A 57,671-nucleotide genomic window follows, 5' to 3' on the forward strand; every position below is an offset into this window, starting at 1 on the left:
TCGGTATCGCGACGCTGACGGTGCTGGTGATTGCCCTGCTGACCTCGCTGCTCGATGCGCGCATGCAGGCGCAAGTCGCCAGGCTGAGCGAGTCCTTGGCCCTGGCCAACCGCGAACTGACCCAGTTGGCGCTGCATGACCCGCTGACCAAGCTGCCCAACCGTCTGCTGCTGGAAGACCGAATCGGCCAGAGTATCCACAAGATGGAACGCAGAGGTGGCCATTTTGCGCTGATGTTCATGGACCTGGATGGCTTCAAGCCGGTCAACGACGCCTTTGGCCATCACCTCGGCGACATGCTGCTGTGCGCGGTGGGCGAGCGCCTGCGCCAGCGCCTGCGGGCGCAGGACACCCTGGCGCGGGTCGGCGGCGATGAGTTCGTGCTGCTGGCGGAGCTGCGCGAGGCAGACGATGCGGTGAGCCTCGCCGAGCAGATCGTCCAGCTGATCAGCCAGCCCTTCACCATTGGCGAACACGAGCTGCGCGTCTCCACCAGCGTCGGCATTGCCCTCTATCCCGGCGATGGCGAGGATCAGCAAGCCCTGCTGCGCAATGCCGATGCGGCCATGTACCACGCCAAGGGAGCGGGGAAGAACGGCTACAGCTTCTTCGAGGCGTCGATGAACGCCAATGCGCGCAAGCAATTGCAGCTGCTGCATGACCTGCGCATGGCCCTGGAGCGCGATGAGTTCCGCCTCTACTACCAGCCCAAGTTCGATGCCCGAAACGGCCGACCGACCGGTGCCGAAGCCCTGTTGCGCTGGCAGCACCCCGAGCGCGGCATCGTCTCGCCGGCCGAGTTCATCGAACTGGCGGAGAAGACCGGGATGATCATCCCCATCGGCGAGTGGGTGCTCGACCAAGCCTGCCGGCAGATGCGCCAATGGTACGAACAGGGTCACCGCGACTGGCGCGTGGCGGTGAACCTGTCGGCGCTGCAGTTCTGCCATGCCGGCCTGATCGACAGTGTCGCCAAGGCGCTGCGGCAGCATGCGCTGCCGGCCAACTGCCTGACCCTGGAGATTACCGAGACCACCGCGATGAGCGATGCCGACGCGACCCTGCAGGTGCTCAATCGCCTGGCCGAGATGGGTGTCGACCTGTCCATCGACGACTTCGGCACCGGCTACTCCAGCCTGCTCTACCTCAAGCGCCTGCCCGCCAACGAGCTGAAGATCGACCGCGGCTTCGTCAGCGATCTGGTGCATGACAGCGACGATGCGGCGATCATCTCCGCCATTGTCGCCCTGGGCCAGGCGCTGAACCTGCGCATCGTCGCGGAGGGCGTGGAAACCCAGCAGCAGAAAAGCTTTCTCACCGAGCTGGGCTGCAACTCGCTGCAGGGCTTTCTGCTCGGCCATCCGCTGCCGGCTGACCAGTTCATCCAGGCCCTGGCCGGCGGCGCGACGGTCACCGCCTAGCCCGCCCGCCCCCTGGCAAAGGCGGAGATTCCACTAGGCGCCGGGCCCGCCGAGGGATGACTGGTCGGACACGATCGGCCAAAGGCGGCTATACCACTGCTAAAGACGTGCACGGCGTTCGCCGGATCCGCGGTGGATGCTTGAGCCGCACGCTCGGGAGTGCCCATGCCGAAAGTAGCCATAGTCACAGGCGCCTCGCGGGGAATAGGGGCAGCCATTGCCAAACGCCTGGCCGCCGACGGCATCCGCGTGGTGGTGAACTACACCTCGCGGCCGGCCGACGCCGAGCAGGTGGTCCGCGACATCGCCCGCGCCGGCGGCCAGGCCTATGCGGTGCTGGCCGACGTCAGCGACCCGGTCGCGGTCGAAGCATTGTTCGACCAGGCTGAGGTGGAGTTCGGCGCCGTCGACATCCTGATCAACAACGCCGGGATCATCCAGCCCGGCATGGTCAATCTCGCCGACAGCGACGATGGGCTGTACCAGCGGCTGTTCGCGATCAACACCAAAGGCACCTTCAACACCCTGCGCCTGGCGGCGACGCGTCTGCGCGAAGGCGGGCGGATCGTCAACTTCTCCTCCAGCGCGGTGGCCCTGGCGCTGCCGGGCTATTCGCTGTTCGCCGCCTCCAAGGCCGCGGTGGAATGCCTGACCCGGGTATTCGCCAAGGAGCTGCGCGGGCGCAGCATCTGCGTCAACGCCATCGCCCCGGGGCCGACTGCAACCGACCTGTTCCTCAGTGGCAAACGGGTGGAACTGGTCGAGCGGCTGGCCAAGCAGGCGCCCCTGGAGCGCCTCGGCAGCCCCGCGGATATCGCCAATGTCGTGGCCTTTCTGGTCAGCGAGGAGGGCGACTGGGTCAACGGCCAGGTGATAGGGGTCAACGGCGGCCTGATCTAGCCGTGCACGGTCGGCGCGCACCTTGGCGCGAGCAAAAAAATGCCCCAGGGTCAGGAGCGACAACCTGGGGCGAAGAGGGTTGGCGAGCAACACCAACCTGGGAGTGAGCAAGGATCAGGCCTGGGGTTGCCAGCCGCCGCCGAGGGCCTTGTAGATGGCCACGATGCCGCGGTACAGCTCGACCTCCGCCTGGGCCTGGGCATCTTCGGCGGCCAGGCGCTCACGCTCGGCATCCAGCAGCACGAGGAAGTCCACCGTGCCTTCGCGGTAGCGGATGGCCGCCTGTTCGGCGGCGGCGCGACTGGCCTCGGACTGGCGCAGCAGGGCGATTAGCTGCTGCTGGGTCTTGGCGTAGTCGCTGAAGGCGTTCTCGGTTTCCTCCAGGGCCAGCAGCACCTGCTGTTCATAGCTCGCCAGCGCGCCCTCGGCGTCAGCCTCGGCGCCGCGCAGGCGGGCGCGCACGCTGCCCAGGTCGAAGGCCGCCCAGCTGATGCTCGGCGCCAGGCCCCAGGCCCGGGCCGCCGAGGCGCCCAGCTGCGAACCCCGACCGGCGGTGAAGCCGAGGAAACCGCTCAGACTGACCCGCGGGAACAACTCGGCGGTGGTCACGCCAATGGTCGCGCTGGCGGCCGCCACGCGGCGCTCCGCCGCACGTACGTCGGGCCGCCTGCGCAGCAACTCGGCTGGGTCGCCGACCGGCAGGGCCTTGGCGATGGCCGGCAGCGGCCGCGCAGACAGATCCACGCGCAGTTGCTCCGGGCGCTGGCCGAGCAGGGTGGCGATACGGTTGCGCGCGCGCAGCTGTTTGCCCTGCAATTGCGGCAGGCTGGCCTCGACGGCGGCCAGACGGGCTTCACTGCGCAACACATCCAGCTCGCTGCCGACGCCGGCATCGCGCAGTTGCTCGACGATGCCCCGCGACTCCCGCTGATTGTCCAGGTTTTCCCGGGCGATGGCTTCACGCAGCTGGGCGCCGCGCAGCCTGCCGTAGGCCTCCACCAGCTCGGCGATCAGGCTGACCTGCAGCTGGAAATAGTCCGCCTCGACGACCTCGATCTGCGCCTCGCTGGCCTCCAGCTGACGCTGAATGCGGCCAAACAGGTCCAGCTCCCAGGCCATGTCCAGGCCCAGGTCGTAGCGTTCGCTGCTCAGCCGCCGCTCACTCACCCCGGGTTGTTGCGCCTTGCCCAGTGCGCTGCTGGCACGCCCGGTGACGGTCGGCAGGCGGTCGTTGGCGACATCGTCGCGAATGGCCCGGGCCGCGCGCAGGCGGGCGAAGGCGACGCGCAACTCGCGGTTCTCCCGCAGCGATTGCCGGACCAGCTGATTCAGGGTCGGATCGTCGAACTGCTGCCACCAGAGCGCCTCGAAACGCGAGCGATCGTAGTCCTGGTGCTCGGCGCCGAGCACGCGCGCCGCCGGCGTGTCCGGCGCCCGATAGTCCGGGCCGACGGCGCAGGCGCTCAATGCCAGGGCGAGCAGGGCAGGGGTCAGGGCCTTCATGCCTGCACCTCCTGCAAACGCTTGGCCTGCCTGGCCTCGCGGCCCTCGACGAAGGCGCGAATCAGCACATAGAACACCGGCGTCAGCAGCAGGCCGAAGAAGGTCACCCCGAGCATCCCACTGAACACCGCCACCCCCATGGCGTGGCGCATCTCGGCGCCGGCGCCGGAGGACAGCACCAGGGGCACCACGCCCATGATGAAGGCGAAGCTGGTCATCAGGATCGGCCGCAGGCGCAGACGGCAGGCCTCCAGCACCGCCGCGACGCGGTCCAGGCCTTCTTCCTGTTTCTCCTTGGCAAACTCGACGATCAGGATGGCGTTCTTGCAGGCCAGGCCCACCAGCACGATCAGGCCGATCTGGGTGAAGATGTTGTTGTCACCGCCGCTGAGAATCACCCCGGTGATGGCCGACAGCAGGGTCATCGGCACGATCAGTATCACCGCCAGCGGCAGGCTCCAGCTCTCGTACTGGGCGGCCAGCACCAGGAAGGCCAGCAGTACGCAGAGCGGGAAGACGAACAGCGCGGTGTAACCGGCGAGGATCTGCTGATAGGTCAGCTCGGTCCACTCGAAGTTCATGCCGTTGGGCAGCTCCTCCTTGAGCAGTTTGGCCATGGCCGCTTCGGCCTGTCCGGAGCTGTAGCCGGGCGCCGCGCCACCGTTGATCTCGGCGGTGAGGAAGCCGTTGTAGTGCATCACCCGGTCAGGACCGGCGCTGCCCGAGACCTTGACGAAGGTCGACAGCGGCACCATCTCGCCGCGCTTATTGCGCACCTTGAGCTGGCCGATCTGCTCCGGCTCAAGACGAAATTTCTGCTCGGCCTGGACGTTGACCTGGTAGGTGCGGCCGAAGCGGTTGAAATCGTTGGCATACAACGAACCGAGATAGACCTGCATGGTGTCGAAGATGTCCTCCACGGCCACCCCGTGGCTCATGGCCTTTTCCCGGTCGATGTCGGCATCTACCTGGGGCACGTTGACCGTGTAGCTGGTGAACAGTCCGGCCAGTTCCGGCACCTCGCGGCTCTTGGCGATGACGTTCTGCACCTGCTTGTACAGCTCCTCGTAGCCGAGGTTGCCGCGGTCCTGCACCTGCACGCGGAAACCGCCGATGGTGCCCAGGCCCTGCACGGGCGGCGGCGGGAAGATGGCGATGAAGGCGTCCTGGATCTCGGCGAACTGACCGTTGAGCTGGCCGGCGATGGCGCCGGCGCTCATGGACGGGTCCGTGCGCTGATCGAACGGCTTGAGCGGGGTGAAGACGATGCCGCTGTTGGGGCTGTTGGTGAAGCCGTTGATCGACAGTCCCGGAAAGGCCACGGTGTTCTCCACCCCGGGGTGCTCGCCGGCGATCTCCGACATGCGCTTGATCACGGCCTCGGTGCGGTCCAGCGTCGCGGCGTCCGGCAGCTGGGCGAAGGCCACCAGGTACTGTTTGTCCTGGGGCGGCACGAAGCCGCTCGGGGTGTTGGCAAAGCCCAGGTAGGTCAGGCCCATGAGCCCGCCATACACCAGCAGGGCGATCGAACTGCCGCGCAGCACGCGCTGCACGGTGCGGCCATAGCCGCGACTGGCGCGCTCGAACAGGCGATTGAAGGGCGCGAACAGCCAGCCGCCGAACAGCTTGTCGAGTAGGCGGGAGAAGGCGTCCTTGGGCGCGTCGTGGCGGCGCAGCAGGGCGGCGGCCAGGGCCGGCGACAGGGTCAGGGAGTTGAACGCGCTGATCACCGTGGAGATCGCGATAGTCAGGGCGAACTGCTGGTAGAACTGGCCGGTGAGACCTGAGATGAAGGCGGTCGGCACGAACACCGCGCAGAGCACCAGGGCGGTGGCGACGATCGGCCCGGTGACTTCCTTCATCGCCTGGCGGGTGGCCTCGACCGGGGACTTGCCCAGGCCGATATTGCGCTCGACGTTCTCCACCACCACGATGGCGTCGTCCACCACGATGCCGATGGCCAGCACCAGGCCGAACAGCGACAGGGCGTTGAGCGAGAAGCCCAGCAGGTGCATCACCGCGAAGGTGCCGATCAGCGACACCGGTACCGCGACCAGGGGAATGATCGAGGCGCGCCAGGTCTGCAGGAACAGGATCACCACCAGCACCACCAGGACGATAGCCTCGAGCAGGGTGTGCACCACAGCCTCGATCGAGCCACGGACGAAGATGGTCGGGTCGTAGACGATCTCGTAGTCCACGCCCTGGGGAAAGCTCTGCTTCAGTTCGGCCATGCGCGCGCGCACGGCGTCGGAAATCGCGATGGCATTGGAGCCGGGGCGCTGGAACACCGGGATGGCCACCGCCGGCTTGTTGTTGAGCAGTGAACGCAGGGCGTACTGGCTGGAACCCAGCTCGATGCGGGCGATGTCCTTCAGGCGGGTGATCTCGCCGTTGTCGCCGGCACGCACGATGATGTTCTCGAACTCCTCCTCGCTGACCAGGCGGCCCTGGGTGTTGATCGACAGCTGGAAGCTGTTGTCGCCGGCAGACGGCGGCGCACCCAGGGCGCCTGCGGCCACCTGGCGGTTCTGCTGGCGAATCGCGGTGACCACGTCGCTGGCCGTGAGATTGCGCGATGCCACCTTGTTCGGGTCGAGCCAGACCCGCAGCGAATAGTTGCCCAGGCCGAACAGCTGCACGTCGCCGATGCCGTCCAGGCGCGCCAGTTCATCCTTGACGTTGAGCGCGGCGTAGTTGGACAGATAGAGCATGTCGTAGCGGTCGTCCGGCGAGGTCAGGTGGACCACCATGGTCAGGTCTGGGGAGGCCTTGTCGACCGTCACGCCGAGGCGCTGCACCTCGCTGGGCAGGGTCGGCATGGTGCGGGTGACGCGGTTCTGCACCTGCACCTGGGCGCTGTCGAGCTCGGTACCCAGGGCGAAGGTGATGGTCAGGGTCAGCTTGCCGTCGGCGGTCGCCTGGGACGACATGTAGAGCATGTCCTCGACGCCGGTGATTGCCTGCTCCAGGGGCGAGGCGACGGTTTCGCCGATCACCTTGGGGTTGGCACCGGGGAAGTTGGCACGCACCACCACGGTCGGCGGCACCACTTCCGGGTACTCGCTGATCGGCAGCTGGAACAGCGAGATGGCGCCGCCGATCAGGATCAGCAGCGACAGCACGGCGGCGAAGATCGGTCGCTGAATGAAGAATTGCGAGAAGTTCATCGGTAGTCCTTGGGCACCGCTGCACGCGGCCTAGAAGGCCCCGCACACGCTACGGTCTGGGGTGGGGTGCGCCGGGCGCACCCATGCGTGGTCAGCCGCGGGGTATGCCGGGCTTGCTGTGCTGTTCGGCAACGCGGGGTGAGTTGTGGCTTTCAACCGCCTGGCGCAGACGGGCGAGGTTGGCCAGGGTCTGCTCATCGGCCATGGGCACCGCCTGCGGCTCGACCGGCGAGCCGGGCAGGACCCGCTGCAGGCCGTTGACCACGATCCGTTCGCCCTTGACCAGGCCGCTGCGCACGATGCGCAGGCCGGCGACCTTGGGCCCCAGTTCGACGGCGCGGTAGCTCACCCGGTTGTCCTCGCCGAGCACCAGGACAAACTTGTTGCCCAGGTCGGTGCCCACCGCCACGTCCTGGATCAGGGCGGCGGCGTAGGTGCTGCTGCCAACCAGCTTGAGGCGGGCGTAAAGGCCGGGGGTGAAACGACCCTCGCTGTTGTCGAACACCGCGCGGCCGCGGATGGTGCCGGTCTGCGGGTTGACCTGGTTGTCGAGGAAGTCCAGCCGGCCCAGGTGCGGGTGGCCTTCTTCGTCGCTCAGGCCTAGATAGACCGGGCTGGCCGCGCGGACATCGGTCCGCCCCTGGCGCGCCAGTTCGAGGTATTTGAGAAACACCCGCTCATCGGCATCGAAATAGGCGTAGACCCGGTCGGTGCTGACCACCGAGGTCAGCAGCGTCTGCCCGGCGCCGACCAGGTTGCCGGCCGTGACCCGGGCGCGGCTGACACGGCCATCGATCGGCGCGGTGACGCGGGTGAAGCTGAGGTTGAGGCGGGCGTTGTCCAGTTCGGCCTGGATGCCGGCCACAGCGGCCAGTGCCTCTTGGGCTGCACTGGCGCGGGCATCGGCCAGCTCGGCGGAAATCGCATTACTCTTGCGCAGGCGCTCGCCGCGGCGCGCCTCACTGGCGGCCCGGGCCTGGGCGGCGCGGGCCTGCTGGAGCTGGGCCTCGAGACGCTTGACCTCGGCCTGAAAGGGGCGTGGATCGATCTGGAACAGCAGGTCGCCGCGCTTGACCAGGCCACCCTCGTCGAAGGCCACCCGATCGATAAAGCCGGACACCCGCGGTCGGATTTCCACCGACTCTGGGGCCTCGAGACGCCCGGTGAATTCATCCCACTCGTTGAGCGGTTGCTCGATGACCGTCGCCACGCTGACGTTTGGGGCCGGCATCTGCTGCTGGCTCTGCGGGGCCTCGCCGCAGGCGCCGAGGGCCACCAGCGCAGCGAGTGCCAGGGGCAGGCGCCAGAGGGTGTTGGGCTGTTCCATGTGATTGTCCGCCACTTACTTTTATGGATGGGCGGAGTCTGCATCGCAAGCGGGTGGCGCACGAATCGAACGGCGCGAAGGTGGGTATCACTGGCAGTGATGAGTGCGCTGCTGGTATCGATTGCGCCGATAGTGCCCGAGACAGGGCGGCCCGGACGGGTCAGTCCAGGCTGTCCGGGTCGCCGACGAACATCTGGATGCGCGAGCGCAGCCAGCGCTCGGCCGGATCATTGTCCTGCGCCCCGCGCCAGGCCATATGCAGTTCGAAGGTCTGGGCGTCCACGGGCAGGTCCTCGGTGCGCAGGCCGCCGGCGGCGGTCAGGGCGGCGGCCGTGTAATCCGGCACCGTGGCGACAATGTCGGTGCCGCTAAGCAGGGGACCCAGGCCATTGAATTGCGGCACGGCCAGGACCACACGGCGCTGGCGGCCGATCTTTTCCAGTTCCCGGTCGATAAAACCGCCGAGGTCGCCGGCAAAGGACACCAGAGCGTGGGGCCGCGCGCAAAAGTCGTCCAGGCTCAGGGGCCCGGGCACGCTGTCGGCACGCAACAGTTTGGGTTTGCTACGCCGCATCACCTTGCGTTTGGCGTTGGCCGGCAGTTCCTCGGTGTAGCTGACACCCACCGAAATTTCTCCGGAGGCCAGCAGCGCGGGCATCAGCAGGTAGTTGGTACGGCGAATCACCAGCACCACCCCCGGCGCCTCGGCGCGAAGGCGCTTGATCAGCGGGGGCAGGAGACCGAATTCGACGTCATCGGAAAGGCCGATGCGAAACACAGCCTTGCTGGTCGCCGGGTCGAACTCGGCGGCGCGGCTGACCGCGGTGGAGATCGAGTCCAGCGCCGGAACCAGCAGGGCGAAGATTTCCTCGGCCCGTGCAGTGGGCTCCATGCTGCGCCCGGTACGCACGAACAGCGGATCGTCGAACAGGCCGCGCAGCCGGGAGAGGGCGGCGCTGATCGCCGGCTGGCCGAGAAACAGCTTCTCGGCCGCACGGGTCACGCTGCGCTCATGCATCAGCGTTTCAAAGACGATCAACAAGTTGAGATCGACTCGGCGCAAATCGTTGCGGTTCATCCGGTGTCCATTCTGGAGTGAGGGGCTCGAAGGCGGCCTGGTTCAGGCTAATGCGAACGGGCGCCACGAGGCAACAGACATGTTCCCGACAATGATAGTTGTCGGCCTTTCCATCATCGACAGACATGGTCAATATCACTCCCAGCCGCTGGCTTTGCGCACAAAGCCCGGATAAAGTCCATGGCCATAAGGGGTCAACCGGCGAGGTTTGCGATGTCCCGCATCATCCGTTTCCATCAGTTCGGCGAGGCCGACGTCCTCAAGATCGAAGAGCGCCCGCGCCCAATGCCGGCTGCCGGCGAGGTGCTGCTGCGTGTCGAGGCACTTGGGGTCAGCTGGTACGACGTGCTCTGGCGGCAGAACCTCGGCGACACACCGGCCCAGCTTCCCGCCGGGCTCGGCCACGAATTGGCCGGTGAGGTCATAGCCGTAGGCGAGGGCGTCGAGGACCTGGCGGTGGGTGACAAGGTCGCCAGCTTCCCGGGGCACAGCGCCAATCGCTATCCCTGTTGTGCCGAGGAAGTGGTGCTGCCGCGTCGCTCGCTGACCCGCTATCCCGAGCAACTGACCGCGCAACAGGCCAGCGTGCACTACCTACCCTCGATGGTCGGCTGGTTCGGCCTGGTCGAACTGGCCCGCCTCAAACCCGGTGAAACCGTACTGGTCACCGCCGCCAGTCGCTGCTGGGGGCCCTATATCGTGCAGCTGAGCAAGGCGCTGGGGGCCAAGGTGATCGCCGCGACGGCAGACAGCGAGGACCGCGAGCTGCTGCGCGAACTGGGCGCAGACCAGGTGATCCTCACCGAGGAACAGGATCTGGTCAGCCGGGTCAACAAACTGACCAACGAGCGCGGCGTCGATATCGTCATGGATTGCCTCGGTGGGCCACAGATGTGCCTGCTCGGCGATGCCCTGGCGCCCCGCGGGCGCCTGGTGCTCTATGGCCTGCAGGGCGGTAACGAAACCCCATTCCCGGCTTGCGCGGCATTCCAGAAGAACATCCAGTTCTTCGTCCACTGCATCGGTAACTTCACCGGCAAGGAAGAGCTGGGCATTCCCCAGGACGAGGAAGCGGTGGCCAAGGCGCTGCAAGGCATCAACCAGCTCACGTGCGACGGGCTGCTGCACCCGCTGATCAAGCAGGTATTCGCCTTCGACAAGGTGGTCGAAGCCCATCGGCTGATGGAAACCTGCCCGACTCGTGGACGCGTGGTGCTGCAGGTTTAGCCCGGCGCGCGAGGGCACAGGACCAGCTGTTTCCCCCCTCAGAGACATCCAGCAATCCGGCCCGCCAGCGTCCGCTGGTCACGGCCCTGAATCGGCCCTGAGCAGCGGGTGCATAGTGGGAGATGCACTGTTGCGAAGGGCAGACAGATGACACCGGCAGCCTCCATTGCGATACCCATTCCCGACCGAGTCGCCGCAGGCCAAGCCCTGGCGCAGCGGCTATCGGCCTATCGGCGGCGCTCCGATGTCATAGTCCTGGCCTTGCCCCGAGGCGGCGTACCGGTGGCCTACCAGATCGCCGACGCCCTGGAAGTGCGCCTGGACCTGATGCTGGTCCGCAAACTGGGCGTGCCGGGCCATGCCGAACTGGCCATGGGCGCCATCGCCAGTGGCGGGGTGCGGGTGATGAACCCCGACGTGCTGGCGTATGCCCGTGTCGACCAGGCCAGCATCGACGCCGTCGCCGCAGCGGAAACCACGGAGCTGCAGCGCCGCACCCGTGTCTATCGCGGCGAACGCCAGCCGCCATTGCTGCGCGAGCAACAGGTGATACTGGTCGACGATGGCGTGGCCACAGGCGCGACCATGCAGGCCGCGGTGCGCGCGGTGCGTCAGCAGGCCCCCGCGCGCATCATAGTCGCCGTCCCGGTTGCCGCCCCGGAAAGTGCAGAGCTACTGCGCACCCAGGTCGATGAACTGGTTTGCCCCTTCATGCCGGCTATGCTGATGGCCATCGGCCAGTGGTATGTGGACTTTGGCCAAACGCCAGATCAGGAAGTGATCGACCTGCTGTCGCGGGCCTGGCAGCGCGAAGATGTGCGGCCGTGCTGATTCTTTTTTATCTGTGTTTGTGCAGATCTAACTGATCTCGACACCGACAGTAGCCGTGAGCCTCGCACTCTTCTTTAGTTCTGACCCTTCGCATAATGTATATTATGTTAAATACTATATATATCTGCCGACATTACGATCCTTAGTCAGCGTGTCGCGGATAGCCCCCGATCTCGATCAGGTTGCCGTCAGGGTCGCGAAAGTACACCGATTCGATAGGCCCAAGCGCACCGGTGCGCATGACCGGCCCTTCTTCCACTGGCACGCCCTGCTCGGCCAGATGCGCCAGGATCCGCTCGGTCGTCCAGTTGCTGACCAGGCACAGATCGATCGCGCCAGGCTGCGGTCGCAGGGCCTTGGGTTCGAACTCCTGGCCGGCCTGGTGCAGGTTGAACTTCTGTTGACCGAATACCAAGGCGCTGCGCCCGCCGGCGAAGCGCTCGTGGCGCATGCCTAATACCCGCTGGTAGAAGGCAACGGTTGCGTCGATGTTGGCAACTGTCAGTACCAGATGATCCAGTCGCTCGATCATGCTCAATCTCGATCCAGCAGATGAAAACGCGGCAGCGAGAAACGCCAGCGGATCGCCGCCATGCGAATGCCCAGGACGGTGAGCATGGCGATTCCGGTGTCCAACCAGTGCGGGGTATTGAGCAGGCGCAAGGCAATGAACATCAGCGCCCCGGCGATGCAGGCGGTGGCGTAGATTTCCTTCTTGAAGATCAGCGGTATCTCGTTGCAGATGACATCGCGCATCACACCGCCTGCCACCCCTGTCATCACCCCCATGATCACCGCGGTGCTTAAAGGCACCTGATGCTGCATGGCCACCTCGGTGCCGATCACGGTGAATACCGCCAGGCCGAAGGCGTCGGCGATCAGCAAGCCGGTTTCATGGATCGGCCGGGTCAGGCGCACCCAGAGCACGGTGCCGACTGCCGCCAGGGTGGCCACGGCGATGTAGGTGTCGTCGCGAATCCAGCTGACCGGATGATTGTCCAGGATCAGGTCGCGCAGCGTGCCTCCGCCCAGGGCGGTAATCACGGCAATGACCAGTACGCCAAACAGGTCCATGGACTTGCGCCCGGCCATCAATGCCCCGGTGATGGCGAACACCGCCACGCCGAACAGGTCGGCCAGATAGAATAATTGCGCCATGCTGGCCTCAGGATGCGACTGGGGTGCGCATGGTAACAAACTCCTCGGCGGCAGTCGGATGGATGCCTATGGTGTCGTCGAACACCTGCTTGGTTGCTCCGGCCTTCAGGGCAACGGCCAATCCCTGAACGATCTCCCCCGCCTCCGGCCCCACCATGTGGCAGCCCAGCACCCTGTCGGTGTCGGCGTCCACCACCAGTTTCATCAACGTGCGCTCCTGGTTTTCGGTAAGCGTCAGCTTCATGGGGCGGAACCTGCTCTCGTAGATCTTCAGCCGGTGTCCTGCCGCCCTCGCCTGCTCTTCGCTCAGGCCAACGGTGCCGATATTCGGCAGGCTGAACACCGCTGTCGGTATCGTCTGATAGTCGACGCCGCGGTATTCCTCCGGCTTGAACAACCGCCGGGCCACGGCCATTCCTTCGGCCAGGGCGACTGGGGTCAGCTGTACGCGGCCGATCACATCGCCGATTGCCAGAATCGACGGTGCGCGGGTCTGGAAGTGCTCATCGACCTGGATGAAGCCCTTCTCGTCCAGCATCACGCCGGTGTTCTCCAGGCCAAGATCGTCCAGCATCGGCCGCCGGCCGGTGGCATAGAACACGCAGTCGGTTTCCAGCACGCGGCCATCCTGCAGGGTTGCGAGCAAGCTGCCGTCCGCCTGCCTGTCGATCCGGCTGATATCGCTGTTGAACTGCAGGTCCAGGCCGCGCTTGCTCAGCTCTTCGCGCAGATGTCGGCGAACGGCGCCGTCGAAGCCCCGGAGAAACAACTCGCCGCGATACAGCAGCGAGGTGTCGGCACCCAGGCCATGGAAGATCGAAGCGAACTCCACGGCGATATAGCCGCCGCCGACCACCAGCACGCGCTTGGGCAGTTGCTCGAGAAAGAACGCTTGGTTGGAGTTGATCGCATGCTCACAGCCGGGAAACTCGGGGATATAAGGCCAGCCGCCGGTAGCGATGAGAATGTGTTTGGCGCTGTAGCGTTGGCCGTTCAGTTCCAGGCTGTGGTCGTCGAGCAGGCGCGCATGGCCTTCGAGCAGGGTCACGCCACTGTTGACCAGCAGATTGCGATAGATGCCGTTGAGACGCTCGATCTCCCGGTTCTTGTTGGCTATCAACGTCGGCCAATCGAACCGAGTACCGTCGTGGGACCAGCCAAAGCCGCTGGCCTGCTCGAAGTCCTCGGCGAAATGGGCGCCATACACCAGCAGCTTCTTCGGTACGCAGCCGACGTTGACGCAGGTTCCACCCAGATAGCGACTTTCCGCTACCGCCACGCGAGCGCCGTAGCCGGCGGCAAAACGGGCAGCGCGCACGCCGCCGGATCCGGCACCGATCACAAACAGGTCGAAGTCGTAGGTCATGCTCAGCCTCCTTAGCAATTCGCCAGCATACCCCAAGCGCCGCATAATCCTCAGCCTGAGGCCTATCCTTTAACAGTGCTCGACGGGAGAACAGCCATGCGCCCCACCCTCACCCACCTGGCCTTGCACGTTCCGGACCTGGATGCCTGCGTAACCTTCTACGCCGAGTTCTGTGGCATGCGCGTCATCCATGAGCGCGCAGGCAAGGGCTCGCGGATCGTGTGGATGGCCGAGCCGGGCAAGGAACACAGCTTTATCTTCGTGATCATGCCGGGCGGCGTGGACCGTCAGCTGGCTGCCGACGATTACAGTCACTTCGGTTTCGCCCTGGATAGCCGCGAACAGGTCGACGCCGTCGCCGCGAAGGCCCAGGCTGCCGGCTGCCTGATCTGGGCGCCACGTGACGAGCCCTACCCGGTCGGCTACTACTGCGGCCTGCGCGATCCCGCCGGGAACTACGTGGAGTTCAGCTACGGCCAGCCTTTGGGGCCTGGCTCGGAAGCAATGCCGATCCCCTGAATGCAAGAGAGCCACCCTGAGGTGGCTCTCTTAACGTTGCGGCCGACTCAGTAGGCCCTGCCGGTCTTGTAGAGGTGCTCGAAACAGAAGTTGGTAGCGTCGATATAGCCTTCCGCACCGCCACAGTCGAAGCGCTGCCCCTTGAATTTATAGGCCAGCACGCAGCCGTCCTGGGCCTGCTTCATCAGTGCGTCGGTAATCTGGATCTCACCGCCCTTGCCCGGCGGGGTACTTTCGATGATGTCGAAGATATCCGGGGTGAGGATGTAGCGGCCGATGATCGCAAAGTTCGAAGGTGCATCTTCCGGCTTGGGCTTTTCGACCATGTTGTTCACCCGGTAGATGTCATCGCGGATCATTTCACCGGCGATGACCCCATATTTATGGGTCTCTTCCGGCGGTACTTCCTGAATCGCGACGATGGAACAGCGGAACTGGTTGTACAGCTTGACCATCTGGGTCAGGACCCCGTCGCCGTCCAGGTTCAGGCACAGGTCATCGGCCAGCACCACGGCAAAGGGTTCATCGCCGATCAGCGGCCGGCCGCTGAGAATGGCGTGGCCCAGGCCCTTCATTTCCACTTGGCGGGTATAGGAGAAGGTGCACTCATCAATCAGGCGCCGAATGCCGACCAGGTACTTTTCCTTGTCGGTATCGCGTATCTGGTGCTCCAGCTCGTAACTGATATCGAAGTGATCCTCCAGCGAGCGCTTGCCTCGGCCGGTGACCATGGCAATTTCGGTCAGCCCAGCACCGAGGGCCTCCTCGACGCCATACTGGATCAGCGGCTTGTTCACCACCGGCAGCATTTCCTTGGGCATTGCCTTGGTTGCAGGCAGAAAGCGCGTGCCGTAACCGGCGGCTGGGAACAAGCATTTCTTAATCATGGGACTCCTTAGCGAGCAATAGAATGCCGGGGCAGTCTATCAGGCTGCGCTGACCATACAACGCCCCAGGGCCGGCCTGCCGATGCCGCGGTAGAGGAACCCCAGCTCGGCAAGCTGCTTGCCGTCGTAGATATTGCGGCCATCGAACAGCACCGGCATACGCATCAGGCTGCGGATCTGCGCGAAGTCCGGCTGGCGGAACTGCTTCCACTCCGTCACCAGCACCAGGGCGTCCGCGCCCTCGACGACGCTGTATGGCGACTCGCTCAGGCGCAGCTGTCCGCTCTGAAGAGCTTGTTCGTAGCGCGCGGCGACCCCAGCGGTAGCAACCGGGTCGCATGCCTGCACGGTGGCGCCGGCGGCGAGCAGCGCTTCGAGCAGCACCAGACTCGGCGCCTCACGCAGGTCGTCGGTGCCCGGCTTGAACGCAAGCCCCCAGAGCGCCACCACGCGCCCCTGCAGGTGACCGCTGAAATGCTCGCGCAATACCTGAAACAGCCAGGTTTTCTGCAACGCATTGCGCGCCTCGACCGCCCGCAGGATGCCGGGTTCGATACCCTCCTGTTCAGCCGTGCGGATCAGCGCGCGGACATCCTTGGGAAAGCAGGAGCCACCATAGCCGCAGCCAGCGTAGATGAAGTGAGTGCCGATACGCTTGTCGCTGCCAATGCCCCGGCGAACCTGTTCGATATCCACACCCAGGCGCGCGCAGAGCCCGGCCATTTCGTTGATAAAGGAAATCTTGGTGGCAAGAAAGGCGTTCGCCGCATACTTGCTGAACTCTGCCTCGCGCGCACTCATACACAGCAGGCGCTCATGATTGCGCAAGAACGGCACGTAGAGGCGGCGCAGCAGTTCGGCGCTCGCGACGTCATCGCAGCCGATGATCACCCGGTCCGGACGCATGAAATCGTCGACCGCCGAACCTTCCTTGAGAAACTCCGGGTTGCTTGCCACTGGAACCTGAAAGCACTTGTTGCGCTTGCCTAGACGAACGTTGATCCGCTGCGCCACCCGCTCGGCCGTGCCGACTGGCACCGTCGATTTATCGACTACCAGGCAAGGTCTCGCCAAAGTGTCGCCGAGCTCGTCGGCCACCGCCAATACTTGGGACAGGTCGACCGAGCCATCCTCCGCGCTCGGTGTTCCCACCGCGATGAAGACCACCTCGGCATGCGCCGTGCCCTCCGCCAGGTCCTGGCTGAAACTCAACTGCCCACTGGCCAGGTGGGCCAGCAGCAGGGGCTGCAGCCCTGGCTCGTAGATCGTCGCCTCACCGCGCCTAAGACGCGCGATACGAAATGGGTCGCGCTCGACACAGATCACCCGACAGCCCATTTCCGCGAAACATGCCGCCGTAACCAGACCGACATAGCCAGCCCCGATAACGCAGATCTTCATCGCCGCCCCCCCCGAAGTGCACTGCAGCGATTGCAACCGACGGTCGTGGCAAACATATGTCCTCTTGATGACGGGGCGGTGAAGGGCAAGCTGCCGGGAGCCCCGGACAACGAAAGCCGAACAGCAGGTCGGGCGTGGCAGCCACACAGCCTGGCAAACGCACACTTTCACCAGTATTCGACGAATGCCGGGGGTAGCAACTGGCCAACAACGGCTATAGTCATAGGCCAATGGCCCTGGCCTATAATGCACATTGGCCAATAGCCAGTATCGCAGTCTGTCTTCTGGAGAGGTGTCATGGATACACGTTCGCTGCCACATACGATCGAGGTAGCGGTTGATGATCTGAGTATCGGCATGTATGTCGCCAAACTGGATCGCCCCTGGACAGAAACCCCCTTCCTTTTCCAAGGTTTTCTTATTCGCGAACAGCAGGAGTTACACCTGCTTCGAGAGCATTGCCAGTCTGTCTGGGTCGACGCCAAACAGTCGACCGGCGTAAGCGCGCAACAACTGGGCCAAGCCCCTGACCGCGCAACTCGCGAGGCGGCAATCGCCAAGGTCAAGTTCGACAATCGCATGCAGCAGGCGCTTCCCATCTGGCAGGCTGCGCGCGAATCCTCCCTGCGCATCCTCAATGCAGTCAAGTTCGGTCAGAGCCTGGATGTCGCGACCGTCAAGGAAGTGGTGAAGGAATGTGTCGACCATATCCTCGAGAGCCCCTCCGCGATGCTTTGGCTCGCGCGCATCAAGGACAGCGATGAATACACCGCCGAACACTGCCTGCGTGTCGGCATCCTCTCCATTGCCCTGGGCCGCGAGCTGGGCCTCATGCCACTGGAACTCGAACAAGTTGGTATCTGCGGCATGCTCCACGACGTAGGCAAGCTCAAGGTACCGGATGAAATCCTGAACAAGCCTGGCCGGCTGACCGAGGACGAGTTCAACGTCATGAAGTTGCACTCGATCGAGGGGCGCAAACTATTGCTTGCCAACGGTCAGGTTCCTGCGGCGGCAGTAGATGTTGCCTACGCCCACCATGAACGCATGGACGGTGGCGGCTATCCTCGAGGCTTGAAGGCTAACCAGATTCCCTACTTCGCCAAGATCATTGCCGTGGTCGACGCTTACGACGCCATCAACAGCGACCGGGTCTACAGCAAGGGCCGATCGACAATGGAGGCACTGCGCATCCTCTTCGACGAGGTAAATACGCAGTTCGACGAAGAAGTTGTACTCGCCTTTATCCGCATGATCGGGATATTCCCGCCAGGCGAGATTGTGGAGTTGACCAATGGCGAAGTCGCGATCATCACCGCTTGCTCGCCGGACCATAAGCTAAAGCCGCGCCTGCTGCTGGTACTCGACAGTGACAAGCAACCCTGCAAGCCCAAGATCATTGACCTGATCAGGAACCCTACCGACCAGAACGGTCTGCCTTACCGTGTGGGCGAAGTTCACCCGACCGGAGCCTTTGGCATCGATATCGAAGCCTATCGCCGCGAAGGTCTCATCATTCCAGGGCACCTTTGAGGTAGCGCCTATGGCGACCTTTCTCAAAGACGGGGAAGTGAGGGCACAAAAAAACCGGCTATTAATGCCGGTTTTTTGTGAGCTGCAGCCAGACGAAAATCGTCTGAAACCGCATCAATGGTGCCCCGAGCCGGAATCGAACCGGCAAGACCTTGCGGTCGGCAGATTTTAAGTCTGCTGTGTTTACCAATTTCACCATCGGGGCGCTTTAGCGTGCGTGAGGCCGGACTATATACAGCAGTCACCGACCTCGCAAGTTTTCAGAGTCCATTAAAAAAGCCCCGTAAATCTCTGATCTACGGGGCTTTTTAATTGGAGGCTGAGGTCGGAATCGAACCGGCGTTCACGGATTTGCAATCCGGTGCATAACCACTCTGCTACTCAGCCTTGAAACCAAACGGGCCGTCGTAAACGGCCCGTTGAAACTGGAGCGGGAAACGAGACTCGAACTCGCGACCCCGACCTTGGCAAGGTCGTGCTCTACCAACTGAGCTATTCCCGCTTGTCTTGGTGACGGGCGCCATTCTATAGGTTCATGACGCCCCGTCAACCCCTTGATTCAAAAAAGTTTATTTCTTTTCAGCGGTGGTGCTGAGGTGCGGCCAGGCAGCCAGCAGATACTGCAGCATCGACCACAGCGTCAGCACCGCCGCGATGACCAGCAGCACATAACCGAGCACGACCCAGAGGGTAAACGACGGCGGATTGGCCAAGAGGATAATCAACGCCACCATCTGTGCCGCGGTCTTCCACTTGGCCAGGCTCGACACCGCTACATGTGCGCGGGCCCCCAGTTCGGCCATCCACTCACGCAGGGCCGACACGACGATTTCCCGTCCGATGATGATGGCGGCCGGCAGAGTCAGCCACAGGTTGGCGTGCTCGGCCACCAGCAGGACCAGAGCAACAGCCACCATCAGCTTATCGGCGACCGGATCGAGGAAGGCGCCAAAGGGGGTACTCTGCTCCCAGCGACGCGCGAGGTAGCCATCGAGCCAATCGGTAACCGCGGCGCAGGCGAACACCCCGCTGGCGGCCCAATAGCTCCACGAAAAAGGCAGGTAGAACAACAGTATGAAGATCGGGATCAGCAGAACGCGGAGCACGGTAAGCAGGTTGGGGATATTCATCGGCACAACTGGGCTGCGAGGTGAGTCGGCATTCTACTCGCTGTGCAATGCGGCATAAATCGACTCGGCGAGCTTTTTGCTGATCCCCGGCGCCTTGGCGATCTCCTCGGCGCTGGCGCGGGTCAACTCCTGCAGGCCGCCAAAGTGATTGAGCAGCTCGCGCCGGCGCTTCGGTCCCACCCCGGCGACCTGCTCCAGGCTCGAAGTGCGTCGGGCCTTGCCGCGCCGGGCCCGGTGCCCGGTTATGGCGAAGCGATGGGACTCGTCGCGTATCTGCTGGATCAGGTGCAATGCCGGCGAATTGCCTGGCAGGGTGAACTCATGAGCCGCATCGTTCAGGTAGAGGGTTTCCAGGCCGGGCTTGCGGGTCGCGCCCTTGGCCACGCCGAGAAGGATCAAGTCGGGAACCGCCAGCTCCTCCAACACCTCCCGAGCCATGGCCAGCTGCCCCTTGCCGCCGTCGACCAGGAGGATATCCGGCAGCTTGCCCTCGCCGTCCTTGACCCTGCTGAAGCGCCGGGTCAGCGCCTGATGCATGGCGGCATAATCGTCGCCGGCGGTGACACCTTCGATGTTGTAGCGGCGATAGTCCGACTTCAACGGACCTTCGGGGCCGAAGACCACACAGGACGCCACCGTGGCCTCGCCACTGGAGTGGCTGATATCGAAACACTCCAGGCGCTGCGGCAGTTCATCCATGTCCAGCGCTTCGGCCAAGGCCTCGAAACGCGCGGCCACGTGCTGGCGACTGGCCAGGCGTGCGCCGAGGGCCTGCTCGGCGTTGGTCACAGCCAGTTGTTGCCAGCGTGCACGGGTACCACGCACACGATGGCTGATGCTCAGCTCGCGGCCACGGGCTTCGGCAATAGCGGCGATCAGCGTGGGAAAGTCTTCGTGCAGGGCGTTGACGATCAGCTCGCCGGGCAGGTCGCGCTCCTGACTGCCCAGGTAGTACTGGGCGAGGAAGGCCAGCAGCACCTCGCTGCCCTCCTCCTCGATCGCTACTTGGGGAAAGAAATTCTTGCTGCCGAGCACCCGTCCGCCGCGCACGCTGATCAGGTGCACGCAGGCACCGCCGGGGTTGACCATGGCGGCGACTATATCCACATCGCCACTGCCGCCCTCCATGCTCTGCTGGTCCTGCACGCGACGCAGCAGGGCGATCTGGTCGCGCAGCTCGGCAGCGCGCTCGAAGTCGAGCGCCATCGCGGCCTGCTGCATGTTCGCGGACAGTTCATCGCTCAAGGCGTTGCTGCGGCCCTCGAGAAACATCACCGAGTGGCGCACGTCCTCGGCGTATTCCGCCGGCTCGACCAACCCCACACAGGGTCCCTTGCAGCGTTTGATCTGGTACTGCAGGCAGGGACGCGTGCGGTTCTTGAAGTAGCTGTCCTCGCACTGGCGCACCAGAAAGGCCTTCTGCAGCAGGCCAAGACTCTCGCGAATCGCCCCGGCGCTGGGATAAGGGCCGAAATAGCGCCCCTTGAGCTTCTTCGCGCCGCGATGAATGCCCAGGCGCGGAAACTCGCCGTCGGAGAGGAACACGTAAGGGTAGGACTTATCGTCGCGCAGCAGGATGTTGTAGGGCGGCCGCCACTCCTTGATCAGCGTCTGCTCGAGCAGCAGCGCCTCGGTCTCGTTGGCGGTGATGGTGGTTTCGACCTGGGCGATCTTGCCGACCAGCGCCGCGGTCTTCGGCGCCAGGCCGCTCTTGCGGAAGTAACTGGCCAGGCGCTTCTTCAGATTCTTCGCCTTGCCGACGTAGAGCAGCTTGGCGTCCGCGTCGAACATGCGGTAGACGCCGGGCCGACCGCTGCAAGTGGCGAGAAAGGCGCTGGCGTCGAATTCCGCGGTCATCTCAACTGACGGCATCGACCATGCCGTGGCGCACCGCCAGCAAGGCCAGCTCGACATCGCTGGTTATCGCCAGCTTCTCGAAGATGCGGTAGCGGTAGGTGTTCACCGTCTTCGGCGACAGGCACAGCTTGTCGGAGATGCTCTGGACCTTCTGGCAACCGGCGATCATCAGGGCGATCTGGATCTCGCGCTCGGACAGCAGGTCGAATGGCGAGGCATTGCCCTGTGGCTGGAAGGGTTTCAAGGCCAGTTGCTGGGCTATCTGCGGGCTGATATAGCGCTGGCCGGCGAAAACCTGGCGGATGGCCTGAACCATCTCGGCCAGGCCGGCGCCCTTGGTCAGGTAGCCGGCCGCACCCGCCTGCAGCAAGCGAGTGGGAAACGGATCGTCCTCGCAGGCAGTGACTGCCACCACTTTCAGGTCGGGGTGACTGCGCAGCAACTTGCGGGTTGCCTCAAGGCCACCGATGCCGGGCATCTTGACGTCCATCAGGACGACATCGGGCTTGAGCTCCCGAGTCTTCTGCAGGGATTCCTCGCCAGATTCGGCCTGACCGACGACTTGCAGGCCGTCGATGTCCGCCAGCATGCGCGTGATGCCTGTTCGAACCAGATCGTGGTCATCGACCACCAGCACCCTAATCAAGCGGACTCCCCATGCGCAGCAATCTGCAGTCTGAATTGGTGTTATTTTTCGCCGCTCACCATACCAAAAAAGCGGCTGACAGACCTAGTTTGGTGCAGCGCAGTCAAATAGCAACCGTCAAAAAACTGCTTGCCATCTGGTGACCCGCTCAACCGCGAACACATGCTCCCTGTGCCCCGTCCTGAGGCGTCTACATACGTATTGCCGGGCGAACACACCAGTCTTGAACAGGCCTGCGAGGGGTGATTGATACGGTCTACCGCACGAAGCAGGCTTCATGGCAACTTTCGCCCGCAGCTAGCGTCCCTGGCTTTTCTTCTTTCTCCGCGGCCCGACATCCTCCGCCCCCGGCGCATTGGGCACTACATCCCAACGCACCATCATCGCGTGATCTTCGTGGACCAGGTTGTGACAGTGCATCACGTACTTGCCGACGAAATCGCGAAACCGCAGCAGTACCTTGAGCCTGGAATTGGGCCTCAACACGAATACGTCCTTGCGCCCCTGTTCATGGGGCGGCACTGGCACTTCATCGTCATCGTCGGTACCGCCTTCGAACTTGGCAATGATGCGTGCTTCCTCTAAATGAATGTGAATGGGATGGGACCAGCCCCCCGACTTGTTGACCAAATCCCAGACCTCCAGCGCCCCCTGGGGAATGTCAGCCCTGCTGCGATCAGGATCGAAGAACTTGTTATTCACCGCCCACATGCCGTTGCGGCGGTCGAACTCCCAGCGGCGGACCGGTGCCCTGGCGATTTCATCGCTATCCAGCGCTGGCAATTCGCGCAGCACGGCTGGCACCCGGCTCAGGTCTTGACTCGGCGGATAGCGGTCGACGACCAGTTTCAGTATTCGCAGGCCCGGCGCTTCCAATTCCTCCGTCCTGCGAGTGCTGCTCTGGCTCAACCGGTTGACCAGGTACAGCTCGGTACCGATCGGATACCGGGAGAAGTCCACGACGATATCGCCCCGCTCGGCCACGCTGAGACGCAGCCGATGCTGGTTGAACAACGGCGCCGGGAGCAGATTGCCGTCGTTGGCGATATAGGTGAAGGTTTGCACCACATCGCCGGCATCGACCAGGTAGAACTCATAGACGCGGCTTGGGCCGCCATTGAGCAGGCGCAGGCGGTATTTGCGCGCGGCCACTCGCAGCACCGGTTCGACACGACCGTTGACCGTGACCTTGTCACCCAGCACGCCTTCCGGATCGACCTGATCCCAGTACAGGATGCCGTCGCGATCGAACAGCCGGTCGGAGAAGTCCAGCGGGTAGTCATAGGGGTAGCTGGGCAAGCGCAAGGCACTGGGATTGGGGTCCAGTTCGTTGCCGGAGTCGATATGGTCGAACAGCAGGTAGAAACCGGACAGCCCGCGCACCAGGTTCGGCGCGGTGAAGTCCATGGTGTGATCATGGTAGAACAGCGTGCCCAGGGCTTCGCGCGGGTCACCTATGCCATTGTTCTGTTCGTCGTAACCAGCATAGATGTTGGGATAGAAGTGATCGATGAAATCGCCGGGTGAGGCCAGGGTCGGCCCGGCCTTGAAGGCACTGTAATAGTCGCCTGGGAATCCGTCGCTCTCCGAGGCCGTGTGCGCATTGTGCAGATGAGTGGAAATCTCCGGCGTACCAAACCCTTTGTGCTCCCGCGGCAAGCGGTTGCGGATACGCAGGATGGTAGGCTGCCCGTAGCGTGCGACTATGGTCGGGCCCGGTGAAGTGGCGGCCTGGCCGTCGAAGGCGAAGCCCCAGATACGCTGGGGCGGGTAGGCCGGGTTGAACACCCAGGCGGTATTTTCCTCGGCGCTGATCTCGTAGTGAACCGGCGGGAACTCGCGGCCACGCAGATAAAGCACATCCCAGCGCTGGTGCGCCGCGCGCCCGGCTTCACCTGCAGCGCTATTGGCTTGCCGCATCGGTGGGGGATCGAGAGGCACAGGCGGCAAGGGCGTGTACGCCAACGGCAACTCGACCTGCCAGGGCGTGGACGGCGGGCTCTTGTCCGGCCTGTCGCCGAGCCCTCCGCGCCTGCCTTCGGACTTCTGCTGCCCGTCGCTTCTTCCGCTGTTGTCCGAACTGCCTGTCAACAGGGGAGCCACCAGCGCTGCGCCGGCGCCCTTGAGGAAGCGGCGCCGGGCACCCTTGGCGACTCGGGTAGTCGCGGGCAGCGGCGCTTCATCGCAGTCCCTCCCCGCGGCCTCCTGCCCTTCGCCGCCGTCGGTCACGTTGGATTTCATGCCTCTTGCCCTCTAACGAGGCCCAAGCACTTCCCTGCGACGATATTCAGAGCCCACTGCTTAACGATTCCTCCCTCCCTGAACACAGCAAGAGAAGGCATTCACCTCAGTCGCCTACTAGCCCAGGCGAGAGGCGCCCTCATGCCCCTGGTAGGCGGTGTGCACCATGCCCCCATCGACATGGTTGATGGTGGTGATGATGCGTTCCGGGTTGGCCAGGGCCGGCGCCATGGTCCAGCGCTGCTTGCGGTCGTTGCCTACGCGCAGCATGCCGGTGTGGGTGGCCAGGTTGCGATCCACTTCCGGGTCGGGGTCATAGAAGCCCAGGCCATAGCGCAATCGCTCGATATCGGCGGGTTCACCAGTGAGGAACTTCCACCCCGGCAGCAGCCGCTGCTGCCTGACGTACTCCTGCAGCTGCTCGGGCCTGTCGAGCGCAGGCTGCAGGGTGATCGAGTACATGAACACATCCTTGCCCAGGCGCTCGCCCAGCAGCTCCTGCACTCGGCGCAGGTTGGACGTCATGGTCGGGCAGGCGCCCGAGCAGTCGACGTACATCATGTTGATGGTGACGATCTTGCCACGTACCAGGTCGTCATAGAATCGAACCTGTTCGCCCTCGTGGGTATAGAGCGGGACGTTGGGGAAGTAGCTGTCGTCGGCACTGTCGGCCTCGCCGGCGACATCGATGATGCTCTCCGCCTCAGCCGGGAAGCGCTGCCAGAGCAAGCCGCCCAAGGCTACCGCCCCCATGCCGGCCAGTACTTTTCTTCGCGTGTTCATGGCATTTCCTCCAGTCTCGGCGACTAGTCGTCTTCCTTGATGTCCCAGCGCAGCATCATGGCGTGATCCTCATGGATCAGGTTGTGGCAGTGCATCACGTACTTGCCGACATAATCGCGGAAGCGCAGGAACACCCGGATACTCGACATGCCCTCGAGTACGTAGACGTCCTTGCGCCCCTGCATATGCGGCGGCACCGGAACCGCAACGCCGTCCTTGGTCATGCTGAGGATGCGCCCCTCCTCGAAGTGAATGTGGATGGGGTGATCCCAGCCGTTGTCGATGTTCACCAGTTCCCAGACCTCGGCGCTTCCCTTCGGAATGACGGCCCGCGGCTGATTGGGATCGAAGAACCGGTCGTTGATCGCCCACATGCCGTTCTTGCGCTCGAACACCCAGCGACGCACCGGCGCGGCGGCGATCTCCGCGGGATCCAGCGGCCGCAGCTCACGCAGCACATTAGGAACCTGACTCAGATCCTGTTCGACCGGCTCACGATCGACAATGAACTTGAGCACAGGGGTGGCGGCGCCTAGCCCATCGGCCCGGCGAGTCTCGGTCTGCTGCAAACGGTTGGACAGGAACAGCTCGGTGCCGACCGAATACCGCGAGAAATCGATGACAATGTCGGCCCGCTCGGCCACGGCAAAACGCACGCTGACTTGATTCCTCAGCGGCGCGGGGAGCAGGTTGCCGTCATTGGCGATGTAGTCGAAGGTCTGCGACACCCCGTTGGCGCGGGTCAGGAACAACTGATAGATACGACTCGGGCCAATATCCAGCAGACGGAAACGGTACTTGCGCCGCGCCACCCGCAGCACCGGCTCGATCTTGCCGTTGACCGCGATCTTGTCACCCAGGGTGCCATCCGGGCCCACCTGGTCGTAGACCAGCATGCCGTTGGCGTCGAAACGACGGTCGCCAAAGCTCAGCGGGTAATCATAGGGATAGCTCGGCAGGCGCAGGGCCCTCGGGTCTGGGTCGCGCTCGTTCCCCGAATCGATATGATCGTAGAGCAGGTAGAAACCTGCCATGCCGCGGTAAAGGTTAGGCGCGGTGAAGTCGAAGGTGTGATCGTGATACCACAGGGTGCCCAAGGCATTGCGCTCGTCACCGATGCCGTTCTGCATCTCGTCGTAACCGGCGTAGATGTTGGAATAGAAGTGGTCCTTGAACTGGCCCGGCGCAGCCAGGGTAGGCCCGGCCTTGAGCGGACTGAAATAGTCGCCGGGGAAGCCATCACTCTCCGAGCCAACGTGCGCATTGTGCAGGTGCATGGAGATTTCCGGCGAGCCGAAGCCGACGTGGTTCTGCGGCAGGTTGTTGTGGAACCGCACCACCACCGGCTGGCCATAGCGGGCCAAGATGGTCGGTCCCGGAGTTGTGGCCTTGCCTGAGTCGCCGGTGAAACCCCAAATGCGCTGCTTCGGGTAGGCCGGGTTGAACTCCCAGTCCTCGTTCTCCTCCACGCTCAACTCGAAATGAGCAGGTGGATATTGCCGCGGGCTTGCATACAACTCTGCCCAGCGCTGATGGTGGCTACGTCCACATTCGCCGCTAGTCTCTTGCGAGGCGCCGGTGGGCACCGGGTCATCGAGGGTTACCGGCTGCAGAATAGGTGGCTCCTCCGGTAGCTCCTCGACCCAGGGAATGCTTGGCGGGCTGGGCGGTAGGGCTACTGGTCCAGGCTCGGGCTCCGGCTCAGGCTCTGGTTCCGGATCGCGCCCCCGGCGCCTACGCCGGGCCTCGCTAGCAGCGGAAGCGAACATCAACGGCGCGGCCATCGCCGCCGCCGTGAGTTTGAGGAAGGAGCGCCTGAGTTTGCCATCTGACAACTCGTCAGGAAGATCAGGTAGGGGCTCCCAACCTTCAGAGCGAATGGAAATCTTCCATGCTCCCGCTTCCAGCCTGTCCACGCTGTCGAGCATTCGGGTCTTCATGGCTTGGTCCTCATCAGCATTTCCAGCACCGCCACCCCAAATCGAGGCAGCATGAAACACCCCTCCGCCTGACTGCAGAACATGGATGTTTATTGCTTGATTGAGTGGCCACACCAGCCTCAATCGCGACAGTTGTTTACAGCTTGCCGCGAAACTGCGGGGCATAGGAGTGGCACAGCAGCCGCCTGGGGCTACGGATTACAACCGAGGTGGGCCATGCAGACGAACCGACAGGATGAATTCACGAAGAGATTGCCTGCTGTCTAGGATATGTAGAACCCCGCCCATGACAATCTCCCAACACATTATCCCGTGGCTATTTCGCGCCCTCTCCTTCGCGAAGCACCTGACACATCATCCCTTCCTCATTGCTAACTAAAGGATCACGGCCGAACCTTGTCAAGGAATCGACACTATCCCCTAGCAATAACATGAACAATCTGTAAATTGCTGTTTTTACTGGATTTACTGACTCTTCAGAAAATCAAGACTTGCATCTAGAAGTGAAACCAGTAACAAACAGCACTCGGATGATGGATTTGCTTGGGCGCGCAGCCCGACAGCCCTACCACCAAAGATCGCCGAGCCGTCGCTGCCCCCCATCCCGGCAGGCTCAGAAACTGGAGTCGGGCCCAGATCCGCGTCCGACAGCCTTTGCCGCAGCGCGAAGTACGGTTCGCCGCACCTTTACCCATCTTTTACAGCCCGCTGACCTTTCCTTACGCCATACGGCGGTTCCATGAATGCCGGCACACCCCTAAAGCTAAAGAAGGAGTTATCCAAATGCTCACTCGCGTTGCACTACTGAGCCTGGCTATGGCGCTGCTGATCCTGGGTGGCTGCACATATCACGGTCACAGTCACCCAAGCGCAGCCCCGTATGGCGGTGCTCATGCAAGACACCACGTCGCCCATCACCACGGGAACACCCATCACAAGCACGCCATCACCCACCACCGCAGACACCATCGGCACCCGCATCGCTAAGGGGCAACTCTGTCGAAAGGACAATGACGCGGCATTTGCCGCGATCCACCAAGGGAGCGGCTCGCAGGAATTTGCACGGTCTGCGGATGCATCAGGGTGGAAGGGGCCCCAGGGTATCGCAGAAACGAAAAACCCCTGAGCCACAAGGCATCAGGGGTTCTCGATAATTTGGCGGAAGCGGTGTCCGCCAACTTATCGTCCACGATATTCTCCTAGCATCTCGCAAGACCTAGATAATACGGGGCTTTCAGCCTACCATCCGTCCATCAACGTCCGTCAAGGCTTTGTAAAAGCCAGATCCAGGGTGTGGACTCAGGTGTGGACTCAGAAGTGTGGACTGGAGGAGTTTAGTGTTGTGGGCAAGCTGACAGCAAAAACCACCGAGAAGCTCGCAAAGGAAGGTACTGCTGGATTGACCGGCGATGGCGAGGGCCTTTACCTAAAAGTCAGCGCAGGTGGAACGGGAGCCAGCTGGGTCTTCCGCTACAAGATCGATAGCAAGAGTCGCTACATGGGGCTTGGAAAGTACCCGGAGACAAGCCTGAGTGAGGCACGTGAGAAGGCTGCAGATGCTCGCAAACTCTCGAAGTCGGGTACGGACCCACTCGCCGTTCGCGACAGCGAGCGAGAAGCGAAGCGGTTACAGCAGCAAGCCGAACTCGCGAAAGCAACGCCATTCAAGATGATCGCCGCCTCCTACATTGCAGCACACCGTAGCGGGTGGAAAAACGCGAAGCACGCCCAGCAATGGGAGAACACCCTTGCCACCTATGCCGAGCCGATCATCGGCCACCTCCCCGCATCCGAGATCACTACCGCGCATGTCCTGGAAATCCTGCAACCGATCTGGGCGGAAAAAAACGAGACCGCCAATCGACTGCGAAATCGCATTGAACTCGTGCTCGATGCCGCCAAGGCCCGCGGACTGCGGGACGGAGAAAACCCGGCACGGTGGCGTGGGCACTTGGACAAATTACTGCCGAAACGCTCCAAGTTGCGCTCAATAGCGCACCACAACGCCCTGCCCTGGCCCGAATTGCCAGCATTCATGGCCGACCTGGCTCAGCATGATGAGCTGACCTACAAGGCGATGCGCCTAACCATCCTAACTGCCTGCCGCACCTCAGAAATACTCGGTGCCACCTGGGCGGAAATAGATCAAGGAAAGCGCATGTGGACCATTCCCGCTGCCCGCATGAAAGCCCAGAAAGAACACCGCATTCCTCTATCAGAAGCAGCTTTGGAGGTGCTTGCCAGCCTACCGCGCATAAAGAGCAGCCCTTACCTGTTCCCCGGTGCGCGCCAAGGCAAACACCTGTCCAATATGGCCATGCTGATGGGCTTACGCAGGATGGGACGAGAAGATCTGACCATGCACGGTTTCCGCAGCACGTTCCGCGACTGGGCAGCTGAGCAGACCAACTATCCGCGCGAGGTTTGCGAGATGGCCCTCGCCCACAAGGTCGCAGACGGAACCGAGGCGGCATACTGGCGAGGCGATGCCCTCGAGAAACGTCGCGCGCTGATGGCGGACTGGGCGGTGTTCTGTACGAGCAAAAAATGACCATCGACAGTCAATCTCAAAGCAGCCAGTAGCAACAGGCAAAAACCGGCCAAGAGCTGCCCATCAGCATCAATACCGTGGTCTGTTCCTGACTGTTTCCGCACCTTACTGGAAAGGTCAGGTGTTGCACTCCGTTTCTGCAGTCTCCCCTGTACTGCTCCCGTTTACCCTGATCGTAACCGCATAGAAATTTGCCTTACTCTTAAAGCCTCATCAGAGTTGCTGGGACATGCATTAACTGCGTCATAACCTAAATACTTTGCTGACGAGTTGGGGTATATAGCAATCAGCGCACTGACCTGGCTAGGCGCTTTCTTGTACCAAAACTGATAAACACTTAATTTATTATTTTCAGCACGATAAACGCAATTTACAATTTTCTGCCCTGCAGCAGCAACCTGATTAAAAACAGACATATACTGAACACGATCTTGCCCTGCGGAGGGAGGAGGAGAACCAACGACCCCAAGATACATGTCATATACTTGGTACTCTAATAAACCACCAGAATACATCTGTGTAGCTCTTTTCGTTTTTTCGTGAGCGGGGTGGATGGAGTTTTGTTCATTATTTTGGGATTCATTGTTGCGCTCAGAGAAATACCCAAATGCGATAATCGCAATAATCAACCAAAATAGTCCTAAGTTTTTTTTGCGAACATGCCTAATGCCTCTCTGCTTTTTATTTATCTCCAGCATTTCGCGGTTGTAACGATCGGCATCTGCCAACTGAGAACGCAGCAATCTATCTTGGTACTCTCGATCCTCTTTTCCCCTCCTTGCTGCGTCGGAGTCAGTGTGCCCACCAAAAAAACCTCTGTCGTAGTTCGAGCCGTCATCGTTATTGCGCATCAAACACGTCCTCACAAAGCCCACGCTGCGATAAACACAGCCGGTGCAATACGCCTGATACGCGCAGCTGAGTCTATAGGCACCCGTACTCGGCTACTTTGCTAACTTACCCTTTACTCGTTGACGGAGGGGTGTTCCTTCCGACCGCCCCCCAAAGCGTTCCCAGTTGTGCTCGGCCAGTTCTCACCTGGCTCTGGGTGACTCTACGGTCCGCGTCCGCTGCCACTACTACTGCCTTTGCCACTACCACTACCACTACCACTACCACTAGAATGTCGTAGCCTCCGCCACTCTTGGCCATAAACAAACCTCCAAGGTTTGCTGGTGCAGAAGGTTCAGCGTAGTCCCTTGAGCAATAGATACAGAACCAGTCGTCGCAAAATTTGATATGACCTTCATAACAACCTGCCGCCGCTCCCGCCCGCCCTACGCCTGCAGTTGCTCTTACTGAAACACGGCCCGAGGCGCAGTGGTCAAAACCTTGATGTTTGATATGTTTTGGCTGGAGATCGATTACGATGCGATCCATCCAGTCTGGTACAGACTGTCCGCTCTTGGCCGATTCTGTTTAAAAAAGTCGCGCTCTGAGAGAGCTGCTTTTCGGCTGCTCAGAAATCGCTCGATTTTGGTGTCGCCACATAAAAACCAAGACAGCACCGCCTTCTTTAGCGAACCAGATTTCAACGTCGTTAACGCTCTTTCGTGGGCAAAAGTCGGGGCGGGACTTTTTCAACAGAATCGGCCGACTCCGGCCTGATGTGACGGGCTCGAAGCGGCCAGGAGCCCCCCCTGCGACAGCGCGCGGTTTCCGCTTCTCTAAGAAAACTCTGAAAAAGCCCGCTTTTTACGAAATGGCAGGCCAGTAAGCCGCATGGTTTCTGGCGTGCATTTTTCAGGCGTCCATATAAGGCATATCCCTATGCAAGGTACGCTCCGAGGCTCTCTGGCCCACGCAATAGTTGCGAGTTGTGCTGCGCATCTACCTGGGAGAACGGGAAATGTAGTTAATGAACAGTTGGAACAGATCGGCATTACTGGAGATCTGGAGGCGCTGGTAGATGTTGTGCTTACGGCCATACGCCCGTTCTTCGAGCTGCTCGGCGAGCGCTGCCAGCAGGTCGAGGTGGTGGCGATGGACATGAACACCGCCTTCGACCTGGAGGTGAAGCGGCACTGCCCGCAGGCCGAGGTGGTGTACGACCTGTTTCACGTGGTGGCGCGCTACGGCCGCGAGGTGATCGACCGTACCCGCGTGGATCAGGCCAATCTGCTGCGCCATGACAAGCCGGCGCGACAAGTGGTGAAGCGCAGCCGCTGGTTGCTGCTGCGCAATCGGGCCAACCTCAAGGCCGAGCAGGCGGTGCAGTTGCAGGAGCTGCTGGAGGCCAATCAGTCACTGGCCACCGCCTACCTGCTCAAGGATGCGCTCAAGGACATCTGGTACGTGCCAAGCGTCTGGGAGGGCTGGCAACGCTGGCGGGACTGGCAACGGCACGCCCGCGACAGCGGCCTGGCACCGCTGCAGCGCTTCGCCAAGAACCTCAGGCGCTACCTCCGCGGTATCCTCGCCAGCGCCCGCTTCCCGATGCACACCAGCGTGCTGTAGGGCGTGAACAACCGCATCAAGGTGATCAAGCGCATGGCCTATGGCTTCCGCGACTCGGACTACTTCTTCTTGAAAATCAAGGCTGCCTTCCCCGGGAAAGTGCGATGAACCTTTTTTCTGGGCTAGCATTACCTGAACCTGCCAACGAGCATTGCGCTATTACCTCCGCTGTGACATGTCGACGCCGATCCGAACCTGGCGCAGCCCCGGGCAGCACACCACATACGTGAAAGGAGGCGGTCATGACCACCCGGTTCTTGTCAGCTTTTCTGCTTATGTTCTCCGTTGATCTAATGGCAGCCGAAGTGTGGATCGGACGCCCATCGTCCAGCTACTACTTCGGCCAAAACCTCGGCCAGGTTATGGCTTCACAGCAGAATGCAGCCCGCTCTAAAGGCGAAGCCCAGGCACGAATTGCCCAGGCACGCCAGGCGTTCTTCGCGGCAAAACCTAATACGCCTGAGAATGAAGCGGCAGGCCGGAACTTCGCTGACGCGCTGTTCGGGAAAGACATCTTCTACCTCTCGCTTTACGTGGCAGAGGGCGTCAACGAGAAATCTGCGCGCCGTGTCCATGGACTGGACCTGTTCACTGGCGGTCCGCTTGACGGAGGGATTCCTTCCGATGGCTGGTTTGCCTTCGCCACATGGGTTGATGGTGTGCGCGCCTCTCTTGGGGCCCCCACAAACGGCCAGCTCTTGATCGTCAGTTCTCCGGATAAACTGCTGCAGGCATTGCGGGACAACCAGAAGCTGTACGAAAAATATCGCATCAAGCGAGACCGGCAAGAACTCAATCATGGCAAAAGTCAAGATGAGGCTGATCGCTGGGCAGAGTATGCCCGCGCCAAGGAAGAGGCTGCCAAGGCCCGCGCGCCGGATGGTGGCGCGCCTTTGCACAAAAGTGAGATCAAACCCTTCGCGCCTGAAGTGCAATTCGCAAAGTCCTACTACCTGGCATCCTCGGAATTACGCACCCTTCTCGCTCAGTCGGCCTCGAGCGGCCAGCGCATGCTGCACTGCTCTTACGGGCCGCTAGTAACCTGGGAGGGAAAGCGCGGCTTCGACGAGTACATCTTCTGGTATGAGCAACGACCACTGACCTTCATGGACATCGTGAGGGCTGATAACAAAAAGATTCTGATGTTCGTATCGAACGATGCTATTCGAGAATGCCCGCCCACAGATAAAAGCGCCAAGGAACAGCGTATGGCCTCTCGTCTAGACGCCAACTAGTGAGGCCAAATTCACCAAACTATTTGTGCTTGCCGAAGCCAGGATCATGGTCCAGCTTGCACGAATCCCTATTCCGCTCATATAGGCAAAACCGATGAAAGGAAACTCGCAGGGTTCCATGGAACGAAGCCAACCATGGCATCCACCATAGTGCAAAATGCAAAAGGAATCGCAGCCTCCGCTTCACTCTCCCACACCGGCCAGCATCTGCAGTCTCTCCTTAGCTTTGGCATGCCCCTGATCGGCGGCCAGGCGATACCAGTACGCCGCCGTTTGCAGATCTTTCGCCACTCCGAGGCCATTGGCATACCTGGCGCCCAGGTTGAACTGCGCATTGGCATTTCCCTGCTCGGCCGCCTTGCGGTACCAGGCCACCGCTTGCCGATCATCCTTTGGCACGCCTCGGCCGTTGGCATTCATGACCCCGAGATTGAACTGCGCATTGGCATTTCCCTGCTCGGCCGCGAGGCGGTACCACTTCATCGCTTCCTTGTGGTCCTGCGGCACGCCTTCGCCTTTGGAATACATGTTGCCCAGGTTGAACTGCGCATTGGCATTTCCCTGCTCGGCCGCCTTGCGGTACCAGGCCACCGCTTGCCGATCATCCTTTGGCACGCCTTGGCCGTTGGCATACATGACCCCGAGATTGGACTGCGCATTGGCATTTCCCTGCTCGGCCGCGAGGCGGTACCACTTCATCGCTTCCTTGTAGTCCTGCGGCACGCCTCGACCGAGGTCGTACATGACCCCGAGCTTGAACTGCGCATTGGCATTTCCCTTCTCGGCCGCGAGGCGGTACCACTTCATCGCTTCCTTGTGGTCCTGCGGCACGCCTTCGCCTTTGGAATACATGTTGCCCAGGTTGAACTGCGCAGCGGCACCGCCCTGCTCGGCCGCCTTGCGGTACCAGGCCACCGCCTGTACCAAGTCCCGCTCAACGCCCCGCCCGAAGTTGTACATGACGCCCGTGTAGAACTGCGCGAGGGCATCGCCCTGCTCGGCCGCCTTGCGGTACCAGATCGCTGCCTGGCGCTCATCCTTCGGGATGCCATCCCCCTTGGACTGCATTTCCGCCAGGCGCTTCTGCCATTTGACAGACTGCTCTGCAGCCTTGCTGTACCACAGAACTGCCAGCTGCAGATCCTTGGCCACGCCACGACCCGCTGCATACCGATCGCCCAGGCCCCACTGCGCGCCAACGTCGCCTTGTTCGGCCGCCAGACGGTACCAGTGGAATGCCTTCTGTTCGTCCTTCGCCACGCCGTCGCCGCTGTCGTACTTCATGGCCAGGCGTATCTGCCAAAAGGCGTCGCTCTGTTCGGCCGATTTGACGTACCAGGCCTCTGCCTGCCCCTCATCCTTGGGTACGCCACGCCCCTCGGCATACATGTTGCCCAGGCTCCTGAGCGCTGACGCATTTCCCTGCTCTGCTGCCTTGCGGTACCAGATCAGCGCCTGCTGGTCGTCTTGCCTGATGCCGTCGCCTTTGGCGTATCTGTAGCCCAGATTCCACTGGATGGAAGCATCGCCTTGTTCGGCGGCCCGGCGGTACCAGACCTCCGCCTGCTGCGGATCCTTGGCAACACCTTCGCCTTTGGCAAACCGGTCGCCCAGGCTCTCCATGTAGTAATCGCCACCCTCTTCGGCTGCCCGGGTGAACCAGGCCAGTGCCTGCTGCGGGTCCTTTTCCACACCGTTGCCGGCGGCATACATTTCGCCAAGATTTACCAAGGCTGGGGAACTACCCATCTCCGCCGCCTGGCGAAACAGGGCCAGGGCCTGCGGGTAGTCGCGAGGGACGGCGCCACGGCCACTGGCGAAGCGTTCCCCGACTTCATTCGCTTCACTGCCCCCCTGCTCAAGGGCCCTCTGGTACCAGGCGATGGCCTGCTGCGCGTCCTTCTCCACTCCTCTACCGTCGGCATACATGTCACCCAGCGCCAGTTGCGCTTCGGTGTCGCCCTGGTCGGCAGCCTTGCGATACCAGTACAGGGCCTGCTGCAGATCCTCGCGAATGGCTTCACCGTCTGCGTATTTTTCCGCCAGTTGCACTTGCCAGTAGGCACCACCCTGCTGGGCCGCCTTGCGGTACCACTGCTCCGCCTGCTGCGCATCCTTGCTGACACCCAGACCTTTGGTGTAGCGGTCGCCCATGAAGTCTAGCGCCAGCGCTGATCCCGACTCGACTGACTTACGGTACCAGGCCCGGGCCAGCTGTTCGTCCTGCGCCACGCCCTGCCCTTTGGCATATCGGTCACCCAGGCTGAACTGAGCCTGTACATGCCCCTGCCCGGCCGACTTACGATGCCAGGTCAGTGCCTGCCGCTCGTCCCGCGCTCCCCCCTGGCCCTGCTCGTACATCAACGCGAGGGAATACTGCGCGTATGCATCGCCTTGCTCGGCAGCTTTCTGGTACCACAGTCTGGCTTGCGCATTGTCCTGAATGACTCTCATGCCATTGGCGTACATGTATCCCAGCCGATTCTGAGCCTCGGGCTGACCCAACTCAACCGCCTTGAGATACCAGGCCAATGCCTGTGCGTCATCCTTCAACACGCCGTTGCCATCGGCATACATCCACCCTAATAAGAACCTGCCCTGGTAACTGCCTAGTTCTGCAGACTGGCGGTACCACTTCAGCGCCTGCTGGTAGTCTTGAGCGACACCCAGGCCCAACGCGTACATACGCCCGAGATTAGCTTGCGAGTCTGCATACCCCAATTCGGCCGCCTTGCGAAACCAGACAAGCGCCTGATGGTTGTCCTTTGCGACCCCATTGCCGCGGTAGTACATTTCGCCCAGATTGTTTAGGCCGCTGGCATTATTCTGTTCAGCCGCCTTGCGATACCAGGCCAGCGCCTGCTGGTCGTCCTTCAATACACCCCGTCCATCCCGATAAAAGGTACCCAACTTATCCTGTGCCACCGCATCGCCCTGCTCGGCGGCCTTGCGCATTGCCTCGAACTCCGCCGGATAGTGCTGGACGGGGTCATCCGCATCGTCCGGTGGAGCAAGGACGACGACTGGCGCCGCCGGCGCAACGGCCGCCGCACTTGTCTGCGGACTCTGGGTTGGCTTGGCGGCCACCGGCGGCGGAGGTACGACCTGGTCGGTTGGAGTTACAATAGGCGCAGGAGTGGGTGCGGATTTCGCCAGGTTGGGCGCCTTCGCCGGAGGCTGCGCTGGCTCCTTGGTGGTTTGCTGCTGCTTCGCCGGCTTGGACTGAACCATCACCCAGCCGTCGGCCTTGCGTGCGGTGGCCACATAGACCTTCCCTCCATCGACCAGCGCCACCAGGCTGATGGCGTAGGCCTGCGGGCATTCCATTTCCGCTATCACCCTGGCCCAACCCATGGCCTTGCGTACCGCGCCGCCATCTTGCAGATCACTTTTCTGCCGGGCGTAGATCCGCAGCGGCAGGGTGCCGGAACAATACTTTGGGTCGAGGTCGATGCTGACGCGCATACCGGGATAGCCGGGCAGCGAAAGGGTCTGCTGGTTGGCTGATACCACGCCAGCTGCGAACAAGGGGAGCAACGCCAGCATCCAGGTCGATCGTTTCGGCGTCATACCGCCTCCCAGCCGTTCGGCCCCTTGCACACAGTCACGTCTTCGCTTTCGTTGCGCCCATCGGGCAACTCGACCGACTGCCTGACGGTACGGCAGTTGCTGGCCGTGGTCGGCGTACTCGTCGGGGCGTTCGCTACCGGTGTGGTGCGGATGGTGGTTCCAGTGTCGGGATTGCGCACTTCCTGCGGGCGTCCGCTTTCGGCGGTCTGCACGGTAGCCGTAGCCATCCGCTGCTGGTCCTGGTCATCAAGATAACGGCCGATGCCATAGCCGACCAGCGCACCGACCGCCGTGCCGATGGCGATGCTCGCAGCGCGGTTGGAATCCTTGGACAACTTGGCGCCGGTCAGGGCGCCCAGCCCGCCACCAATGAGTACGCCGATATTCTGTTTGTTGCCCGTCGAGCTACAAGCGACAAGAAGCGTACACATGAGGACAAGACAAAGGTACCGGGTAGTCATACGGGTCTCCCAGGGCGTTTCTAGCGCCAGCACTTGTTGAAGTTCACGCGTGCATCCTGAGAAACGGACGGACAAGGGACAACAAGTGACCCGAACCAGAAGAAAGCTACGTAACCGCTCCGCTCAATGCCCTGACACGCCGAGAACGCGGAAACCCACTGCCGTAACTTCGAATTCAGAACACCGAACCTTCACTGCGATCCTCAAAGCAGGCTCAGGCGAAACCACACACATTCAGAAGAATAGATGTGATTTCGCAGGGTTCAATTTGCCATCATGAGAACAGCCAGCGGCATGACGAATGGCACCCAGGATGCCTGGCCGCAGTTTTGTCGAATCCTACCGCTCGCAGGTAGAGCAAAGCAGAACGCTGCCCCTCCATCTATCCGGGCTGACTGCCATGGGTTCTATTGCGTGAAATCTGGAGTAATTTTCAGCGCTCGCAACGTCTCAGATTTCAATCTCCGGCGATTTTCAAGGTAGTTGTCGCGTGAGCGTGTCACGCTCCGGGTTCAGGCACACGATCGGTGCCAGCGACCAATCCCTGATGTTGCCACTCCAGCGCTCCGGATGCAGTGCGCGCGCCGCCTCGTACAGCCCGATACGCTTGTGCAGCAGCTCTTCTGCCTGGCCAGCATGCCGCTGCGCCGGCGTCACAAACTTCAGCGCGCTATGGCGATGTTCCTGGTTGTACCAGTCCACGAAGCGGTTCACCCAGTTCCTGGCCTGCGCCAGCGTATCGAAGGGCCGCTCCGGCCACAGTGGGCAGTACTTGGCCATGCGGAACTGGGCCTCGGCATAGGCGTTGTCATTGCTCACCCGGGGTAGGCTGAACGAGGGCATCACCCCCAGGTTCTGCATGGCCGCCAGCATGGTCGAGCCCTTCATCGCGCTGCCGTTGTCCGAGTGCAGTACCAGCGGCTGGCCGGCCCGCCGTTCACGCAGACAGGCCTGGCGCAGCAGTTGGGCGGTCTGCTCGGCGCTTTCCCTGGCATGCACCTCGTTGGCCACCAGCTTGCGGCTGTAGATGTCCTTGATGTACCAGTAGAAGTAGCTGCCCTTGACCGTGGTGGGCAGCCAGGTGATCTCCCAGCACCACAGCTGGTTCGGGCCATTGGCGACATGGGTCGTCAGCGCTCGCTTCACCGGTGGGCGGATACGGCCGCGCGGGTGCTGCTGCTCGGCCTCCCTCAGCACCCGGTAGAAGGTCGACTCCGAGGCCAGCCAGGTGCCCCGATCGGCCAGCCGCGCCACGATCTGATGGGGTGGCTGGCTGGCAAACTCGGGCTGGTTGGCGACTTCCAGCACGCGGCGGCGCTCTTCCTGACCCAGCTTGTTGGCCGGTGCCGCTCGTGGTGTCGAAGGGCGCCGATCCTCCGGGCAGTGCCGCCAGCGCTGCAGACTGCGCAACGACAGGCCCAGTTCGGCAAAGGCCTGCGCTCGCCGAGCTCCCGCCACCATGGCTTCTTCGATCAACTGCAGGGTTTTGCGGCGATCCGGGGCGCTGATCATGCGTCCTCGTCCTTTCCCCAGAGCGCCTCGGCTTTTTTCGAAACACCAGTAGGGCAGCAGCTTCTGCCAGCGCCGCGTCCTTGCGCCGCAGCTCTCGATCCAGCTGCTTGATGCGCGTCTTCGCGACCTTGTCCTCTTCGCGTTCGCGTCGGGCCTTGACTGGCTGAGCCGGACTGTTGGCCTGCTCGCAGGCTTCACGCCAAGCCTTGACCTGCTCGACATACAGGCCTTTGCGCCGGCAATACTCGGCAAGCTCCGCCTCGTTGAGACTGGTGCTTTCCAGCACCACCCGAAACTTGTCCTGGCTCGACCACTGATCGGCCTGCTTTCCCTCTCCCGGCACCACTGCCCCCGCTGCTCTGGCCTGTTTGTGCCAAGCATACAGCGTGGCATCGGTAGTGCCTGTCGCTTCCTCCAACTCCGGCACTGTCCGGTTCCGCGGCGGCATCATCTGCCGCACCACCCACTCACGATGCTCTATCGGATAACGCGCCACACAGCTCTCACTTCCGCCCACCGACCAAGACTCATCGAATCAACTCACACGACAACTATCCTGACGCGGCGGGTCTCTTCCGACGACTTTCTCGGACTGAAGTTGCAAAAGGGCTTTTTCATGTATCGGTCGGCTGCTGCCGTTGGAGCGGACCGCCCGAACAATTGCGATTAGGAAAAATTTCAATCCTACATCACTGCTATAACGTCCCCACCATGGAGCATCAGACCATGTCATTGCAGTGCCCTCGCTGTTACTCCCCCAAAGTCGCTTCCTTCCATCACGCCATGAAAGTCGGCGCTGCCATCGGCACCGTGGGCGGCGTTGCGCGTGGCGTCAGCGCTGCCCTGGCCGGAGCCCAGGCCGGGGCAGTTCTCGGTACGTTCGCCGGGCCTGTCGGCATCTCCCTCGGCTCCGTGTCGGGCGCCATTCTCGGCGGTCTGGCCGGCGGCGTGGGCGGCTGCGTGCTCGGCGCTCAACTGGGCGAGTCGCTCGACCGTCACGTCCTGTTCCACAACCTCTGCCTGCTCTGCGGTCACCGCTTCAATCTGCCGGCCTGATCGGCCCCTCTCCTCCATCCACTCGCTCGTCCGGTCGGTGCCGCGCCTCGCGCAGCGCTTTATGCCGGCTGCACCCAAAGGAATCGTTCACATGGCACATCTCATCGAAACCATGGCCTACGCTGGCGCCGCTCCCTGGCACGGCCTGGGCAATCAACTCACCCAGAAACAACCCATCGAAGTCTGGCAACGCGAAGCCGGCATGGACTGGCAGATCTTGGAAAGCCCCGTGCACTTCAAATCGGATGCCGTCGGCCACCTTGGCGCCATCCACTCATTCCCCGAACAGAAGGTGCTGTTCCGCTCCGACACCAAGGCCCCGCTGTCGGTGGTCTCCAAGCGCTACCACACCGTGCAGCCGCGCGAAGTGCTGGAGTTCTACCGGGATCTGACCGAGGTCTCCGGCTACGAGCTGGAAACCGCCGGAGTGCTCAAGGGCGGCCGCAAGTTCTGGGCGCTGGCGCGTACCGGGCAAGGCGCCGCACTCAAGGGCCACGACCAGGTCAACGGTTACCTGCTGCTGGCCACCTCCTGCGACGGCACCCTGGCCACCACGGCCACGCCGACCACCGTGCGTGTGGTGTGCAACAACACCCTGACCATCGCCCTGGACGGCACCAGCAAAGCAATCAAGGTACCGCACAACACTCGCTTCGATCCGAAGGCGGTGAAGCAACAACTCGGCATCGCCGTCTCGCAATGGGACGACTTCATGTACCGCATGCGCGCCCTGGCCGAGCGCAAGGTGCAGTGGCACGAAGCGCTGGGGTTCTTCATGAACGTGATGTGCGAAACCAGTCCGACCGCCGCCCTGCCGGAGCAACTGCCCAACGAGCGCGCCCTGCGCAAGGTCCAGGAGCTGTATGAAGGCCTCGGTCGCGGCAGCCAGCTGGACTCGGCGCGCGGCACCGCCTGGGGCCTGCTCAACGCCGTGACCGAGTATGTCGACCACGAACGTCGGGCGCGCAGCAACGAGTACCGCATGGACTCGGCTTGGTTCGGCCAGGGCGCACAGATCAAGCAACGCGCTCTGGATAACGCGCTGCGGCTCGCCGCTTAACCCTCCCTCACATCCACCCTCGCGCCCGGTCAGCCTCGTGCTGGTCGGGCGTCTTTATGTCCGCAGGTGAATACGATGAAAGCAACCACATTGAACGGCAGCACCCACAAGAAGCACCCGGCCCTGCGCCTGGTCAGCACCAAGGAACTGCCCCGCGAGGACTGGCTGCAGATCCGCAAACAAGGCATCGGTAGTTCGGATGCCGCCGCAGCCGTAGGCCTGAATCCCTACAAGTCGCAGCTGGAGCTGTGGCTGGAAAAGACCGGTCGCGACTCTGGGCTGCCGAAGGCCGAGCCCCAGGATGAGGAAAGCCCGCTGTACTGGGGCAACGTGCTGGAGCCCATCGTGGCCCAGCACTACAGCAAACGCACCAAGAACAGGGTTCGGCGTATCAACGCCGTGCTGCAGCATCCAGATCCTGAGCTGCCCTGGATGCTGGCCAACCTCGACCGCGAGGTGATCGGGGCCGACGATGTGCAGATCCTCGAATGCAAGACCGCCGGCATAAACGGCGCACGCCTCTGGAAGGAAGGCGTGCCCGAGTATGTGCAGCTACAAGTGATGCACCAGCTCGCCGTCACCGGCAAACAGGCGGCAGATGTGGCCGTGCTGCTCGGTGGCCAGACGCTCGAGATCCACCGCATCGAGCGGGACGAGCCAATGATCGCGCGCCTGATCGAGCTGGAGCGCAGGTTCTGGCAGTACGTGGAAACCGACACGCCACCGCCGGCCGATGGCACGGACTCCGCCGAAGCGGCCCTGCGCTGCCTCTATCCGGAGGACAACGGCCAGGTCGTCGACTTCAGCGGCCATGCCGGACTGACCGCTGCCTTCATCGAACTCAAGGCCGTGCGCCAGTCGATCTCCGACAAGGCAAAGCGCGAGACCGAGCTCAAGCAGATGCTGCAACAGGCCATGGGCGATGCCAGTCGGGCGGAGTTCTCCAGCGGCTACATCAGCTGGCGCAAGGCCAAGGACAGCGTCGGCCTGGATGTCGCGCAACTGCTCAAGGACAAACCCCACCTGCAGGCCAAATACCCGCTGCTGAAATCCGGTGCGCGACGCTTTCTGATCGGCTGAAACCAAACTCCCTCATCCCTTCCCTCCCCTTGGCCAGTCCGTGCCGTTCGCGCGGCGTGGCTGGCCCTTTTTTTCATTTCCAGGAGAACCACCATGCTCAAAGGTCTGGCTATCACCCCGCCGGTGCTCGGGCGGATTTCCATCGGCAAGGTCATCGAGAAGAACGGCAAGCGCCTGCCGGAGAAGGATGATCAATTCACCATCACCTCTCAAGTGCAGGGCAAGGATGGCTGGCTGCTGCACCCGCTCAATGACGAGCTACGTCAGGGCAAGGACGACAAGTTGCGCAGCATTCCGGTACGCCTGCTGTTCAACGAACCGGAGCTGAACTTTCGCGCCGACTACACCTTGTTCGACCGGCAGTCCGGACGGCCGCTGTGCGTGGGTAATGGCGAGACCTGCAAACGCGTTACCCAGGACGGCATGCAGTCGCTGCCCTGCCCTTCGCCGGACGCCTGTCCGCTGGCCAAAGGCAATGCCTGCAGGCCCTACGGCCGGCTGAACGTGGTCATTGGCGATGACGATCCGCTGGGCAGCTTCGTGTTCCGTACCACCGGCTTCAACAGCATCCGCACCCTCGCTGCCCGGCTGCACTACTTCCAGGCCATTTCCGGCAACCGCCTGGCCTGCCTGCCTCTGGAGCTGCGTCTGCGCGGCAAGTCCACCCGGCAAAGCCATGGCACGCCGATCTTCTACGTCGACCTGACAGTACGCGGCGGCCTGGACATGGCCGAAGCGCTGCAGGCCGCCAATGAACTCGATGCACAGCGGCAGGCGGCTGGCTTCGACCAGCCCGCACTGGATGAGGCGGCACGTCGTGGCTTCGGCAACGGCGCCTTCGAGGACAGTGAGGAAGACGTCGGCGTCATCGTCGATGAATTCTTTTGTGCAGGGAGCGAACGAGCCCAACCGCCAACAATCCGCTTGGCAACGACGAACAACTCCTCGTTAGCAAAGACGCTGGACAGCTTAACTATTGAAGAAAAGCCTAGCTTAGGCACTTCTTCAGGCGACACCTACTTTAAATAGGGGAAATGGCCATGGTGTTAGTAAGATTCCTAGTAGCGCTGCTATCATTCATCGGCATGCTTGCGAGCGCTGGAGCTCTAGTGCTAGCGGTGATTCTGATGCTAAGATTTCCACCGTTCCTAATCGCAGTTAGTATCGCCTGCCTGATTTTTATCAGCTTTTCCAATCACAAGCCTACTCTCAAGAGAAAAGTATAAATACGGTGTACATGGGGGCCACCGCCCCCACATTAGCTATCATTTTTTAGTGATTTAGCTGCCAATGAAATTAATACCGGCCGATTACTTTCGAGCAACAGGACAAAAAATGCCCCAGCTGTCTGATTCAGCTGGACAACTGTAGAAAGCTATAATCCGACACCCGAAGCCCAAGCGATCAACTGGCTTGATTACCCTTTACAGTCCCGCAAGACGCTCTCACCTTACAAAAGTCTTCCTCATTTCTTGCTCACTACGCTGCTAACCTGGTACCATTCGGCGCTTATTAAGCGCGCCCAGCTAGCGCATTATGGCGCTCCTCCCATCTCTGCAAATTAGACGCGTCGGCTAAATCAATGGAAATTAAAAATCCCATCCCTGTCATCGATCTCTTCGCTGGACCGGGTGGACTAGGGGAGGGATTCTCCTCCATCGGCGGCCATGAAAAAGGAGCACGCAAATTCCAGCTGCGTGTCTCAATCGAGAAAGACCCAGTGGCCCACGCCACTCTTTCCCTTCGCGCACTGTTCCGAACTTTTCCTAAAGGCGAGGCTCCTGATGCCTACTACCAATATATTCGTGGTGAAATATCTCGTGAAGAGCTGTTCGCACATCCGAGTATTCCGGCAGAGGCTCTTGAGGCGGCTCAAGAGGCAAAGCTAGCAGAACTTGGCAAGACCTCACACCATGAAGTTGATCAATGGATTAGCAATGCTCTGTGCGGTGCAGAAGAATGGGTCCTAATTGGAGGCCCTCCTTGCCAAGCATACTCAGTAGCAGGCCGAGCGCGCCGAACCCGTGAATGCCAAGAGAAATTCGAGAGCGATGAGAAGCACTTCCTGTACAAGGAATATTTACGAATAATTCGCGAATTTCGACCAACGATCTTTGTCATGGAGAATGTTAAAGGCATTCTGACCTCCAAACACAATGGTTCGCACATATTCCAAAAAATACTCGAAGACCTCTCCTCTCCTGCGGAGAATCTTTCTTACCGCATACGCTCCTTTGTCGTTCCTGACGATGTGGAAGCATTGGACCCACATGATTTCGTAATCCAAGCAGAACGTTATGGCCTTCCGCAATCAAGGCACAGAGTTATCCTGTTCGGAGTTCGGGCTGACGTTGCATTAATATGCCCTGCTCTATTAGAGCGCCCTCAAAATTTAGTGTTGGAGCGCAGCCAAGCCCCCTTCACCGTCGCACAGGCTTTATCTGGCCTCCCCCCCTACGTAGCAAAATTTCTAGAGGTGCTGACTCGCTTGAAGCTTGGCACTATGCACTAGAGGAGGCCTGCACTATCCTTCTGCGCCCCTATGAAGCCGGAAGACGCGAGCTAATAGATACAATGAAAGAAGCAGCAACCGACGCCCGAAAATTAAGCTCTAGTGGCGGTCGCTTCATACCTTGCAGCGTAACGCCCAACAAGATGACCGGCAAACAACGCGAGTGGTTCCTTGACTCTAGACTTAAGGGCGCGTTACAGCATGAGGCAAGAAGCCACATGCGTTCTGACCTACACAGGTACCTCTTTGCAGCAAGCTTCGCAAAGCTGCGTAAAGAGTCTCCCAAAATTCATCAATTCCCTGAGCAGCTCCTGCCTGCTCATGAGAACGTTACTTCCGAATCAGTACCTTTTAGTGATCGCTTCAGAGTTCAAATGGCAGATAGCCCATCCACTACCATTGTTGCTCACATAGCTAAAGACGGCCATTACTACATTCACCCCGACCCGAGCCAGTGCCGGAGCTTGACTGTTCGCGAAGCCGCACGACTGCAGACATTCCCTGACAATTACTTCTTTGAGGGCAACAGAACACAGCAGTACACTCAGATCGGAAACGCTGTACCGCCACTTCTCGCACGCAAAATCGCCGGTATTGTCGCATCGGTCATCGACTCATATCGGGCGGCGAAAAATCGCCAAACCTTTCAGAGCCCCTTATCCAGACAGATAGGCGATCGGGAAATGCCTCCAGTGCCTGAGCGTCTCGAGTCAGGCACTCCCACACAACGACAAGGCGCCAACCCGCCTCAGCCAACTTAATTTGCACCCTACGATCCCTTTCAACATTAGCTTCGAGCTTGCTCTGCCAAAACTCGGATCGAGTGGAAGGAATTTTGGCATTGGAACAACCTTGATGCATGTGCCAAAAGCAGCCGTGCACAAAGATCGCGACTTTCCACTTAGGAAGAACGATATCAGGAACTCCGGGCAAGTCTTTCCTGTGCAGCCTGAAACGATAACCTGCCTTGAAAAGGACGCGACGCACAAGCATTTCTGGCTTGGTGTCCTTTCCCCGTATTCCCGACATCATTCGGCTGCGGACCAGTGTATTAACTACATCCGTCACAATCCTCCCCGACGCGCCTCTGGAATATCAATGGAAGGGGCAGAAAATGGCCGGGAGAACATGGCCTCTCGACACTCTGGACGCTTCGCCCATTCAGAGATCATTCTGCCGTTGGCGGTCTCATGAAGCCGATCATTGACCTCCCGAACCCAGATTTCAATCTGCTCAACAAGCTGAGGAGATATACCTTGTCTATTCCAGATCCGCTCGAGATCAAAAGACTCGCCATAGGTTTTTGAGACCAACGCAACAGTGTAAGCAGTAACGTTGGCGAGAAAGGCTGGTACCAATGGCCGCGCCGCCTTATGGACTGCCTTGAAAATTAATGCTTTCGAGACAACAGCCTTGAAATAGGCAACATCAGGAAGGAAAGCCTTCCCTTCAGCTTCCAGTTCAGCCATGCGGGACATGAATCGATCAAAGCACTTCTGTGCGCCAAGACTGACAACTTCAGCTTGGCCATCCCACGCCATGAGGTATTTTGCCAACTCGGTTTTAGTAATTTTCCTCGAGGTTGGCACGGATTCCTTCAGCGCGCGAAGTTTGGCAGGGGTCACTCCCTCTCGGGCAAGAAGAGTGTTGTAACTACCTGCCGCCCTCTCATAGAACCAGCGCCCAGTACCATCGGGGCAGTAGACCGAGAGCGATATCCGCTCAATATCGACATGAAACGGTTTATTGGCAGACAGGTCTGATTGACGCACAGAATTTTGACTATTTGCATATCGAGATATATCGGAAACAAGAGACTCCTCTTTTGAAGGATCCTCCTCTTTCATGACGATGATTTTGGCTGGCACGCGAACCCTACTCAGATCCGTATCTGCATATTTTTTCTTGGCAAAGAAAATTGATGCAGTAGTCTGCCCGCCATTAACGATTTGCATCCCCCGCAACCAAACTATGCCGGGCGAACCATCTGCGGCACGGTCAAGCCGCATTTCATCAGCGACCAATACAATTCCGTTGTTGTATGCCATGAATCTTTCCGGGGCATTCCGGAGGGTATTCTGAAGCCCTGCATTCACGCCCCGGGCCTTCACGCTCAAGAATGAGCGGACATTGGCCTCAAGTAGACGGGAGCCGAACTTCTCATAGACAAATCGAAGCGCCTCACCAGGAATTGCAGTCAGTGCGTAATCATAGTCCCCGGTGTCACCTGGAACAAAGACACAGGGTAGCGGGGACCCGGATACCTCATTGAAGTCAACGACAAGCTCATCACGTGGCTTACCTTCGGAGCGATGCCGAAATAACCGTTCGATGTCCATGACTTCAAGCTTCACGTACTTTCCACCAACGTCTCGGGCTTTGAAGCTCTTCGACTTGGCGATACCGTCCGTGAGCACGTAGACACGGACCTGCTCAAGCCCGTCGTAAATTTCCCGAATCGTCAGCGCAAGGGAATGGACGTCGCTTGACGGATCCAGCTTATCGGCGATGCGCCCTGCTGCACAGAGCTCCAAGAAGCGAACACACTGAGCCGCCGCGGTTTTCACGTCTTGGTCGGGTATCGGCTTCAGGCCTTCGAAACCCTCGTAGAGACTTACAAAAAGGTCAAGCTGGTCGGCCTCTTCAGACATGGCATAGCCACTCAAACGCAGATTGGCATTGCCGACCTTCCCTTGAAAGTGACATACGACCGGCTCGAAGGTCATTCCGACATCAACGAGGTGCTGCATCACTACTTCAGAGAAAACGAGCTCAGCGAAGGGGGACCCGTCGCTCATCTGAACCGCTATCTCGCCCCTGGTCTCAGAGAAAAACTCATCAAGCGTCATCCGTTACTCCTAGTAGTCTCAGAGCCGCGTCGAGATCCGAGAGGAAGTCCCCGGCGTGGTCCAGATTGATTTCATATAGGGCCCGCGTAATACCCATAGGAACGGATCCCGGGGTCAGCCGCGGAAACCCCTCGGACACGGAGAGAATTCGCCTCTCCTTCAGTTCGAACCTACGGGTGTAATGGCTCGAATGACCTTCGTAGTATCCGGAAACCATGAGCCGCTCTCTGAGGAAATTGGCCGCCCCTGGCTCTGCCCAAAGGCGTCGCTCGATATCAGCAACCATTTCTGGAATGGTGAGTCCATCTTCCCCATGCGAAAAACGAACGGCCGCAAGGAAAAGTGGCGACACCACAGAGTCGTCCAACTGTTCAAGGGAGCCTATTTTCACCGGGAAGCCAGCCGAGGACATCGTCGCCTTAACCTCAATCGCTCCGTCTCCCAACAGGAAGTCCTGCGGGGCATCGTCGGGCCCCACCCAGCCACTCAGCACCTCATCAGTAGGAACTCTTGAGTCCAGAAGAGCGGCTAGGAAGGCGAGCTCACCCGCCAGACCTAACTCCGCCTCGAGACTGAGAGAATTCGCACCACGCGACATGAACTGCTGCCAAGCAACTACTCGCCCGATTAAAACCCGCAACAACTTGGCTTCGACAACACCAGTAGCAACGGCATCGTCTATAGCTCCAACCACATCACAAGCCATTGCAGTGAAAAGCTCAGCGCTTCCGTCTGCTTGGCGAGTCAGCGCCAACCTAAGCCCCCCATCATTTGTCGAATCTGCTCTCTCGACCGAAAAGCCTTGCCCCTCAGGTAACTTCTCGGTGCGAGCCAGCCTGGCAGTCGGAAAGTAGAACAATATCGCCTCGGCGTTGGCCGGCGAACGCCTCCCCGCCTGCACTTCGACAGGACCGGCAGAAGGCAAGGAAATTGCCTGCCAACCTGGAGTGGAGTCATGTACAGACAGAGAGGCCCAAGACAGCAGAAACTCTTCACTCGGACGGGCCATATTCTTGCATCCAGTAAAGAAGGTTAACTTCATACTCCACACTGATCGGATTGTCGCTGGAAGGAAACGCGATAGCGAAAGCCATGATTGGCTTGCTCCACCCGGGAACGAGGAGCCGCTCAGGTGTTTTGTCCTTGTAAAAATAGGGAGTGAGTGGGTACAGCAACAGCAACCCGCATTCCACATCGCCTCCGAGCTTTCCACGAGCTTCGCGGATGCCTTTACCACTAGGGAAGTCCGGCAGCTTTACCCGCCCACGCGCCGGATCAGGCTTCCAAGAGGCACGGGTAAGATCTAACGCTTCGCGCCAGGCATCGTCGCCAAGGTCGATACCTTCATCCTTGGGGTCAGTGAGCACACCGATAGCGAAGTTCTTAGGATCAATCCTCTCGATATCGGCAGAGTCCTCGGTCTTGCGAATCGAATAACTCTTCGATGGATCCCCGCCGGGGAAGATATGCGGATCGCCGTCGCCATTGCCGCCGCCGAGCAACGCGATGCTCCACTTCTTCAATTGCCCGGTGTCGACCATCTTGGTGATGAACTCCGACAGCACAGCGGCCTTGGCGCTGGTGGCATTCGGATGAGTCGCATACGCACCAAGAAAGGTGAGCACCTTAGATACGTCTACATTTTTCCAGAGACGGGCACTTGGCCAGGAGTCCGGATCACCATCGCGGCTATATTTCGGTGACTCTTCCCATGGACCAGTTAGCGACCCGATCAAGGCGTCGGTCGCGTCGAGGTTCTGCTGCTGGATTTGGGCATCGCGGTGAAAGAGGATGGTCTGCGGCCGGGTACCGCTGTAAGTCAGCGAAAGCGTCTGCGCGTTACGCATCTTCAAGGGAGAGGTGACGGTGAGCACCTCATGCGACATCACTTTTAGTCCGTACTGCTCCGGCGTCAGCTTAGCCTCAGCCATGAAGTCAAACTCTTCCCGCAGTTCCTCCGATGCGTCGGCAATGTGGCCGAACCACTTCACCAGATCGGAAGACGTGTAAAGGCGACACAAATCAAGGTATCCGGGGCGGTAGCCGAACCAGCGCCCCATTTGCATGAGCGTGTCATACATCTTCGTCGTGCGCACAAAGTAGCTCACACACAACCCTTCCAGCGTCAGGCCTCGGGCAAGCTTGTCGCCGCCAACCGCGATCACCTTAAGTGCCGCACCGGGTGTCGCATAGTCGAGTGCGTCCTTGGCCGTGCCGTTGATAGAGCGAATCTCAATGTCATGTAGCACGTCAGGCAAGATGGCGAGGACCTCGCCCCAGCTCGGCATGGCTGGCGGACGCTCCTCGGCGGGAGAGAGCTCCGCGACTTGGTCTCGGATGGGAAAGAAGTCCTCTTCCCACAGTTTGCGCAACTGACCTAGCAACTCCTCGGCCCCGATGCCGCGGCTGACCCTCTGGCGCATGCGGCGCACGACCTCCTCGATCTGTTCTCGCACATGGTTCTGCACGTCTACGTAGCGAGTGACGTGAACCAGCATGGAGCTGTGCTGATCCCCTTGACCGCGCAATTCTCGAACCGAGCAGGCCAGAACAAAAGCGCATATTGCTTCAAACAGCGAAGGCGGAATAGTTTCTTGCCCTTTATAGGTCGGGACGTGCGTCTTCTTGTGCTTGGGCGGCATCCACCCCGAGTCCCTCTCAGGATCGTAGTGATCCGCAATATTCCGGGAGAGGGGAAGCGCGCCCTTGCGCCCCTCCTTGGTAATCTTGCCAAACATGCGAGCAGGGCCCACATAGTTGGAAGGGGCGGCCAGGTTGATGATGAAAGACCTGGGGAAGAGGTCTGGGCCCTCTTTTGCCGTCACACCCTTGTGATGGATGAAGATGTTGGCGAATGGCGTCGCTGTGTAGCCGACGTAGGCCTTGCGCGTGAAAGCGTGCAACACTTGGCGAATGAGGCTGTTGATGGTCTTGGGCTGATGCTCTTCGTCCGGAGTGCCGTCATCGTTGAACATCTGCTCACCCGTATCGACGGATGCGTTGTCCGCCTCATCGTCGATCATCAGCAACGGGAGCTTGGTCACTAGCTTACGACCATCACTCGCGCTGGTGCTATCAGCCACACGCGTTTGAATCCAATTAAGCAGGGCCGTAAGAACCGTCTTCTGTTTTTTGACGACAAAAAGCCATGGCCGCTCTTCGGGCGAAATGCCGTGAAAGTGTTTGGCGATAGCCTTGCTAAAATCGCCGTTTTCCGCGCGTGTAGTTGCAGAGTTGGTCTTCAAATCTTCGCCGAACTCGGCCACGCCGATGGGCATGCCCGGATCACGATCGATCGTCGTCTCGTAGCCTAGGAAGCTTTCCTCTAGCCGCATCTGGGTCTGGGAACGCAGATTGTTGTGCATGCCCGCTAGCACGATGATGATCTTGTAGCCTGCGTCGGCGGCCTTGCAGATAAGCCCTGAGTAATTGCTGGTCTTGCCGGACTGCACATGTCCCACGACAAGCCCCCGGCGATCCCAGCTGTCTCCCCGCTGAGGGTCTTCCAGCAGACCGAGGATGTCGTCGGTGGCCTCATCAAGTCCTTCGACCACCGTATCGGAGAGCTTGGACTCCAAGAAGTCCCCGTAGCGCCTCCAGTAGTGCCAATCGCGCTTGCGAGCCGCAGTGAGCCAGTCGAAGTGGCCCGCATTGTCTTTAAGCGTGGTCGATTTTCCGATCCAGTGACTGAAGCGCTGGATCAACGTGACGACGGCCTTGCTCTGATCCACGACGTGCGGTGAATCGCCCGCAAACATTGCCGTCGCGAGCTGAACCTTCTCGGCAATGAAGGTCGGAGTAATCTTGGATTTGTCCTTCTCAGCCTTTACCAACCGCTGCGCGGTGGCTATAACATTTTCCAGCAGTTCAGCTTGCGCTACTGCCTCTTCCGCTGAGGTCATTGGCTCTCCCCTAATTTGGCGATCAGCGTTGGGTAATTTTGAAATGGTTCCGTCCTGAGCATCGACCTGCGAGCCTCTTCGATGCTTAAGCCCTTGCGCTCGATCAAGTCATTGAACAGTACGCTTGCGACCTCGATCACGGCAGCGTTAGGCTCACCCTCAAAGCCGGTTCGTGGTGTGTCTTTATTCTCGGCCGTATCGAGCCATATCCGCTGGACAGGTACCGTTTCTTCGACGACTCGCAGCATTGCCCGGACAAGGTCAGCTTTGCCGCCAACCGCTTCAATTACCGCAGCCACTGCCGGATGCCCCTCATCGATGCGGTAGCGCACACCGCTTTTGAACCGCTCAACACGCCATGCTTGTAGCTCGATCTTGAGACCGCCCGGACCGGGTATTGGCGTGCCACGAAAGGCAAAGACCCTTCTAGCTCTTTCTCTAGTGTCCTCAGCCAACCTGGTGAGCCATGGGCGTACTGTTACGGGCGGCCGTGCGGTTGACTTTTTGACATCAATTTTCCAAGTGGCGTCAGCAGTATTGGGGATATCCAACCTGATTCTGGCGAGCCGCTGAGGTTCCTCTCTGTTCCATGAGCGCCCCTGCCCAAGCCCAAGCCACCCCCCTGCCAGAAGCAAACGGCGGTTCCGGTATACGTAAAAGCCCTGCTGGGATACCCACCCTTCCGGCCCCCCTGCCTTACGGTACTCCTCTTCAGAAATCCGATCTTTGTGTGGCAGGACATGGCACTGCACCTCAACGAGACCGGACGGCGTGAGAGTTTGAGCGACAGGTGATTGCCACGGCTTAGCGGGGTGGCCTGTCATGAAGGGATCCCAAGGGCTCACCAATCTGTCGTTGATGAACAGCCGAAAAATCGGGTTTGGCCCTTCCAGCAATCGATGGAAGACCATTGCCAAACGTAGTTCTACGTCGTCGACCAAGTCCGCAAAGTGGTCGAGATCATAGCCGGGTGTAACAATGCGATCCAATCGTTCCCAGAGGACGATCGTTCCATGGCAGAGGGTCTCGATTGGCTCAACGAACGCATCGGAACCAAAGGCCGGCCCCTCAAACATCTTCCAACCACCGTCCTGCGATGCCGCAATGGCATCGAGATCCCAACGCAAACAGGAAACGGGGCCATCCATACTTCTGGATGCGACAGTAAGACAGCGGCATTGAGAGAAGGAGGCAGTTTTCAAGCCCATCCCGAAACGACCGAGATCAGTGGGTGCGCGCTCGTCAAGAGGACTCTTGGCACCAAGAGTCATGGCAGTCTCCAGTTCGGAGTCGTCCATTCCACGGCCGTTGTCCAGGATGGATATCCGGCTTTCCTGCCCATCCCATTCAAATTTCACACGAACCACTGTTGCCCCAGCTGACACGCTGTTATCAATCAGATCTGCCAAAGCAGCTGCTGTCGAGTAACCGAGGCCACGCAGGGCTTCCAGCATCGCCCCTGCTCGTGGCGGAGCAAATCGGGTTCTCACGTTCATTTGACGTAGGTATTTCCTAAATGAGGGGTGAATCCGGCATTCATGAGTTTCCGGGCAATACTGCGAATAGCGGCATCTGACCCTGCCGAGAACGACACTCGGATCTGTCCGCCATGGGGACGAGCGTCCTCTACCGTAAGCCCCAACATTCGAGCCTCTTCGAGAAGCTCGGAAAGCAGCTCATATTGACGCTCGGACACTGTCTCAGCGCTTCTCGCCGGTACGGGCTGCTCGCACGATTGGAAAACATTCTTCAGCGGATCAGCGAGCTGTTGATCACACGTCACCTCTCGAGCATGCATATCTTCGGACGATTGTGGCATTTCCGCTGAGGAGAACGGGGGTGCGGGGGGACGCTTCCACTCAAATTGATCGCCCATGTACAGGGCAAGCTTTTCTTTCCTTGCAGGGGTGGATAATTTGCCCAAGGCTTTTGATTCTATTTGTCGAATTCGTTCGCGAGTAACATTGAATCGAAGCCCCACCTCCTCCAAAGTCATGGGTTCCTCGCCCCCAAGACCAAAGCGAAGCTTTATTACCTCAGCGGCACGCTCATCAAGGCTACCAATAACTTTGAGAATGAGCTCCCGAAGAGAGTCCTCCTCAACTGCAGGAGCAGGATCTGAAGTCTCAAACTCCAGCAAGTTGTCTATACGAGGAAGTCCAGCATCTCTGCTGACCTCATCCAAGGAGACGACATCATCAAAAGCTGCCAAGAAAAATCTGACTTTATCGATGGGTATCCCCATCCGACGCGATGTCTCGATTTCTGTTTCAGGGCGACCTGTCTTGTTTTCATATAGCGCCCTCTGGCGCAGGATAGGCAAGGCGTCTTTGTGAACGTGCACCGGAACACGAATGATCCTAGCCTTGTTGTCTATTGCGCGAGATATCTGCTGACGGATCCACCACATTGCATAAGTGGAAAATCTAAATCCCTTTCGCCAGTCAAAGCGCTCAACGGCCTTGATCAGACCGATATTCCCCTCCTGCACCAGATCATCGAAGGGAAGCTCAGACCACATATATTTCCTGGCAGTGGAGTACACCAAGCGCAGGTTAGCGAGGATCATCCGCTCCCTTGCACCGACCTGGCGCCGAACTGCAGATACGAAAGTCTCGCCCGTCGGATCGACTGCTTTACGTGCAAGCTCTAACAGGAAGCCTCTTGAAAGGCACGCAGCTGCAAGTGCTGAACGCACTCGGACTTGATCTCCGCCCGCAGATCTTGCTGCTGAGATTGCGGAGAGGAAAGCTGCCCCCCTTGGATCAGAGGCTACTTCTTCATCTTTTTCAGCATCGTCCTCAATTGCCGCTGACCCAATGCTCTCCTCATCTCCCTCACCGGGCGCAATCTCGGAACTAAATGTTCCATAATCAGCTTCTCCGCGAGCAACCCTATCAGCAGCCTCGAAAACCATAGAAAGGCCCGCTGGCCAGCCAGAAAGAGCATCCAGCGCCTGAGCACCGGCCTCCTCCATCTCACGTCCCAAAGAAATTTCTTCTTCGGCCCGAAGCAGGTCAGCTTTTAGCCCTTTGACGTAGTATCGCAAAGGGTCGTTGCGACCTGACGCCAAGTCCTCCGCAAACTCCAAGGCATCAACTAATAACAGCTCCTCTTCGGCCGTTGGCTCAGTCAGATCCAGCTGATAAGCCCACGACCCGGACTCGTCGATCACCACACCTAGATCGCCCAAAACAAAGGCCAGCAATCGCTCAGACTCTTCGTTACGACAGTCGTCAGCGCCTCGACAGACCTCGATAAGATCGGCTTCGGATACAGCCCCCTCACGCAACGCCCGGAGTAGCAAACCACGGACGCCGTCGCCCTCGTCATGCGCCAACGGAAGCGCCCTGACGGGGAGGAACAGGTCAATGTCGTCCCATTCCACATCAGTATCGATAGCTTTGTGCCGACCGATCACTTCCTGAAGTGCACTGGTTCCCTTGGCAACGGTATCGTCACCCTTCGGAGCAACCGCCTCCGGCTCCGCTAACCAGTCGCTTTCAAATCCAGACTCAAGAGGTTCGTCGTCAATATCGATGAGGTTTGACAGCCTTCCCATAACGACGGGTAAAGCTTGTATAACGGTGAGCGACTCCTCCACATTCAGAAAAGTCCCTTCACCAGAGGTAGAGGGTCTAGGAATGAAACGGCCATCAACCTCAGCTACTTTTCTGAGCTGAGCTTCCATACAGACCGGCTCATCCTCCGCTTTGCAGGAATCAAATTCTCTAGAGTGGGAGGCCTGAGCGGTATCTGCCTTTGTGGCATTGGCCCAGGTTGACTCACTCGGCGGGGACGAAGCTTCTCCGGGCACCTCGCTCTCTTTTATCGGGTCCAGAAGATCCAGAGCATTTCGCAGCAGAGCGATACATTCAGAACATCCACCCTTCTCCGCGTAGGCCAGGGTGCTCACCCCTTGAGAGTCGAGCAGTTCCGGATTTGCTCCAGCAGTCAGAAGAAGCCGCACAACACCCTTTTTTCTTCTTGCGGCGGCAAGCATCAGAGGAGTGGCGCCTGCGTTGTCCCGGGCGTTTAGATCATCGCCCCTAGCGATATGGAGCTTGACGGCAACCTCAACGCCAGCAATCGACGCCATACGGAGTAAAGGGTTCATAGTCACGACCGTGCCACCCTCATACGCGCGCGCCCGCAACAATAGCTTGGGAAATGGATTTGCTGCATTCGACTATTTTCAGGAGTGACTCCTTGTCCATGGTCCAGTCCCAAAACGGCATGAAAGGTCGTACTCACCCTCACGGGTAAACGTGCTCAGGCCAAACAAGGGCGACACTAAATCGACGCGCCCTGTCGGGAGGTGAAGCGGGTTAGCGACCCTCCATGATGATACTGAGGTCACAATATCCACCGGTCTTATTCGGGTAAAGCCTGAGAGGCGGCTGCCCAGTGTTTTTTCTACATCTGTTCATATTTCAACCAGCGACTCAGGCAGCTTGTACTTCGCGGTGCCGCCAGCCGCAGTGACGCAGACAATCGCCCGACTTGCTCGCAAAGAAAACCGCCTGACGATGGGAACTGATGTTGGGCTGCCCATTCTTGACCACCACATCCAACGGGCAACCTGAAAGATATGTCGCGTGACTGGACACACCAATAGTGGGCGTTCATACAGGTCAAGTTTTCAGGCGGATTGTCCGCCCGGCAGACAGTACAATCCGCCTCGAAATGACTTCGGCGAGCTTAAAGTTTTCGAGCAGATGGAAGGGCAATGAAACGCAAGCAATCAATCGAGTCCGTGCGCTGGGACCTGGCCCTGCGCTATCGCCTGATCGAGACCGTGGCCTGGTGGGAGGGCCGCCTGACCACCAATCACCTGATGCAGAGCTTCGGGATCAGCCGACAGCAGGCCTCGAAGGACATCAACACCTACATCAGCGAGCATGCGCCTGAAAACCTGACATACGACAAACACCTCAAGGGCTATGTGCCGGCAGAATCGTTCAAGCCGCTGTTCATCGACGACAGCGCCAGCGCCTATCTGCACCTGCTCAACCAGAACCAGGACCGCGCCCCGCATATCGAGGGTTTGGCCCTGGCCTATGCCCACACCGAGGTGCTGCAGGTGCCCGACCGCACGGTGCGCGCCGAAGTATTACGGCCGCTGCTGAAGGCCTGCCGCGAGGGGCTGCGCCTGGAGTGCGAGTATGTGTCTTTCACCACCCCGGACGGCGAGACCCGCCTCATCGCCCCACATACCCTGGTCTACACCGGCATGCGCTGGCACGTGCGCGCCTACTGCGAGCGCAACCGCGAGTATCGCGACTTCGTACTGAGCCGCTTTCGCGGCGTGCCAGATGTGCTGGACGATGCGTCCGAGCATGGCCGCGACGGCGATGGGGGCTGGAACACCGCCGTGCAGGTGATCATCGTGCCCGACTCACGGCTGACAGCCGAACAGCAGGCCATCATCGAGTGCGATTACGGCATGCAGGACGGCAGGCTGGTGATCGACACCCACGGCGCACTGGTGCAGTACGTGCTGCAGCGCTACCAGATCGACCCGAACAAGGTGCACACCAAAGCCACCGCGCAACAGATCGTGGTGGCGAACCTGGATGATCTGAAGCAATGGCTTTATCAGTAAGGATCCGAGATGGCGACAAACCCGGTGCTCATCACCCTGCACATTCAACTTGAACCCCTGCAACTCGACCCGCCCATCTGGCGGCGCATCAGAGTCAGCGGCGACTGCACGCTGCGCAAACTGCATCACTTCATCCAAGCCGCCATGGGCTGGAGCAGCAGCCACCTGCACGAGTTCAGCCTGGGCGAGCAGCGCTTCATGCCGCCGGACCTGGAGTTCCCCGAGCCCGACGTGCTGGACGACCGCAAACACAAGCTGCGCCGCCTGCTGCAGGCCGGTGATCGGCTGCGCTACCTCTATGACTTTGGCGATAACTGGCAACATGTGATCGCCGTAGAAACCGTCGAGTCGGCAGAAGTGGAAGGCACCTGGTGCGAGGTCCTGGACGGTGCCCGCGCCTGCCCACCCGAGGATGTCGGCGGCGTGCCCGGGTATCTAGATTTTCTGGAGTCGATCAGCCAGCGCCCACTGGACGAGGACGGCCACGAGGCCCTGGAATGGGCGGGCGGAAGCTTCGATGCCGCCCTATTCGATCGCCGCGCGGCCAACGCCGCGGTGCAGCGCATCTGCAATAACCTGTGGGGCTGAGCTTACTGCTCGCCCCCGTAGGCCACACGGGCCAGCCCGGCAAACAGGGGTAGCAGGGCCACGCTCTATACTCACAATGCCAAAGTGCGCGAGAAGGGGAAAAACATTTGCAATAGTTCTAGATCCAAAGCTGCCGCCACCCTTTTTACGAATTGCAAAGAATGCTCACCTCCGTTCGTTTAATTATTCTCGCACCTCATAGCCTTAAGGCATTCCCTTTCGGCGTTTGCGAAAAGGACCATCTCCAGTTCATATAGCTTATAGCCCGGCAAAACCGTTAAGCACCGCTCCAGTACATTGAGATACACGCCGTAC

Annotated in this window: 42 protein-coding genes, 3 tRNA genes and 2 pseudogenes (2 of these 47 only partly in view); 18 read left to right on the forward strand and 29 right to left on the reverse strand. The window is 60.5% G+C overall.

Going from position 1 to position 57,671, the window contains the following annotated elements; all coding sequences use genetic code 11:
* Nucleotides 1–1,421, forward strand: partial view of a bifunctional diguanylate cyclase/phosphodiesterase gene (locus tag LPB260_RS16235; RefSeq protein WP_208706851.1) — the 3' portion only. It extends 658 nt beyond the left edge of the window; the window shows 1,421 of its 2,079 coding nt (coding positions 659–2,079); its start codon lies beyond the left edge, outside the window; it ends in the stop codon at nt 1,419–1,421.
* A 165-nt stretch (nt 1,422–1,586) separates the two neighbouring features.
* Entirely contained in the window at nt 1,587–2,321 is a 735-nt protein-coding gene (locus LPB260_RS16240; protein ID WP_208706852.1) for an SDR family oxidoreductase, read from the forward strand.
* A 114-nt stretch (nt 2,322–2,435) separates the two neighbouring features.
* On the opposite strand, the gene LPB260_RS16245 is transcribed toward LPB260_RS16240, so the two are convergent.
* From LPB260_RS16245 to LPB260_RS16260, 4 genes are all read right to left on the reverse strand, one after another.
* Entirely contained in the window at nt 2,436–3,824 is a 1,389-nt protein-coding gene (locus LPB260_RS16245; RefSeq protein ID WP_208706853.1) for an efflux transporter outer membrane subunit, read from the reverse strand.
* Entirely contained in the window at nt 3,821–6,994 is a 3,174-nt protein-coding gene (locus tag LPB260_RS16250; protein WP_208706854.1) for an efflux RND transporter permease subunit, read from the reverse strand. The genes LPB260_RS16245 and LPB260_RS16250 overlap by 4 nt, the downstream gene beginning before the upstream one ends.
* Nucleotides 6,995–7,085: 91 nt before the next feature.
* Nucleotides 7,086–8,321, reverse strand: coding sequence for a multidrug efflux RND transporter periplasmic adaptor subunit MexE (mexE, locus tag LPB260_RS16255; RefSeq protein ID WP_208706855.1), 1,236 nt, complete (start codon nt 8,319–8,321; stop codon nt 7,086–7,088).
* A 160-nt stretch (nt 8,322–8,481) separates the two neighbouring features.
* Nucleotides 8,482–9,399: a LysR family transcriptional regulator gene (locus LPB260_RS16260; protein ID WP_256625431.1), complete on the reverse strand. Its 918-nt coding sequence runs from the start codon at nt 9,397–9,399 to the stop codon at nt 8,482–8,484.
* A 213-nt stretch (nt 9,400–9,612) separates the two neighbouring features.
* Here LPB260_RS16260 and LPB260_RS16265 point away from each other — a divergent pair, with 213 nt between their 5' ends.
* On the forward strand, nt 9,613–10,626 hold the full coding sequence (locus tag LPB260_RS16265) for a zinc-dependent alcohol dehydrogenase family protein (protein WP_208706856.1): 1,014 nt from the start codon (nt 9,613–9,615) through the stop codon (nt 10,624–10,626).
* Between the two features lie 147 nt (nt 10,627–10,773).
* A complete protein-coding gene (locus LPB260_RS16270; RefSeq protein ID WP_208706857.1) occupies nt 10,774–11,457 on the forward strand; it encodes a phosphoribosyltransferase in 684 nt (227 codons plus the stop codon).
* Nucleotides 11,458–11,599: 142 nt separating this feature from the next.
* Here the strand turns inward: LPB260_RS16270 and LPB260_RS16275 are convergent, their stop codons facing one another.
* From LPB260_RS16275 to gorA, 3 genes are read right to left on the reverse strand one after another with little or no spacing between them, the layout of a single operon-like run.
* On the reverse strand, nt 11,600–11,989 hold the full coding sequence (locus tag LPB260_RS16275; protein ID WP_208709999.1) for a VOC family protein: 390 nt from the start codon (nt 11,987–11,989) through the stop codon (nt 11,600–11,602).
* Nucleotides 11,990–11,991: 2 nt separating this feature from the next.
* Nucleotides 11,992–12,615, reverse strand: coding sequence for a trimeric intracellular cation channel family protein (locus tag LPB260_RS16280; protein WP_208706858.1), 624 nt, complete (start codon nt 12,613–12,615; stop codon nt 11,992–11,994).
* Between the two features lie 7 nt (nt 12,616–12,622).
* Nucleotides 12,623–13,981: a glutathione-disulfide reductase gene (gorA, locus tag LPB260_RS16285; RefSeq protein WP_208706859.1), complete on the reverse strand. Its 1,359-nt coding sequence runs from the start codon at nt 13,979–13,981 to the stop codon at nt 12,623–12,625.
* A 96-nt stretch (nt 13,982–14,077) separates the two neighbouring features.
* Between gorA and LPB260_RS16290 the strand changes: the two genes are divergently transcribed.
* The gene (locus LPB260_RS16290; protein ID WP_208706860.1) at nt 14,078–14,500 is read left to right on the forward strand and encodes a VOC family protein; all 423 of its coding nucleotides are present in this window, start codon (nt 14,078–14,080) and stop codon (nt 14,498–14,500) included.
* Between the two features lie 47 nt (nt 14,501–14,547).
* Here the strand turns inward: LPB260_RS16290 and galU are convergent, their stop codons facing one another.
* Both galU and LPB260_RS16300 read right to left on the reverse strand, forming a co-directional pair.
* On the reverse strand, nt 14,548–15,387 hold the full coding sequence (galU, locus tag LPB260_RS16295; protein WP_208706861.1) for a UTP--glucose-1-phosphate uridylyltransferase GalU: 840 nt from the start codon (nt 15,385–15,387) through the stop codon (nt 14,548–14,550).
* A gap of 39 nt (nt 15,388–15,426) precedes the next feature.
* Complete coding sequence (locus LPB260_RS16300) at nt 15,427–16,788, reverse strand: UDP-glucose/GDP-mannose dehydrogenase family protein (RefSeq protein WP_208706862.1); 1,362 nt, start codon at nt 16,786–16,788, stop codon at nt 15,427–15,429.
* 297 nt (nt 16,789–17,085) lie between these two features.
* Between LPB260_RS16300 and LPB260_RS16305 the strand changes: the two genes are divergently transcribed.
* Nucleotides 17,086–18,321, forward strand: coding sequence for an HD-GYP domain-containing protein (locus tag LPB260_RS16305; protein WP_208706863.1), 1,236 nt, complete (start codon nt 17,086–17,088; stop codon nt 18,319–18,321).
* Nucleotides 18,322–18,439: 118 nt separating this feature from the next.
* Here LPB260_RS16305 and LPB260_RS16310 read toward each other — a convergent pair.
* The 6 genes from LPB260_RS16310 to uvrY form a co-directional block, all read right to left on the reverse strand.
* Nucleotides 18,440–18,526, reverse strand: a tRNA-Leu gene (locus LPB260_RS16310).
* Between the two features lie 108 nt (nt 18,527–18,634).
* Nucleotides 18,635–18,708, reverse strand: a tRNA-Cys gene (locus LPB260_RS16315).
* 39 nt (nt 18,709–18,747) lie between these two features.
* Nucleotides 18,748–18,823 (reverse strand) — tRNA-Gly (locus LPB260_RS16320).
* A gap of 67 nt (nt 18,824–18,890) precedes the next feature.
* Entirely contained in the window at nt 18,891–19,451 is a 561-nt protein-coding gene (gene pgsA, locus LPB260_RS16325; protein WP_208706864.1) for a CDP-diacylglycerol--glycerol-3-phosphate 3-phosphatidyltransferase, read from the reverse strand.
* A 33-nt stretch (nt 19,452–19,484) separates the two neighbouring features.
* The gene (uvrC, locus tag LPB260_RS16330; RefSeq protein ID WP_208710001.1) at nt 19,485–21,308 is read right to left on the reverse strand and encodes an excinuclease ABC subunit UvrC; all 1,824 of its coding nucleotides are present in this window, start codon (nt 21,306–21,308) and stop codon (nt 19,485–19,487) included.
* A gap of 1 nt (nt 21,309) precedes the next feature.
* Nucleotides 21,310–21,954, reverse strand: a complete 645-nt coding sequence (gene uvrY, locus LPB260_RS16335) for a UvrY/SirA/GacA family response regulator transcription factor (RefSeq protein ID WP_208706865.1) — start codon at nt 21,952–21,954, stop codon at nt 21,310–21,312.
* A gap of 11 nt (nt 21,955–21,965) precedes the next feature.
* On the opposite strand from uvrY, the gene LPB260_RS29060 reads away from it, so the two are divergent.
* On the forward strand, nt 21,966–22,097 hold the full coding sequence (locus LPB260_RS29060) for a hypothetical protein (RefSeq protein ID WP_256625432.1): 132 nt from the start codon (nt 21,966–21,968) through the stop codon (nt 22,095–22,097).
* Between the two features lie 154 nt (nt 22,098–22,251).
* On the opposite strand, the gene LPB260_RS16340 is transcribed toward LPB260_RS29060, so the two are convergent.
* From LPB260_RS16340 to LPB260_RS16350, 3 genes are all read right to left on the reverse strand, one after another.
* Complete coding sequence (locus LPB260_RS16340; protein WP_371926101.1) at nt 22,252–24,183, reverse strand: multicopper oxidase family protein; 1,932 nt, start codon at nt 24,181–24,183, stop codon at nt 22,252–22,254.
* A gap of 129 nt (nt 24,184–24,312) precedes the next feature.
* Nucleotides 24,313–24,978: an SCO family protein gene (locus LPB260_RS16345; RefSeq protein WP_208706867.1), complete on the reverse strand. Its 666-nt coding sequence runs from the start codon at nt 24,976–24,978 to the stop codon at nt 24,313–24,315.
* A gap of 23 nt (nt 24,979–25,001) precedes the next feature.
* Nucleotides 25,002–26,918, reverse strand: coding sequence for a multicopper oxidase family protein (locus tag LPB260_RS16350; RefSeq protein ID WP_256625433.1), 1,917 nt, complete (start codon nt 26,916–26,918; stop codon nt 25,002–25,004).
* Nucleotides 26,919–28,260: 1,342 nt separating this feature from the next.
* Here LPB260_RS16350 and LPB260_RS16355 point away from each other — a divergent pair.
* Complete coding sequence (locus LPB260_RS16355) at nt 28,261–29,469, forward strand: site-specific integrase (protein WP_208706868.1); 1,209 nt, start codon at nt 28,261–28,263, stop codon at nt 29,467–29,469.
* Between the two features lie 164 nt (nt 29,470–29,633).
* On the opposite strand, the gene LPB260_RS16360 is transcribed toward LPB260_RS16355, so the two are convergent.
* Nucleotides 29,634–30,320, reverse strand: a complete 687-nt coding sequence (locus tag LPB260_RS16360; protein ID WP_208706869.1) for a hypothetical protein — start codon at nt 30,318–30,320, stop codon at nt 29,634–29,636.
* 1,078 nt (nt 30,321–31,398) lie between these two features.
* Here LPB260_RS16360 and LPB260_RS16365 point away from each other — a divergent pair.
* Both LPB260_RS16365 and LPB260_RS16370 read left to right on the forward strand, forming a co-directional pair.
* Nucleotides 31,399–32,034 (forward strand): annotated as a pseudogene (locus tag LPB260_RS16365) (ISL3 family transposase); the annotation flags it as partial.
* A gap of 134 nt (nt 32,035–32,168) precedes the next feature.
* Nucleotides 32,169–33,161 carry a hypothetical protein gene (locus tag LPB260_RS16370; RefSeq protein WP_208706870.1) on the forward strand — a complete coding sequence of 331 codons (993 nt, stop codon included), beginning with the start codon at nt 32,169–32,171 and terminating at the stop codon, nt 33,159–33,161.
* 183 nt (nt 33,162–33,344) lie between these two features.
* Here the strand turns inward: LPB260_RS16370 and LPB260_RS16375 are convergent, their stop codons facing one another.
* The 3 genes from LPB260_RS16375 to LPB260_RS16385 form a co-directional block, all read right to left on the reverse strand.
* Nucleotides 33,345–36,707: an SEL1-like repeat protein gene (locus tag LPB260_RS16375; RefSeq protein WP_208709964.1), complete on the reverse strand. Its 3,363-nt coding sequence runs from the start codon at nt 36,705–36,707 to the stop codon at nt 33,345–33,347.
* Nucleotides 36,708–36,727: 20 nt separating this feature from the next.
* Nucleotides 36,728–37,192, reverse strand: a complete 465-nt coding sequence (locus LPB260_RS16380; RefSeq protein ID WP_208706873.1) for a glycine zipper domain-containing protein — start codon at nt 37,190–37,192, stop codon at nt 36,728–36,730.
* Nucleotides 37,193–37,666: 474 nt separating this feature from the next.
* Nucleotides 37,667–39,200 (reverse strand): IS3 family transposase gene (locus tag LPB260_RS16385; protein WP_371926102.1). Its coding sequence is split into 2 segments (ribosomal slippage): nt 37,667–38,714 and nt 38,713–39,200, totalling 1,536 coding nucleotides; the frame shifts between segments, so codons are not numbered across the junction.
* Nucleotides 39,201–39,487: 287 nt separating this feature from the next.
* Between LPB260_RS16385 and LPB260_RS16390 the strand changes: the two genes are divergently transcribed.
* From LPB260_RS16390 to LPB260_RS29415, 6 genes are all read left to right on the forward strand, one after another.
* Nucleotides 39,488–39,760 carry a hypothetical protein gene (locus tag LPB260_RS16390; RefSeq protein ID WP_256625435.1) on the forward strand — a complete coding sequence of 91 codons (273 nt, stop codon included), beginning with the start codon at nt 39,488–39,490 and terminating at the stop codon, nt 39,758–39,760.
* A gap of 91 nt (nt 39,761–39,851) precedes the next feature.
* Nucleotides 39,852–40,820: a DUF932 domain-containing protein gene (locus LPB260_RS16395; protein ID WP_208706874.1), complete on the forward strand. Its 969-nt coding sequence runs from the start codon at nt 39,852–39,854 to the stop codon at nt 40,818–40,820.
* A 75-nt stretch (nt 40,821–40,895) separates the two neighbouring features.
* The gene (locus LPB260_RS16400; protein ID WP_208706875.1) at nt 40,896–41,900 is read left to right on the forward strand and encodes a YqaJ viral recombinase family protein; all 1,005 of its coding nucleotides are present in this window, start codon (nt 40,896–40,898) and stop codon (nt 41,898–41,900) included.
* Between the two features lie 93 nt (nt 41,901–41,993).
* Nucleotides 41,994–42,929, forward strand: coding sequence for a hydrolase or metal-binding protein (locus LPB260_RS16405; protein WP_208706876.1), 936 nt, complete (start codon nt 41,994–41,996; stop codon nt 42,927–42,929).
* 553 nt (nt 42,930–43,482) lie between these two features.
* Entirely contained in the window at nt 43,483–44,412 is a 930-nt protein-coding gene (locus LPB260_RS16410; protein WP_208706598.1) for a DNA cytosine methyltransferase, read from the forward strand.
* A 374-nt stretch (nt 44,413–44,786) separates the two neighbouring features.
* Nucleotides 44,787–45,173 (forward strand): DNA cytosine methyltransferase, encoded by a 387-nt coding sequence (locus LPB260_RS29415; RefSeq protein WP_371926174.1) that lies wholly within the window; start codon nt 44,787–44,789, stop codon nt 45,171–45,173.
* Between the two features lie 13 nt (nt 45,174–45,186).
* On the opposite strand, the pseudogene LPB260_RS29420 reads toward LPB260_RS29415, so the two are convergent.
* The 6 genes and pseudogenes from LPB260_RS29420 to LPB260_RS16440 all read right to left on the reverse strand — a co-directional run.
* Nucleotides 45,187–45,480, reverse strand: a pseudogene (locus LPB260_RS29420) (very short patch repair endonuclease); the annotation flags it as partial.
* Nucleotides 45,477–47,261, reverse strand: coding sequence for an AIPR family protein (locus LPB260_RS16420; protein ID WP_208706878.1), 1,785 nt, complete (start codon nt 47,259–47,261; stop codon nt 45,477–45,479). The pseudogene LPB260_RS29420 and the gene LPB260_RS16420, both read right to left, overlap by 4 nt.
* Nucleotides 47,251–48,303: a PD-(D/E)XK motif protein gene (locus LPB260_RS16425; RefSeq protein WP_256625436.1), complete on the reverse strand. Its 1,053-nt coding sequence runs from the start codon at nt 48,301–48,303 to the stop codon at nt 47,251–47,253. Before LPB260_RS16425 ends, LPB260_RS16420 begins: the two co-directional genes overlap by 11 nt.
* Nucleotides 48,254–51,163, reverse strand: a complete 2,910-nt coding sequence (locus LPB260_RS16430; protein WP_208706879.1) for a Z1 domain-containing protein — start codon at nt 51,161–51,163, stop codon at nt 48,254–48,256. Before LPB260_RS16430 ends, LPB260_RS16425 begins: the two co-directional genes overlap by 50 nt.
* Nucleotides 51,160–52,617, reverse strand: coding sequence for an ATP-binding protein (locus LPB260_RS16435; RefSeq protein WP_208706880.1), 1,458 nt, complete (start codon nt 52,615–52,617; stop codon nt 51,160–51,162). The genes LPB260_RS16430 and LPB260_RS16435 overlap by 4 nt, the downstream gene beginning before the upstream one ends.
* 38 nt (nt 52,618–52,655) lie before the next feature.
* Nucleotides 52,656–55,280 carry a sigma-70 family RNA polymerase sigma factor gene (locus tag LPB260_RS16440; RefSeq protein WP_208706881.1) on the reverse strand — a complete coding sequence of 875 codons (2,625 nt, stop codon included), beginning with the start codon at nt 55,278–55,280 and terminating at the stop codon, nt 52,656–52,658.
* A gap of 612 nt (nt 55,281–55,892) precedes the next feature.
* On the opposite strand from LPB260_RS16440, the gene LPB260_RS16445 reads away from it, so the two are divergent.
* Both LPB260_RS16445 and LPB260_RS16450 read left to right on the forward strand, forming a co-directional pair.
* On the forward strand, nt 55,893–56,768 hold the full coding sequence (locus LPB260_RS16445) for a WYL domain-containing protein (RefSeq protein WP_208706882.1): 876 nt from the start codon (nt 55,893–55,895) through the stop codon (nt 56,766–56,768).
* A gap of 9 nt (nt 56,769–56,777) precedes the next feature.
* The gene (locus LPB260_RS16450) at nt 56,778–57,356 is read left to right on the forward strand and encodes a plasmid pRiA4b ORF-3 family protein (protein ID WP_208706883.1); all 579 of its coding nucleotides are present in this window, start codon (nt 56,778–56,780) and stop codon (nt 57,354–57,356) included.
* A gap of 179 nt (nt 57,357–57,535) precedes the next feature.
* Here the strand turns inward: LPB260_RS16450 and LPB260_RS16455 are convergent, their stop codons facing one another.
* Nucleotides 57,536–57,671, reverse strand: the final stretch of a protein-coding gene (locus LPB260_RS16455; protein WP_208706884.1) for a hypothetical protein. It continues 566 nt past the right edge of the window; the window shows 136 of its 702 coding nt (coding positions 567–702); its start codon lies beyond the right edge, outside the window — the gene reads right to left on this strand; its stop codon occupies nt 57,536–57,538.

This window comes from Pseudomonas sp. LPB0260 (assembly GCF_013388395.1).

Coding starts and splice junctions, on each gene's coding strand:
- LPB260_RS29415 (WP_371926174.1), top strand. CDS start 44,787: ATGGCAGATAGCCCATCCACTACCATTGTTGCTCACATAGCTAAAGAC.
- galU (WP_208706861.1), bottom strand. CDS start 15,387: ATGATTAAGAAATGCTTGTTCCCAGCCGCCGGTTACGGCACGCGCTTT.
- LPB260_RS16245 (WP_208706853.1), bottom strand. CDS start 3,824: ATGAAGGCCCTGACCCCTGCCCTGCTCGCCCTGGCATTGAGCGCCTGC.
- LPB260_RS16410 (WP_208706598.1), top strand. CDS start 43,483: ATGGAAATTAAAAATCCCATCCCTGTCATCGATCTCTTCGCTGGACCG.
- gorA (WP_208706859.1), bottom strand. CDS start 13,981: ATGACCTACGACTTCGACCTGTTTGTGATCGGTGCCGGATCCGGCGGC.
- LPB260_RS16350 (WP_256625433.1), bottom strand. CDS start 26,918: ATGAAGACCCGAATGCTCGACAGCGTGGACAGGCTGGAAGCGGGAGCA.
- LPB260_RS16360 (WP_208706869.1), bottom strand. CDS start 30,320: ATGCGCAATAACGATGACGGCTCGAACTACGACAGAGGTTTTTTTGGT.
- LPB260_RS16420 (WP_208706878.1), bottom strand. CDS start 47,261: ATGACGCTTGATGAGTTTTTCTCTGAGACCAGGGGCGAGATAGCGGTT.
- LPB260_RS16440 (WP_208706881.1), bottom strand. CDS start 55,280: ATGAACCCTTTACTCCGTATGGCGTCGATTGCTGGCGTTGAGGTTGCC.
- LPB260_RS16280 (WP_208706858.1), bottom strand. CDS start 12,615: ATGGCGCAATTATTCTATCTGGCCGACCTGTTCGGCGTGGCGGTGTTC.
- LPB260_RS16270 (WP_208706857.1), top strand. CDS start 10,774: ATGACACCGGCAGCCTCCATTGCGATACCCATTCCCGACCGAGTCGCC.
- LPB260_RS16400 (WP_208706875.1), top strand. CDS start 40,896: ATGAAAGCAACCACATTGAACGGCAGCACCCACAAGAAGCACCCGGCC.
- LPB260_RS16435 (WP_208706880.1), bottom strand. CDS start 52,617: ATGCTGGAAGCCCTGCGTGGCCTCGGTTACTCGACAGCAGCTGCTTTG.
- LPB260_RS16260 (WP_256625431.1), bottom strand. CDS start 9,399: ATGAACCGCAACGATTTGCGCCGAGTCGATCTCAACTTGTTGATCGTC.
- LPB260_RS16305 (WP_208706863.1), top strand. CDS start 17,086: ATGGATACACGTTCGCTGCCACATACGATCGAGGTAGCGGTTGATGAT.
- pgsA (WP_208706864.1), bottom strand. CDS start 19,451: ATGAATATCCCCAACCTGCTTACCGTGCTCCGCGTTCTGCTGATCCCG.
- LPB260_RS16345 (WP_208706867.1), bottom strand. CDS start 24,978: ATGAACACGCGAAGAAAAGTACTGGCCGGCATGGGGGCGGTAGCCTTG.
- mexE (WP_208706855.1), bottom strand. CDS start 8,321: ATGGAACAGCCCAACACCCTCTGGCGCCTGCCCCTGGCACTCGCTGCG.
- LPB260_RS16450 (WP_208706883.1), top strand. CDS start 56,778: ATGGCGACAAACCCGGTGCTCATCACCCTGCACATTCAACTTGAACCC.
- LPB260_RS16395 (WP_208706874.1), top strand. CDS start 39,852: ATGGCACATCTCATCGAAACCATGGCCTACGCTGGCGCCGCTCCCTGG.
- LPB260_RS16445 (WP_208706882.1), top strand. CDS start 55,893: ATGAAACGCAAGCAATCAATCGAGTCCGTGCGCTGGGACCTGGCCCTG.
- LPB260_RS16405 (WP_208706876.1), top strand. CDS start 41,994: ATGCTCAAAGGTCTGGCTATCACCCCGCCGGTGCTCGGGCGGATTTCC.
- LPB260_RS16390 (WP_256625435.1), top strand. CDS start 39,488: ATGAAAGTCGGCGCTGCCATCGGCACCGTGGGCGGCGTTGCGCGTGGC.
- uvrC (WP_208710001.1), bottom strand. CDS start 21,308: ATGACCGCGGAATTCGACGCCAGCGCCTTTCTCGCCACTTGCAGCGGT.
- LPB260_RS16250 (WP_208706854.1), bottom strand. CDS start 6,994: ATGAACTTCTCGCAATTCTTCATTCAGCGACCGATCTTCGCCGCCGTG.
- LPB260_RS16380 (WP_208706873.1), bottom strand. CDS start 37,192: ATGACTACCCGGTACCTTTGTCTTGTCCTCATGTGTACGCTTCTTGTC.
- LPB260_RS16375 (WP_208709964.1), bottom strand. CDS start 36,707: ATGCTGGCGTTGCTCCCCTTGTTCGCAGCTGGCGTGGTATCAGCCAAC.
- LPB260_RS16290 (WP_208706860.1), top strand. CDS start 14,078: ATGCGCCCCACCCTCACCCACCTGGCCTTGCACGTTCCGGACCTGGAT.
- LPB260_RS16430 (WP_208706879.1), bottom strand. CDS start 51,163: ATGACCTCAGCGGAAGAGGCAGTAGCGCAAGCTGAACTGCTGGAAAAT.
- LPB260_RS16425 (WP_256625436.1), bottom strand. CDS start 48,303: ATGAAGTTAACCTTCTTTACTGGATGCAAGAATATGGCCCGTCCGAGT.
- LPB260_RS16265 (WP_208706856.1), top strand. CDS start 9,613: ATGTCCCGCATCATCCGTTTCCATCAGTTCGGCGAGGCCGACGTCCTC.
- LPB260_RS16300 (WP_208706862.1), bottom strand. CDS start 16,788: ATGAAGATCTGCGTTATCGGGGCTGGCTATGTCGGTCTGGTTACGGCG.
- LPB260_RS29060 (WP_256625432.1), top strand. CDS start 21,966: ATGCGCAGCAATCTGCAGTCTGAATTGGTGTTATTTTTCGCCGCTCAC.
- LPB260_RS16240 (WP_208706852.1), top strand. CDS start 1,587: ATGCCGAAAGTAGCCATAGTCACAGGCGCCTCGCGGGGAATAGGGGCA.
- LPB260_RS16370 (WP_208706870.1), top strand. CDS start 32,169: ATGACCACCCGGTTCTTGTCAGCTTTTCTGCTTATGTTCTCCGTTGAT.
- LPB260_RS16275 (WP_208709999.1), bottom strand. CDS start 11,989: ATGATCGAGCGACTGGATCATCTGGTACTGACAGTTGCCAACATCGAC.